Annotated in this window: 50 protein-coding genes and 1 pseudogene (2 of these 51 running past the window's edge); 28 read left to right on the forward strand and 23 right to left on the reverse strand. The window is 71.1% G+C overall.

The window, feature by feature from the left end; translation table 11 throughout:
* From ACE101_RS19425 to ACE101_RS19470, 10 genes are all read left to right on the forward strand, one after another.
* Positions 1-342: the final stretch of a CmpA/NrtA family ABC transporter substrate-binding protein gene (locus ACE101_RS19425; protein ID WP_379132858.1), read on the forward strand. It extends 666 nt beyond the left edge of the window; 342 of the gene's 1,008 nt are visible here — the last part of the coding sequence; the start codon falls outside the window, past its left edge; it ends in the stop codon at positions 340-342.
* A 328-nt stretch (positions 343-670) separates the two neighbouring features.
* Entirely contained in the window at positions 671-1,966 is a 1,296-nt protein-coding gene (locus ACE101_RS19430) for a CmpA/NrtA family ABC transporter substrate-binding protein (protein ID WP_379132861.1), read from the forward strand.
* Positions 1,966-2,832 carry a nitrate ABC transporter permease gene (ntrB, locus tag ACE101_RS19435; protein WP_379132864.1) on the forward strand — a complete coding sequence of 289 codons (867 nt, stop codon included), beginning with the start codon at positions 1,966-1,968 and terminating at the stop codon, positions 2,830-2,832. Before ACE101_RS19430 ends, ntrB begins: the two co-directional genes overlap by 1 nt.
* A 13-nt stretch (positions 2,833-2,845) precedes the next feature.
* Positions 2,846-3,640, forward strand: coding sequence for an ABC transporter ATP-binding protein (locus ACE101_RS19440; protein WP_379132867.1), 795 nt, complete (start codon positions 2,846-2,848; stop codon positions 3,638-3,640).
* An 11-nt stretch (positions 3,641-3,651) separates the two neighbouring features.
* On the forward strand, positions 3,652-4,869 hold the full coding sequence (locus ACE101_RS19445; RefSeq protein WP_379132870.1) for an NAD(P)/FAD-dependent oxidoreductase: 1,218 nt from the start codon (positions 3,652-3,654) through the stop codon (positions 4,867-4,869).
* 11 nt (positions 4,870-4,880) lie between these two features.
* Entirely contained in the window at positions 4,881-6,671 is a 1,791-nt protein-coding gene (locus ACE101_RS19450) for a NirA family protein (protein WP_379132873.1), read from the forward strand.
* Positions 6,672-6,741: 70 nt separating this feature from the next.
* Positions 6,742-8,355, forward strand: coding sequence for a sulfite reductase subunit alpha (locus tag ACE101_RS19455; RefSeq protein ID WP_379132876.1), 1,614 nt, complete (start codon positions 6,742-6,744; stop codon positions 8,353-8,355).
* 128 nt (positions 8,356-8,483) lie between these two features.
* Positions 8,484-11,168 carry a nitrate reductase gene (locus ACE101_RS19460; protein WP_379132879.1) on the forward strand — a complete coding sequence of 895 codons (2,685 nt, stop codon included), beginning with the start codon at positions 8,484-8,486 and terminating at the stop codon, positions 11,166-11,168.
* A 39-nt stretch (positions 11,169-11,207) separates the two neighbouring features.
* Positions 11,208-12,695 carry a siroheme synthase CysG gene (gene cysG, locus ACE101_RS19465; protein ID WP_379132882.1) on the forward strand — a complete coding sequence of 496 codons (1,488 nt, stop codon included), beginning with the start codon at positions 11,208-11,210 and terminating at the stop codon, positions 12,693-12,695.
* A gap of 98 nt (positions 12,696-12,793) precedes the next feature.
* On the forward strand, positions 12,794-13,393 hold the full coding sequence (locus tag ACE101_RS19470; RefSeq protein ID WP_379132885.1) for a DUF4142 domain-containing protein: 600 nt from the start codon (positions 12,794-12,796) through the stop codon (positions 13,391-13,393).
* 203 nt (positions 13,394-13,596) lie between these two features.
* Here the strand turns inward: ACE101_RS19470 and serA are convergent, their stop codons facing one another.
* Positions 13,597-14,844, reverse strand: coding sequence for a phosphoglycerate dehydrogenase (serA, locus tag ACE101_RS19475; protein WP_379132888.1), 1,248 nt, complete (start codon positions 14,842-14,844; stop codon positions 13,597-13,599).
* A gap of 182 nt (positions 14,845-15,026) precedes the next feature.
* On the opposite strand from serA, the gene ACE101_RS19480 reads away from it, so the two are divergent.
* A complete protein-coding gene (locus tag ACE101_RS19480; RefSeq protein ID WP_379132890.1) occupies positions 15,027-15,620 on the forward strand; it encodes an SCO family protein in 594 nt (197 codons plus the stop codon).
* Here ACE101_RS19480 and ACE101_RS19485 read toward each other — a convergent pair.
* Positions 15,582-17,456: pseudogene (locus ACE101_RS19485) on the reverse strand (glycosyltransferase family 2 protein); the annotation flags it as partial. The gene ACE101_RS19480 and the pseudogene ACE101_RS19485 overlap by 39 nt on opposite strands.
* Before the next feature lie 110 nt (positions 17,457-17,566).
* On the opposite strand from ACE101_RS19485, the gene ACE101_RS19490 reads away from it, so the two are divergent.
* A complete protein-coding gene (locus ACE101_RS19490; RefSeq protein ID WP_379132893.1) occupies positions 17,567-18,406 on the forward strand; it encodes a transporter substrate-binding domain-containing protein in 840 nt (279 codons plus the stop codon).
* Positions 18,407-18,439: 33 nt separating this feature from the next.
* Positions 18,440-19,087, forward strand: coding sequence for a glutathione S-transferase family protein (locus tag ACE101_RS19495; RefSeq protein ID WP_379132895.1), 648 nt, complete (start codon positions 18,440-18,442; stop codon positions 19,085-19,087).
* Positions 19,088-19,089: 2 nt separating this feature from the next.
* On the opposite strand, the gene ACE101_RS19500 is transcribed toward ACE101_RS19495, so the two are convergent.
* Positions 19,090-19,611, reverse strand: a complete 522-nt coding sequence (locus tag ACE101_RS19500; protein ID WP_379132898.1) for a DUF924 family protein — start codon at positions 19,609-19,611, stop codon at positions 19,090-19,092.
* On the opposite strand from ACE101_RS19500, the gene ilvC reads away from it, so the two are divergent.
* Complete coding sequence (gene ilvC, locus ACE101_RS19505; RefSeq protein ID WP_379132900.1) at positions 19,568-20,836, forward strand: ketol-acid reductoisomerase; 1,269 nt, start codon at positions 19,568-19,570, stop codon at positions 20,834-20,836. The two genes, ACE101_RS19500 and ilvC, sit on opposite strands and share 44 nt — an antisense overlap.
* A 146-nt stretch (positions 20,837-20,982) precedes the next feature.
* Entirely contained in the window at positions 20,983-21,636 is a 654-nt protein-coding gene (locus tag ACE101_RS19510) for a pyridoxamine 5'-phosphate oxidase family protein (protein ID WP_379132902.1), read from the forward strand.
* A gap of 15 nt (positions 21,637-21,651) precedes the next feature.
* Here the strand turns inward: ACE101_RS19510 and ACE101_RS19515 are convergent, their stop codons facing one another.
* The 5 genes from ACE101_RS19515 to ftsY form a co-directional block, all read right to left on the reverse strand.
* Positions 21,652-22,353, reverse strand: coding sequence for a haloacid dehalogenase type II (locus ACE101_RS19515; protein ID WP_379132905.1), 702 nt, complete (start codon positions 22,351-22,353; stop codon positions 21,652-21,654).
* A gap of 41 nt (positions 22,354-22,394) precedes the next feature.
* Positions 22,395-23,438, reverse strand: a complete 1,044-nt coding sequence (trpS, locus tag ACE101_RS19520) for a tryptophan--tRNA ligase (protein WP_379132908.1) — start codon at positions 23,436-23,438, stop codon at positions 22,395-22,397.
* 88 nt (positions 23,439-23,526) lie between these two features.
* Positions 23,527-24,285 (reverse strand): endonuclease III domain-containing protein, encoded by a 759-nt coding sequence (locus ACE101_RS19525; protein ID WP_379132911.1) that lies wholly within the window; start codon positions 24,283-24,285, stop codon positions 23,527-23,529.
* Between the two features lie 44 nt (positions 24,286-24,329).
* A complete protein-coding gene (locus ACE101_RS19530; protein WP_379132914.1) occupies positions 24,330-24,941 on the reverse strand; it encodes a septation protein A in 612 nt (203 codons plus the stop codon).
* Positions 24,942-25,175: 234 nt separating this feature from the next.
* Positions 25,176-26,486, reverse strand: coding sequence for a signal recognition particle-docking protein FtsY (gene ftsY / locus ACE101_RS19535; RefSeq protein WP_379132916.1), 1,311 nt, complete (start codon positions 26,484-26,486; stop codon positions 25,176-25,178).
* Between the two features lie 69 nt (positions 26,487-26,555).
* Between ftsY and ACE101_RS19540 the strand changes: the two genes are divergently transcribed.
* A complete protein-coding gene (locus ACE101_RS19540) occupies positions 26,556-27,242 on the forward strand; it encodes an RluA family pseudouridine synthase (RefSeq protein WP_379132919.1) in 687 nt (228 codons plus the stop codon).
* Here ACE101_RS19540 and ACE101_RS19545 read toward each other — a convergent pair whose 3' ends face one another.
* The 4 genes from ACE101_RS19545 to ACE101_RS19560 form a co-directional block, all read right to left on the reverse strand.
* Entirely contained in the window at positions 27,243-28,493 is a 1,251-nt protein-coding gene (locus tag ACE101_RS19545) for an acyl-CoA dehydrogenase family protein (protein ID WP_379132922.1), read from the reverse strand.
* Positions 28,494-28,665: 172 nt separating this feature from the next.
* The gene (locus tag ACE101_RS19550; RefSeq protein WP_379132925.1) at positions 28,666-29,925 is read right to left on the reverse strand and encodes a TetR/AcrR family transcriptional regulator; all 1,260 of its coding nucleotides are present in this window, start codon (positions 29,923-29,925) and stop codon (positions 28,666-28,668) included.
* Between the two features lie 370 nt (positions 29,926-30,295).
* On the reverse strand, positions 30,296-30,754 hold the full coding sequence (locus ACE101_RS19555) for a hypothetical protein (RefSeq protein WP_379132927.1): 459 nt from the start codon (positions 30,752-30,754) through the stop codon (positions 30,296-30,298).
* 30 nt (positions 30,755-30,784) lie between these two features.
* Positions 30,785-31,063, reverse strand: coding sequence for a phosphopantetheine-binding protein (locus ACE101_RS19560; RefSeq protein WP_379132929.1), 279 nt, complete (start codon positions 31,061-31,063; stop codon positions 30,785-30,787).
* Between the two features lie 285 nt (positions 31,064-31,348).
* Here ACE101_RS19560 and ACE101_RS19565 point away from each other — a divergent pair, with 285 nt between their 5' ends.
* On the forward strand, positions 31,349-32,557 hold the full coding sequence (locus ACE101_RS19565; protein ID WP_379132932.1) for an acyl-CoA dehydrogenase family protein: 1,209 nt from the start codon (positions 31,349-31,351) through the stop codon (positions 32,555-32,557).
* Between the two features lie 36 nt (positions 32,558-32,593).
* Positions 32,594-33,523 carry an amino acid--[acyl-carrier-protein] ligase gene (locus ACE101_RS19570; protein WP_379132934.1) on the forward strand — a complete coding sequence of 310 codons (930 nt, stop codon included), beginning with the start codon at positions 32,594-32,596 and terminating at the stop codon, positions 33,521-33,523.
* Positions 33,524-33,559: 36 nt separating this feature from the next.
* Here ACE101_RS19570 and ACE101_RS19575 read toward each other — a convergent pair whose 3' ends face one another.
* The 3 genes from ACE101_RS19575 to carB form a co-directional block, all read right to left on the reverse strand.
* Positions 33,560-34,057 carry a hypothetical protein gene (locus tag ACE101_RS19575; protein ID WP_379132937.1) on the reverse strand — a complete coding sequence of 166 codons (498 nt, stop codon included), beginning with the start codon at positions 34,055-34,057 and terminating at the stop codon, positions 33,560-33,562.
* 148 nt (positions 34,058-34,205) lie between these two features.
* A complete protein-coding gene (gene greA, locus ACE101_RS19580) occupies positions 34,206-34,682 on the reverse strand; it encodes a transcription elongation factor GreA (protein ID WP_379132940.1) in 477 nt (158 codons plus the stop codon).
* Positions 34,683-34,806: 124 nt separating this feature from the next.
* Positions 34,807-38,280, reverse strand: a complete 3,474-nt coding sequence (gene carB, locus ACE101_RS19585) for a carbamoyl-phosphate synthase large subunit (RefSeq protein WP_379132943.1) — start codon at positions 38,278-38,280, stop codon at positions 34,807-34,809.
* A gap of 162 nt (positions 38,281-38,442) precedes the next feature.
* Here carB and ACE101_RS19590 point away from each other — a divergent pair, with 162 nt between their 5' ends.
* The 3 genes from ACE101_RS19590 (at position 38,443) to ACE101_RS19600 (ending at position 40,174) form a co-directional block, all read left to right on the forward strand.
* The gene (locus ACE101_RS19590) at positions 38,443-39,243 is read left to right on the forward strand and encodes an SDR family NAD(P)-dependent oxidoreductase (protein ID WP_379132946.1); all 801 of its coding nucleotides are present in this window, start codon (positions 38,443-38,445) and stop codon (positions 39,241-39,243) included.
* Positions 39,244-39,319: 76 nt separating this feature from the next.
* On the forward strand, positions 39,320-39,799 hold the full coding sequence (locus ACE101_RS19595) for a GtrA family protein (RefSeq protein ID WP_379132949.1): 480 nt from the start codon (positions 39,320-39,322) through the stop codon (positions 39,797-39,799).
* Positions 39,800-39,874: 75 nt separating this feature from the next.
* Complete coding sequence (locus ACE101_RS19600; protein ID WP_379132952.1) at positions 39,875-40,174, forward strand: hypothetical protein; 300 nt, start codon at positions 39,875-39,877, stop codon at positions 40,172-40,174.
* A 14-nt stretch (positions 40,175-40,188) separates the two neighbouring features.
* On the opposite strand, the gene ACE101_RS19605 is transcribed toward ACE101_RS19600, so the two are convergent.
* Positions 40,189-40,428, reverse strand: coding sequence for a YegP family protein (locus ACE101_RS19605; RefSeq protein ID WP_379132955.1), 240 nt, complete (start codon positions 40,426-40,428; stop codon positions 40,189-40,191).
* A 337-nt stretch (positions 40,429-40,765) separates the two neighbouring features.
* Positions 40,766-42,079: a leucine-rich repeat-containing protein kinase family protein gene (locus tag ACE101_RS19610; RefSeq protein ID WP_379132957.1), complete on the reverse strand. Its 1,314-nt coding sequence runs from the start codon at positions 42,077-42,079 to the stop codon at positions 40,766-40,768.
* Positions 42,080-42,321: 242 nt separating this feature from the next.
* Between ACE101_RS19610 and ACE101_RS19615 the strand changes: the two genes are divergently transcribed.
* A complete protein-coding gene (locus ACE101_RS19615; protein WP_379132960.1) occupies positions 42,322-42,513 on the forward strand; it encodes a hypothetical protein in 192 nt (63 codons plus the stop codon).
* Positions 42,514-43,341: 828 nt separating this feature from the next.
* Here ACE101_RS19615 and trmFO read toward each other — a convergent pair.
* From trmFO to uvrA, 5 genes are all read right to left on the reverse strand, one after another.
* Positions 43,342-44,763: a methylenetetrahydrofolate--tRNA-(uracil(54)-C(5))-methyltransferase (FADH(2)-oxidizing) TrmFO gene (gene trmFO / locus ACE101_RS19620; RefSeq protein ID WP_379132963.1), complete on the reverse strand. Its 1,422-nt coding sequence runs from the start codon at positions 44,761-44,763 to the stop codon at positions 43,342-43,344.
* Positions 44,764-44,887: 124 nt separating this feature from the next.
* Positions 44,888-45,040 carry a DUF1127 domain-containing protein gene (locus tag ACE101_RS19625; RefSeq protein WP_379132965.1) on the reverse strand — a complete coding sequence of 51 codons (153 nt, stop codon included), beginning with the start codon at positions 45,038-45,040 and terminating at the stop codon, positions 44,888-44,890.
* 269 nt (positions 45,041-45,309) lie between these two features.
* The gene (locus ACE101_RS19630) at positions 45,310-46,281 is read right to left on the reverse strand and encodes a S1C family serine protease (RefSeq protein ID WP_379132967.1); all 972 of its coding nucleotides are present in this window, start codon (positions 46,279-46,281) and stop codon (positions 45,310-45,312) included.
* A gap of 193 nt (positions 46,282-46,474) precedes the next feature.
* Positions 46,475-47,473, reverse strand: coding sequence for a transporter (locus ACE101_RS19635; protein ID WP_379132970.1), 999 nt, complete (start codon positions 47,471-47,473; stop codon positions 46,475-46,477).
* A gap of 413 nt (positions 47,474-47,886) precedes the next feature.
* Positions 47,887-50,802, reverse strand: coding sequence for an excinuclease ABC subunit UvrA (uvrA, locus tag ACE101_RS19640; RefSeq protein WP_379132972.1), 2,916 nt, complete (start codon positions 50,800-50,802; stop codon positions 47,887-47,889).
* 357 nt (positions 50,803-51,159) lie between these two features.
* Between uvrA and sppA the strand changes: the two genes are divergently transcribed.
* The 4 genes from sppA (at position 51,160) to lhpI (ending at position 53,847) form a co-directional block, all read left to right on the forward strand.
* Positions 51,160-52,128, forward strand: a complete 969-nt coding sequence (gene sppA, locus ACE101_RS19645) for a signal peptide peptidase SppA (protein ID WP_379132975.1) — start codon at positions 51,160-51,162, stop codon at positions 52,126-52,128.
* A gap of 73 nt (positions 52,129-52,201) precedes the next feature.
* Positions 52,202-52,522, forward strand: a complete 321-nt coding sequence (locus tag ACE101_RS19650) for an integration host factor subunit beta (protein ID WP_379132977.1) — start codon at positions 52,202-52,204, stop codon at positions 52,520-52,522.
* A 44-nt stretch (positions 52,523-52,566) separates the two neighbouring features.
* Positions 52,567-52,899 carry a LapA family protein gene (locus ACE101_RS19655; protein WP_379132980.1) on the forward strand — a complete coding sequence of 111 codons (333 nt, stop codon included), beginning with the start codon at positions 52,567-52,569 and terminating at the stop codon, positions 52,897-52,899.
* Between the two features lie 6 nt (positions 52,900-52,905).
* On the forward strand, positions 52,906-53,847 hold the full coding sequence (gene lhpI, locus ACE101_RS19660; protein ID WP_379132981.1) for a bifunctional Delta(1)-pyrroline-2-carboxylate/Delta(1)-piperideine-2-carboxylate reductase: 942 nt from the start codon (positions 52,906-52,908) through the stop codon (positions 53,845-53,847).
* 27 nt (positions 53,848-53,874) lie between these two features.
* Here lhpI and ACE101_RS19665 read toward each other — a convergent pair whose 3' ends face one another.
* Positions 53,875-54,147: a hypothetical protein gene (locus ACE101_RS19665; RefSeq protein ID WP_379132984.1), complete on the reverse strand. Its 273-nt coding sequence runs from the start codon at positions 54,145-54,147 to the stop codon at positions 53,875-53,877.
* A 126-nt stretch (positions 54,148-54,273) separates the two neighbouring features.
* Here ACE101_RS19665 and ACE101_RS19670 point away from each other — a divergent pair, with 126 nt between their 5' ends.
* Both ACE101_RS19670 and trpB read left to right on the forward strand, forming a co-directional pair.
* Positions 54,274-54,942, forward strand: a complete 669-nt coding sequence (locus ACE101_RS19670) for a phosphoribosylanthranilate isomerase (protein ID WP_379132987.1) — start codon at positions 54,274-54,276, stop codon at positions 54,940-54,942.
* A 124-nt stretch (positions 54,943-55,066) separates the two neighbouring features.
* A protein-coding gene (gene trpB / locus ACE101_RS19675; protein WP_379132989.1) for a tryptophan synthase subunit beta crosses the window boundary here: on the forward strand, positions 55,067-55,964 show its 5' portion. Its footprint extends 323 nt past the window's final position; 898 of the gene's 1,221 nt are visible here — the first part of the coding sequence; the start codon lies at positions 55,067-55,069; the stop codon falls past the right edge of the window.

The raw sequence follows: 55,964 nt of genomic DNA on the forward strand, positions 1-55,964 counted from the left end.
CCCCCGCTGCTGCGGGCCGTGCGGGCCGCCGCCCGCTGGTGCGGCGAGCCGCGGAACTGGCCGGATCTCGCGGAGCTTCTCGGCAGCCCGCGCCATCTCGGCGTCGCTCCCGACCTGATCCTGCGCGGGCTCACCGGCGACCTCGCCCTGGCGCCCGGCGGAGCGTCGCGCAGCGTGCCGGATTACCTCCGGCTGGGAGAGGGCACCCTCGGCTTCGACGGCGAGGGGATCGGCTGGATCCTCGACGAGATGGCGCAGGCCGGCCAATTCGCCGCCCCGCCGGCGGCGCGCGCCCAGGCCCTGGCGCTGGCCCGACCCGATCTGCTGCCTGCGCAGGATTGAGGCAGCCTCCCCGCGTGCCTGATTCGCAATCATCGCGCTGCTGATTTGTGCAGCGCACCAGCTGCCCGCCCGGTGTGGCACGGTCGCTTTTCAATTGTTCCAAACCAAATTGGTTCAATCGCTTAGCGACCGTGGCGAGGTTTGGCACGAAGCCTGCATTGGCCTTCGCAAGCCCGTCAGCGTCGACGGGTGCTCACCGTCAGCAAAGCCGCTGACCCGAGTGTTCGCAGAGGCCCCGTTCGTTCGGGCCGCAGTCGAGCTTGGGTGGCGGCTTTTTTCGTTTCGGCAGGCGCGGGCAGGACCGCGCGGGACCAGGGAGCGGGATCAGGTGTCGATCGGCAGCAGAGACCACACGACGCGTCGCGGCCTCCTGAAGGGAGCGGCCGCCGCCCTCTCGCTCACCGCCGCCGCGAGGGCCGCGCTGCCGGGCGGAGCCTACGCACAGGGCGCGGGCCCCGAGGTGAAGGGTGCCAAGCTCGGCTTCATCGCGCTCACCGATGCCGGCCCGCTCTTCGTGGCCAAGGAGAGGGGCTTCTTCGCCAAGCACGGCATGCCGGACGTGGAGGTGCTCAAGCAGGCCTCCTGGGGCACCACCCGCGACAACCTCGTGCTGGGCTCCGAGGGCAACGGGATCGACGGCGCCCACATCCTCTCGCCGATGCCCTACCTGATCAGCGCCGGCCGCGTGACCCAGAACAACGTGCCGGTGCCGATGCACATCCTCGCCCGGCTCAACACCAACGGGCAGTGCATCTCGGTCGCCAAGGAATATCTCGAGGCCAAGGTGGCGCTCGACTCCAAGGTCTTCCGCGCCGCCACCGAGAAGAAGAAGGCTGCCGGCAAGTCCGTGAAGGCCGCCATGACCTTCCCGGGCGGGACCCACGACCTCTGGATCCGCTACTGGCTGGCGGCGGGCGGGATCGACCCGGACAAGGACATCGAGACGATCGTGGTGCCGCCGCCCCAGATGGTGGCGAACATGAAGGTCGGCACGATGGACTGCTTCTGCGTCGGCGAGCCGTGGAACGCGCAACTCGTCCAGCAGGGCCTCGGCTATTCCGCCCTCACCACCGGCGAACTCTGGAAGGACCATCCCGAGAAGGCCTTCGCGATGCGGGCCGACTGGGTGCAGAAGCACCCGAACGCCACCCGCGCGCTGCTCATGGCGGTGATCGAGGCGCAGGCATGGTGCGACAAGCCCGAGAACCGGGACGAGTTCGCCGCCATCGTGGCCAAGCGCCAATGGATCAACATCCCGGTCGGCGACGTCGCCGGGCGCATGAAGGGCACCATCGACTACGGCGACGGCCGCGTGGTGCAGGACAGCCCCTTCGTGATGAAGTTCTTCCGCGACCACGCCTCCTATCCGTTCCAGTCGCACGACCTCTGGTTCCTCACCGAGGACATCCGCTGGGGCAAGTTCGACCCGCAGACCGACACCAAGGCGCTGATCGCCAAGGTGAACCGGGAGGATCTGTGGCGCGAGGCCGCCAAGGCGCTCGGCGTCACGGCGATCCCGGAATCGACCTCCCGGGGCAAGGAGACCTTCTTCGACGGCAAGGTCTTCGATCCGGCCGATCCGGCCGCCTACCTCTCCAGCCTCAGCATCAAGAAGGTGGCGTGATGGCGCTCGGAACCTCCATCGGCGGCCTCATCGCCGCGCGGGGGAAGGGGGAGGCGGCGCGCCGTCCCCTCGTCACCCTGGCCGGCCTCAAGGGGCTTGCCGCGCGCATCGTCCCGCCCCTCGTGGTGGTGGCGTTGTTCCTGCTCGTCTGGCAGGTGCTCTGCGACCGGCCCGGCGCCGGCCTGCCCGCGCCGTCCCGGGTGATGAGCGAGGCGTGGCCGATCATCTCGGACCCGTTCTTCGACAATGGCGGCACCGACAAGGGGCTGTTCTGGCACATCATCGCGAGCCTACAGCGCGTGGCCCTCGGCTTCGCGCTGGCGGTGGTGGCGGGCGTGCTGCTCGGCACCCTGGTCGGCCAGTCGGAATGGGCGATGCGCGGCCTCGACCCGATCTTCCAGGTGCTGCGCACCATCCCGCCGCTCGCGTGGCTGCCGCTCTCGCTCGCGGCCTTCCGGGACGGCCAGCCCTCGGCGATCTTCGTGATCTTCATCACCTCGATCTGGCCGATCATCATCAACACCGCGGTCGGCATCCGCAACATCCCGCAGGATTACCGCAACGTCGCGGCGGTGCTGCGCCTCAACGCCTTCGAGTTCTTCGGCAAGGTGATGCTGCCTTCGGCGGCCCCCTACATCTTCACCGGGCTGCGCATCGGCGTCGGCCTGTCCTGGCTCGCCATCGTGGCGGCCGAGATGCTGATCGGCGGCGTCGGCATCGGCTTCTTCATCTGGGACGCGTGGAACTCCTCGCACATCAGCGAGATCATCGTGGCCCTCGTCTATGTCGGCGTGATCGGCTTCGTCCTCGACCGCGTGGTCGCCGGGATCGGGCAGCTCGTCACCCGCGGCACCGCCACCGCCTGAGGGAGCCCGGATCATGAGCCATCTCGTCCTCTCCGATGTCGGCATCAGCTTCACCCGCGGCGGGCGCACCACGGAGGTGCTGCGCGACGTCAACGTCACCATCGCCAAGGGCGAATTCGTCTCGCTGATCGGCCACTCGGGCTGCGGCAAGTCCACGGTGCTCAACATCGTGGCCGGGCTCCTGCGGGCCTCGACCGGCGGCGTCCTGCTCGACGACCGAGAGGTCAACAGCCCCGGCCCCGAGCGCGCGGTGGTGTTCCAGAACCACTCGCTCCTGCCCTGGCTCACGGTGCGCGAGAACGTGGCCCTCGCCGTCGACAAGGTGCTGAAGGCCCGGAAGAGCCGGGCGGAGCGCCGCGAATGGGTCGAGCACAACCTCGCCCTGGTGAACATGACCCACGCGGCCGAGAAGCGCCCGCACGAGATCTCGGGCGGCATGAAGCAGCGCGTCGGCATCGCCCGGGCACTCGCCATGGAGCCCAAGGTGCTGCTGATGGACGAGCCCTTCGGCGCCCTCGACGCGCTCACCCGGGCGCATCTCCAGGACCAGCTCATGGAGATCCACCTGCGGCTCAGGAACACCGTCATCATGATCACCCACGACGTGGACGAGGCGGTGCTCCTCTCCGACCGCATCGTGATGATGACGAACGGCCCCTCGGCGACGATCGGCGAGATCCTGAGCGTGAAGCTGGCGCGGCCCCGCCGCCGCCTGGAGCTGGTGGAGGACCCGGCCTACACGCATGCCCGCGCGGAGGTGCTGGAGTTCCTCTACGCCCGCCACGCCAAGCCGGCGCTCGCCGCGTGAGGAGCGGGACGATGCCGGAGAAGCTCGTCGTCGTCGGCAACGGCATGGCCTCGCTCCGCTTCCTGGAGCGGCTGACCGAGCGCGACCGCGACCGCTACGCGGTGACGGTGGTCGGCGCCGAGCCGGTCGCGGCCTACAACCGCGTGCTGCTCTCCTCCCTGCTCGGCGGCGAGGTGGACGAGGCCGCCTGCACCTTCCGCGGCCTCGACTGGTACGCCGAGCACGGCATCACGCTGGTGACCGGCGCGCCGGTCACCGCCATCGACCGGGCGGCCCGGACCGTTCAGGTCGGCGAGGGGCTGATCCTCGACTACGACAAGCTGGTCCTGGCGGTCGGCTCGGTGCCGATCCGCCTGCCGAAGCCCGGCATGGACCTGCCGGGCGTCATCACCTTCCGCGACCTCGCGGACGTGGCGGCGATCCGCCGGGCCGCGGTGCCGGGCGCCCGGGCGATCGTCATCGGCGGCGGCCTGCTCGGGCTCGAGGCGGCGGTGGGCCTCGCCCGGCTCGGGGTCGACACCACGCTGCTCCACGTCATGGATCGCCTGATGGAGCGCCAGCTTGACCACGCGGCGGCGGGTCTCGTGCGCGAGGCCATGGAATCGCGCGGCGTGCGCGTGCTCCTCGAAGCCGACACGGTCTGCGTGGCCGGCGAGGGCCGGGTGGAGGCGATCAGCCTCGCGGACGGCCGCGTGCTGCCCGCCGACCTCGTGGTGATGTCGGTGGGCGTGCGGCCCTCGACCGCGCTAGCGGCCTCCGCCGGGCTCGCGATCGGCCGCGGCATCAAGGTCGACGACCGCATGACGACCTCCGATCCGGCCATCTACGCCCTCGGCGAATGCGCCGAGCACCGGGGCCTGACCTACGGGCTCGTGGAGCCCGCCTACGAGCAGGCCGAGGTGCTCTCGCGCCATCTCTGCGGCGAGGACGCGGCCTACGAGGGCACCTCGCTCGCCACCAGCCTCAAGGTCTCCGGGCTCCCGGTCTTCTCGGCCGGCGTGGTCGACGTGCCGACGGGCGCCGAGGCCGTGACCTGGAGCGATCCGGGGGCGGGCCTCTACCGCAAGCTCGTGATCGCCGAGAACCGGCTCCTCGGGGCCGTCTTCGTGGGCGACGTCGCCGAGCAGGGCTGGTGCAAGACCCTGATCCGCACGGGCGACCGCCTCGCCCGCACCGACCGGGACGACCTGATGTTCGGGCGTCCCTCTCCCCAACCCCTCGCTGCGTGAAGGAGCGCGCCATGGCCGACGACTTCGACGCCGAGCAGAAGCGCTATCTCGAAGGTTTCGCCAACGGCCTCCAGGCCGTGCGCATGACCGGGGGCCTCGGCCTCGGCGGTGCCGCGCCGGCTCAGGCCGCCGCCGAGCCGACCGGGCCGGATGCCAGCCACATCAAGGCCCAGGACAAGGTCACCAAGGCCGGCGGCAAGCTCGCCGAGCAGGAGAAGTGGAAGCGGGCCGAGAACCCCTTCGACGGGCACAACCGCCTGATCACCGAGGCGGAGACCGGCAAGGCGCCCAAGCCCGAGGACAATTTCCGCTGGCGCTATCACGGGCTGTTCTGGGTCGCGCCGGCCCAGAACTCCTACATGTGCCGGCTGCGCATCCCGAACGGCATCCTGCAGCACTGGCAGTTCGCCGGCATCGCCGACCTCGCGGACGCTCATGGCGGCGGCTACAGCCACGTCACCACGCGGGCGAACCTGCAGGTGCGCGAGATCACGCCCGAGCACGGCCAGCCCTTCCTCGACGGTCTCGTCGATCTCGGCCTGACCGCCCGCGGATCGGGGGCTGACAACATCCGCAACGTCACCGGCTCGCCGACCGCCGGCATCGACGCCCAGGAGATCCTCGACACCCGGCCGCTCGCCAAGTCCTGGCACAACTGGATCCTCAACGACCGCTCGCTCTACGGCCTGCCGCGCAAGTTCAACGTCGCGTTCGACGGCGGCGGCGTGCTTCCCGTGCTGGAGGAGACCAACGACATCGGTTTCCAGGCGGTGGAGGTGATGGAGGGCGCTGCGGTCGAGCCCGGGATCTGGATGCGCCTCGTGCTCGGCGGCATCACCGGCCACCGGGACATCGCCCGCGACACCGGCGTGGTGCTGCGCCCGCAGGATTGCAACCGTGTCGCCGACGCGATCCTGCGCGTCTTCATCGAGAGCGGCGACCGCACCAACCGCAACAAGGCGCGGATGAAGTACGTCCTCGACGCCTGGGGCTTCGACAAGTACCTCGCCGCCGTCGAGGACAAGCTCGGGCGCAAGCTCGACCGGGTCGATCCGGCCCACATCAAGCCGCGCGGCGGCTTCGACCGCTACGCCCATGTCGGCGTGCACGCGCAGAAGCAGGCGGGGCTGAACTGGATCGGCGTCGTCCTGCCGGTGGGCAAGATGACCACCGACCAGATGCGGGCGCTCGCCGAGATTGCCCGCGACTGCGGCGACGGCCAGATCCGCCTCACGGTGTGGCAGAACTTCCTGTTCTCGGGCGTGCCCGACGCCCGCGTGGCGGAGGTGGAGGCGCGGGTGGCCGCCCTCGGCCTCACCACCAAGGCGTCGAGCATCCGGGCCGGCCTCGTCGCCTGCACGGGCAACCGCGGCTGCAAGTTCGCCGCCGCCGACACCAAGGGCCACGCCCTGATGATCGCCGACCACATCGAGGCCCGGGTGACCGACCTCGACGTACCGGTGAACCTGCACCTCACCGGCTGCCACCATTCCTGCGCCCAGCACTACATCGGCGACATCGGCCTCATCGGCGCGAAGGTCGTGGTGAGCGAGGAGGGCGACACCGTCGAGGGCTATGACATCGTGGTCGGCGGCGGCTTCGGCGAGGCGGCCAAGATCGGCACCGAGATCTGGAAGGCCGTGAAGGCCGAGGATTGCCCGGGCCGGGTGGAATTGCTGCTGCGCGACTACCTCGCCCACCGCACCGGGCCGCAGGAGAGCTTCCAGGCCTTCACCGCCCGGCGCGGGCCGGAGGCGCTGAAGGGCCTCACCGAGGCCCGGATGCTCGAAGCGGCGGAGTGAGCCGCTCCCTCATCCCCGTCCCTCTCCGGCTGCGGAGAGGGGATCCCGCGATCGATCCGGCAACCATCCCATGACCCAGCACGTCACGCCCCCCCTCGTCCTGATCCCCGAATCCGCTCCCTTCAACGCCGATCAGCGCGCGTGGCTCTCGGGCTACTTCGCGGCCCTGCTCGGGCCGGCGGTCGAGGGCGCCACCGCGCTCGGCTCCGGCGAGGCGCCCGCCACCGGCCCGGCGCTCGCCGATAACGGCGACGCGCCCTGGCACGACCCGTCGATGCCCCTCGACGAGCGCATGACCCTGGCCAAGGACCGCTCCGATCCGCAGAAGCTGATGGCCGCCATGGCCCAGCAGGATTGCGGCCAGTGCGGCTACAACTGCGCGGATTATGCCAACGCCATCTTCCTCAAGAAGGAGGAGCGCCTGAACCTCTGCCAGCCCGGGGGCAAGGACACCCTCCGGATGCTGAAGAAGCTGGAGGCGGAGTTCGGGACGGCCGCCCCCGCCGGGGCGGCCCCAGTCGCCGACGAGGCGCCGAAGGCGGCGGCGCCGCTCGGCCCCTACGGGCTCTGCCGCGAGAACCCGGCCGAGGCGGTGTTCCTCTCGCGGCGCCGCCTCAACGCGCCGGGCGGCGAGAAGGAGACCTGGCACGTCGAGATCGACCTCACCGGCACCGGCATCGACTACGTGGTGGGCGACTCCCTCGGCCTGTTCCCGGCCAACGCCCCGGCCCTCGCCGACACGGTGATCGCCGAACTCGGCGCCAGGCCCGAGCGGGTCATCGCCACCAAGCTCGGCGAGAAGACCCTGCGCGACCACCTGCTGACCAACTACGCCCTCGGAGCGGCGCCGGACGGGCTGTTCCAGCTCCTCTCGCTCCTCACCTCGGGCGCAGCCCGCAAGAAGGCGCAGGCGCTCGCCGCCGGCGAGGATCCGGACGGCGACCTCGCCTATCTCGACGTGCTGGCGGCCCTGCACAAGTTCCCGGGCGCGCGGCCCGACGCCGAGGTCTTCCTCGAAGCCCTCGACGAGTTGCAGCCGCGCCTCTACTCGATCTCGTCGAGCCCCAAGGCCGATCCGGGACGGGTCTCGCTCACCGTCGATGCGGTGCGCTACAGCCACCGCTCGCGGCTGCGGCTCGGCGTCGCCTCGACCCATCTCGGCGAGCGGCTGGCCGAGACCTCCACGGTCAAGGTCTATCTCCAGAAGGCGCACGGCTTCGGCCTGCCGGCCTCGCCGGAGACGCCGATCATCATGGTGGGGCCCGGCACCGGCATCGCGCCGTTCCGCGCCTTCCTGCGCGAGCGGGCCGCCACCCAGGCGCCGGGCAAGAACTGGCTGTTCTTCGGCCACCAGCGGCAAGCCTCGGACTTCTTCTACAAGGACGAGCTGAACGGCCTGAAGGACGCCGGCATCCTCACCCGCTTGTCGCTGGCGTGGTCGCGCGACGGGTCGGAGAAGACCTACGTCCAGGATCGCATGCGCGAGAACGGCAAGGAGCTGTGGCGCTGGCTGGAGGAGGGCGCTCACTTCTACGTCTGCGGCGACGCCAAGCGCATGGCCAAGGACGTGGAGCGCGCGATCATCGACGTCGCCGCCAAGGAGGGAGGCCGCAATCCGGAGGATGCGGTGGCCTATCTCGCGGCACTCAAGAAGGCCGGCCGCTACCAGGCCGACGTGTACTGAGTCCGCTCGGCATCATTCGCCGGAGCGGTCACCGGTTCGGCGGAGAAAATGATGTGACAACAAAGATCTAAGCAGAATTGCTCGGCGCAGTTCCGCTTGGCCCTCGAACCCCGCGGAACGGCCCTGCCATGAACCTCCACGTCCCGGACCTCGCCTCCGCTCCCGAGCCGGTTCGCACCACCTGCCCCTATTGCGGCGTCGGCTGCGGGGTTCTGGCGCGGCCGGACGGGCAGGGCGGCGCCAGCGTCGCAGGCGATCCCGAGCACCCGGCCAATTTCGGGCGGCTCTGCTCCAAGGGCTCGGCGCTGGGCGAGACCCTCGATCTCGACGACCGGGTGCTGCACCCGACCATCGCGGGCGAGCGCGTCACCTGGGACCACGCCCTCGATGAGGTGGCGGCACGCTTCCGCCGCATCGCCGAGGAGCACGGGCCGGAGGCGATCGCCTTCTACCTCTCGGGCCAGATCCTCACCGAGGATTACTACGTCGCCAACAAGCTCGCGAAGGGCTTCATCGGCACGCCGCACGTCGACACCAATTCGCGCCTGTGCATGTCCTCCGCGGTGGCCGCGCATCGCCGCGCCTTCGGCTCCGACACGGTGCCGGGCTGCTACGAGGATCTGGACGAGGCGGATCTCCTCGTCCTCGTCGGCTCCAATGCCGCGTGGTGCCACCCGATCCTGTTCCGACGCATGCTCGACGCGCGCGCCAAGCGCGGCACCAAGATCATCGCCGTCGACCCCCGCCGCACCCAGACCGGCGAGGAGGCGGACCTCTTCCTCGGTATCCGGCCCGGCACCGACACGGCCCTGTTCTCGGGGCTCCTCGTCCACCTCGCGGAAGCGGGCGCCCTCGACCAGCGCTACATCGCCGAGCACACCGCCGGCTTCGAGGCCGCCCTCGACCGCGCGCGCAGCATCGCGCCGGACGCCGCGCGCACGGCCTCCCTCACCGGCCTGACCGAGGCCGAGGTGCGGACCTTCTTCGAGCTGTTCCGCACGACGCCGCGCGTGGTCACGGCCTTCTCGCAGGGGGTGAACCAGTCCTCGCAGGGCACCGACAAGGCGAACGCCATCATCAACTGCCACCTCGCCACCGGCCGCATCGGCCGGCCCGGGGCGGGGCCGTTCTCGCTCACCGGCCAGCCCAACGCCATGGGCGGACGCGAGGTCGGGGGGCTCGCCAACATGCTGGCCGCCCACATGCATTTCACGCCGGAGGAGGTCGATCTCGTCCGCCGCTTCTGGGGGGCGCCGCGGATCATCACCGGCGAGGGCCTCAAGGCGGTCTCGCTGTTCGAGGCGATCGAGCGCGGCAGGATCAAGGCGCTCTGGGTGATGGGCACCAACCCGGCCGTGTCCATGCCGCGGGCCGACCGGGTGCGCGCCGCCCTGCGTCAGCTCGACACGCTGGTGATCGCCGAGGCGGTCGCCACCACCGACACGGCGCAGGCGCGTGCGGACGCCATCGTGCTGCCGGCCCTCGCCTGGGGCGAGAAGGACGGCACGGTGACCAATTCCGAGCGCCGCATCTCCCGCCAGCGCCGCTTCCTCAAGGCGCCGGGCGAGGCCCGGGCCGATTGGTGGATGCTGGCCCAGGTCGGGCGCCGCCTCGGCCATCCGGAGGCCTTCGCCTGGCCCAACGTCGCGGCGGTGTTCCGCGAGCACGCGGCCCTGTCCGGCTTCGAGAACAACGGCACCCGCGACTTCGATCTCTCGGGCCTCGCCGAGATCGCGGATGCCGCCTACGACGCCGCCCGCCCGACGCACTGGCCCGTGCCCCGCAAGGCGAAGGCGGGGCAGGCGCGGTTCTTCGCGAACGGGCAGTTCTTCACCCGCGACCGCCGCGCCCGCTTCGTCGCGGTGCAGAAGCCCCAGCTCGCCGACCCGACCAGCGCGGCGCTGCCGTTCCGCCTCAACACCGGCCGGGTGCGCGACCACTGGCACACGCTCACCCGCACGGGGAAGAGCCCGCGCCTCTCGGCCCACCGCGCCGTGCCCTTCGTGGAGATCCACCCGGACGATGCCGCGCGGATCGGCCTCGCCGAGGGCGATCTCGCCCGCGTCACCACCGCCCATGGCAGTGCCGTGCTGGAGGTGATGCCGGTGCCCGGCGCCCAGCCCGGCGTGCTGTTCGCGCCGATGCACTGGAGCGAGGCGAATTCCTCCTCGGGCCGCATCGGCGCGCTCGCGCAGGGGGCGGTCGATCCGGTCTCCGGCCAGCCGGAGCTGAAGGCGACCCCGGCCGCCATCGCGCCGGAGCCGATGCGCTCGCGGGGCTACCTGATCACCCGCGCGCCCGTGACGGCGCCGGAGGGCTGGTGGTGGGCGCGGGCCACGATCGAGGGCGGCTCCGGCCTGATCGTGGCGACGCAGGACGGCCCGGCCGAGGCCGCCGCCCTGATGCGCCGCCTGTTCCCGACGGCCGTGTTCAGCGAATACGCGGATCCGGGCATCGGCGCCTACCGGGCGGCGGCCTTCGTCGAGGGGCGGCTCGTCGGCGCCATCGCCCTGGCGCCCGCTGCCGAGCGGCCCTCCTTCGACGCGGCGAAGGCGTTCTTCCGCACGCAGGAATTGCTCGAACCCGCGGCCCGGCGCGCCCTGATCTCGGGGCGGGCGGAGAGCGGCGGCGCCGGCCCGCTCGTCTGCGCCTGCCACACGGTCGGCCGCGACAGCATCCTCGCCACGATCAAGGGCGGGGCGCACAGCGTCGAGGCCGTGGGCGCGGCCTGCAAGGCGGGCACCAATTGCGGCTCCTGCATCCCGGAGATCCGCAAGCTGCTGGCCGCCGAACTTGCGCCGAGCCCGGCGTAAGCGCATCGTCCGGCCTCATTTCCTCGCATGTTGACGCTCATGAGTTCCCCCCGCCTCCCGCGCGAGACGCGCTCCTCCGGCCTCGAACCGCTCGCGGTGCTCCCCGTCTTCGTGACCCTCCAGGGCAAGCGGGCGGTGCTGGCCGGCGCCAATGGCGGCGCGGCCTGGAAGGTGAAGCTCCTCGCGGCGGCGGGCGCGCAGGTCGAGGTCTACGCGCCCGAGCCCACCGACGAGATGCGGGCTGCTCCCGCCGAGGCCGTGGCGGGGCGGATCGTCCTGCATGAACGCGACTGGACCCCGGCCGACCTCGAAGGAGCCGCCTTCGCCATCGCGGCCCACGAGGACGAGGGCGACTGCGCCGCCTTCGTCGCCGCCGCCCGGCGGGCGGGCGCCATCGTCAACGCCATCGACCGGCCGCATCTCTGCGACGTCTCGTTCGGGGCGATCGTCAACCGCTCGCCCCTCGTCGTCGGCATCTCCACGGAGGGTGCCGCCCCGGTCTTCGGCCAGACCGTGCGGGCACGCATCGAGGCGATGCTGCCTTCCGGCTTCAAGGCCTGGGTCGGCGCGGCCCGGGACTGGCGGGCTGCGGTGAGCGCCCGCTACCACGCCTTCGCGGAGCGGCGCGCCTTCTGGGAGCGCTTCACCGACCGCGCCTTCGCGGAGCCCGACCGGGCTCCGGTCCAGGCCGACCTCGATGCGCTGATGGCGGAGACCGATGCCGGCCCGCGCGGCGGTTCGGTGGTGCTGGTGGGGGCGGGGCCGGGCGACGCCGAACTGCTGACGCTCAAGGCCCTGCGCGCCCTGCGCAGCGCCGACGTCATCCTCTACGACGACCTCGTGGCGCGGGAGATCCTCGATTATGCGCGGCGCGAGGCGCGCACGATGCTGGTCGGCAAGACCGGCCACGGCCCCTCCTGCCGCCAGGACGACATCAACGCCCTGATGGTCAGCCTCGCCCGCTCCGGCAAGCGGGTGGTGCGGCTGAAGGCCGGCGACCCGCTGGTGTTCGGCCGGGCCGGCGAGGAGATCGACGCCTGCCGGGAGGCCGGCATCCCGGTCTCGGTGGTGCCGGGCGTGACCGCGGCGCAGGGGGCTGCGGCCTCGCTCGGCCTGTCGCTGACCCACCGCGACGCGGCGCGCCGGCTGCAATACGTCACCGGCCACGACCGCCGCGGCGCCCTGCCGGAGGACCTGAACTGGGCCGCCCTGGGCGATTCCTCGGTCACCACCGTGATCTACATGCCCAAGCGCACCCTCGGCGCGCTGCTCGACCGGGCCGTGGCGGAGGGCCTGCCGCCGGCGACGCCGGCGCTCGCCGTGTTCAATGCCACGCGTCCGGAGCAGGTCGTGGTGCAGGGCAGCGCCGCGACGCTTGCCGCCCGGGTCGCGGAGAGCGGGGTCGAGGGCCCGGCGATCGTCATGGTCGGCGATGCGGTGGGGCGCGGCGCGCAGGCGCTGATCGCCGAGGCCGTCCACCGGCCGGAGATGACGGCCGAGCCCATCGTCCTGGCGGGCGAGGGGTAGGCGCCTGCAAAAGAGGTTAAGGCGACGCTGAAACAGTGTCGTCGCACGGGAGGTTGGTGCCGGCGCGAACGCCCCACGCACAACCTCACGAGATGACCATGAACCGTCGCCTTGCCCTCACCGCTCTCGCCTCCGCGATCGCCGTGCCGTCGATGATCGGGATGGCCTTCGCGCAGAACGCGCCGAGTTCCGCCTCGCAGGCAACCGGCAATGCCGGTGCCCGGATCGGCGAGGCCGAGGCGAAATACGTCTCGGACACCCTCGCGGCCGGATCCCTGGCTCTGGCCACCAGCCGGGTCGCCCTCACCAAGGCCAAGGACGACGACGTCAAGCAGTTCGCCCGCTTCGAGATCGCCGAGCAGGAGACCATCGCCGACGTCCTCAAGGCGATGCGGGATCAGGCGACGCCGGCCACCGGGCAGGTGAGGCCGCCGGCCGAGCCCGAGGTCACGGGCCAGATCGACCAGAAGGGCAAGGCGATGCTGGAGAAGCTGGAGCAGGCGAAGGCCGGCTCCGCCTTCGACCGCGACTATGTCCGCGGCCAGATCGAGGGTCATCAGGCCCTCCTGAAGATCCAGGAGGCCTACCTTTCCGGCGGCAAGGACCGCGAGACCCTGTCCGTCGCGAAGCTCGCACGCGGCCAGATCAAGGAGCACCTGACGCTGCTCGCCGACATCGAGAAGGATCTCGACGACTGATCACCGGCTCAAGCGAGGCTGGAGCTTCCTCCGACGAAGCGGATACCGGTTCGTCGCAGGACATGTCCGAAAATCAAAGACTTGTCCCTAGAATCAAAGACTTGGAGCAGCGCCCGATTGCGGCGTGATCGGGCCCTGCTCTGGCGTCCCGCGGGAAGCGCGGGCGGGGACGGCCGGGAAGGCCGGCCGGCCCCCTTGGCATCCTACCGGCGCTCGTACAGCAGCCGCGCCCGGATCGTGCCGTCGAGCTGCCGGATCTCCTCCAGCAGCGCGTCGGCATCGCCGTCCACCGCGTCGGTCTCGATGACCACGTAACCGACCTCGCCATCGGTCTGGTAGAACTGGGCCGCGATGTTGATGCTGTTGCGGGCGAAGACGTCGTTGAGCCGCCGCAGCATGCCCGGGATGTTGCGCTGGACGTGGATGTAGCGCGTGCCGAGCGGCCGGGCGGCGAGCTGCACCTGCGGGAAGTTCACCGCGCCCACCGTCGAGCCGATATCCGAGTAGTCGACGAGCTTGCGCGCCACCTCGGCGCCGATGCGCTCCTGGGCCTCCTCGGTCGAGCCGCCGACATGCGGGGTGAGGATCACGTTCTCCAGGCCCTGGAGCGGCGAGGTGAAGCGCTCCTGGTTCGACTTCGGCTCGACCGGGAACACGTCGACCGCCGCGCCGCGCAGGTGCCCGTCGCGCAGCGCGCCCGCGAGGGCGTCGAGGTCGACCACCGTGCCGCGGCTGTTGTTGATCAGGTAGGCGCCGCGCTTCATCGCGCGGATCTCCGCCTCGCCGATCATGTTGTGGGTCGCGGCCGTCTCCGGCACGTGCAGCGAGACGACGTCGCTCTGCCCCAGCAGATCCTCGAGCGAATCCACCGGCTCGGTGTTGCCGTGACGCAGGCGGTCGGTGAGATCGTAGAAGATCACCCGCATGCCCATCGCCTCGGCGAGGTTCGAGAGCTGCGAGCCGATATTGCCGTAGCCGATGATGCCGAGGGTCTTCCCGCGCACCTCGAAGGAGTTCACCGCCGACTTGTCCCAGCCGCCGGTATGCGCGGAGACCGAGCGCGGCACGATCCGGCGCAGCAGCATCACGATCTCGCCGATGACGAGTTCGGCGACCGAGCGGGTGTTCGAGAAGGGCGCGTTGAAGACCGGAATGCCGCGGCGGCGGGCCGCGTCGAGATCGACCTGATTGGTGCCCACCGAGAAGCAGCCGACCGCCATCAGCCGGTCCGCCGCCTCGAAGGCCGCATCGTCGAGCTGCGTGCGCGAGCGGATGCCGAGGATGTGCGTCCCCTTGAGCGCCTCGCGCAGATCGGCCGGATCGAGTGCCTTCGCGAGGCGGGTGACGTTGGTGTAACCGGCCGCGTTCAGCAGGCTCACCGCGCTGTCGTTGATGCCTTCGAGGAGAAGGACGCGGATCTTGTCCTTCGGCAGGGAGAGCTTGTCGGCCATTGTCTTGTCTCGTCGGTGCGCGTCGCGCCGGGCGCGACGGATAGGAGACGCGGAACCATCACGCAACCGGGCGATGGCGGAGGCAGGGCTGCATTGCGCGCGGAGCGACGGCGTGCCTCGTTGCGGCCGGCCCGGCGGCGTGGTGTGGCGGCAACCGTTCTTCGAGCCGGAGGCTCCCACCCATGCCCCTCTCGCCCGCGATGCGCCGCGCCGCGATCCCCCTCCTCGCCTTCGTCCTCGGCCTCGCGGCCCTCGGGCTCGTCGCCGTGACTCTGCTCGGCCGCCCCGCCGTCACGACGAGCGGCGTCGGCGGGCCCTTCACGCTGGTGAACCAGGACGGCGCGACGGTGACGGACAAGACCTTCGCCGGGCGGGCGCATCTCGTGTTCTTCGGCTTCACGCACTGCCCCGACGTCTGCCCGACGACCCTCCAGCAGATCTCCGACGTGCTGGCGGCCCTCGGCCCCAAGGGCCGCGACATGAAGGTGCTGTTCATCACCGTGGATCCCGAGCGCGACACGCCCGACGCGCTCAAGCAGTACCTCGCGAGCTTCGATCCGCGGATCGTCGGCCTGACCGGCTCACCCGACGCGGTCTCGGGCGCCGTGAAGGCGTATCGCGCCTACAGCCGCAAGGTGCCGCTGAAGGACGGCGACTACACGATGGAGCACACCGCCCTCGTCTACATCATGGACGGCTCGAACAACTTCGTCGGCTCGCTCAACCTGATGCGCCCGGCGGCCGATGCTGCCGCGGAGGTGGCCCGGCAGCTCTGAGGCGGGCGCGCGGCGCCGCGAGGTCCGCGCGCGCCCGTGCTCGGTCTTGTTCCAGCGGAAGGGGGCCCGGATGAGTTCGGCGACCCCGAGCCAAGCCGCCACGCTCACGAGCGCGTAATAGGCGGGCAGCGTGAGGATCCAGGGCAGGAGGCTCCACCAGCGGCGGCGCCAGCAGCCGAGCGCCGCCGGGAGCAGCATCGCGGCGAATCCCGCGCCGAACAGCGCGATGCCGAGCCCCGTGACCGTGTTGACCCACAGGGTCGGGGCCGGCGCTGCCGAGCGGACGAGGATCTGCCAGAAGGCCAGCGGCAGCAGCAGCGGATAGAGCAGGGCGGACACCACCGTTCCGGGGATCAGCGCCAGGGCACAGAGGCTGCCGGTCGGACCCAGGCTCCGCGCCGCGGCGAGCGGCCGGCGGCTGTGCGTGATCGTGGTCTGGAGGTAGCCCTTCATCCACCGGGCGCGTTGGCGCAGCCACGTGCGCAACTCCGATGGCGCCTCTTCCTGGGTCGAGAGAGGCAGGTCGCCGACATGGTAGCCGGCGAGCGCGAGGCGCAGGCCGAGATCAGCGTCCTCGGTGACGTTCCAGGCGTCCCAGCCGTGCAGCTCCCTGAGCACGGCGGTGCGGATATGCGTGGTGGTGCCGCCGAGCGGGATCGGCAGCTTCTGCGCCGCCAGCGCCGGCAGCAGCACGTCGAACAGCGCCGTGTATTCGAGGGTGAAGCAGCGGGTGAGCCAGCCATCCCCCGTGTTGTCGATGACGAGGCGTCCTTGGAGGCAGGCGGTCCGCGGCGGCGAGCGGGCGAAGATCGCCGCCGCGAGGCGGAGCTGGTCCGGCGCCGGCGCGTCCTCGGCATCGTAGACCACCAGATAGTCGCCGCGCGCGAGGGCGAGGGCGATATTGAGGGCGCGCGGCTTGGTGCGCGGCGCGCCCGGCGGCGCCACCACGATCTCGAACCAGGGCGGCAGGGCGCAGGCGGCGAGCGCCGCGGCCGTCTCGCCGTCGTCCGCCTCGATGATCAGCTTCACGTCGAGCTTCGCGGCAGGATAGTCGAGGGCCGCGAGCGCCCGGATCAGGTCGGGGACGACGGCCGTCTCCCGATGGAGGGCGACGAGGACGGTGTAGGTGGGAAGATCCCGATCCGCCGCGCGCGGCAGATCCGGCGGCGGCCGCGGCGGAACGATCAGCGCGGTGAGGCGGAACAGCGTGGTGCCGAGGAACAGGAGGTTCACCGCGCCGAGCGCCAGCACCTGACAGGCCGCCGGCGCGTCCAGGAGAAGCGGGCCGCCCGCGAACGCGAGGCCGAGCGCGAGCCACTGCGGTGGCGACGGGCCCGGCCGGTAGGCCCAGTCGGGAGCGTTCCGCTCCAGCGTCTCCGCCGCGGATCGGGCCGCCGCCGCTCCGTGATGGCGCAGCAGCGCCGCCCGCAGGCGGGTCGGCGTCGTGATGGCGGGCGGGCGCTCCCGAAGGGGTCGGCGGAGGAGCCGCGCGATGGCCGCCCCCTCCGGCGCCCGCACCACGGATCCCCACGGGCCCGGCCGGAGCGGAGCCGCGCCGGCCAGCAGGCTGTCCGGGAAGCGGCTGCCCTCCGCGAGGGCGGGCTCGCCGCCGAGATACGGCGCGCCGAGAGCCCGGGCGAGGGCGCGATAATAGGCGTCCTCGCTCATGAGGCCGGTGCGCAGCAGCGCGGTCGCCCCATCCATCCCGCCGCGCTCGGCCACGGCGATGGCGTGCCTGACGAGGTTCGGGTGGACGCCCGGCTGCGCGAGCAGGAAGGCGAGTTCGGGCGGATACCCGAGGGCGACGGAGCGGCCGATTTGCGCTTCGAACGTCATGCGGGCTCCCGGCCGTCGACGATCGTGCTACATGAAGGCCCGCGGGGACCGACCCGTACCGTTCCGGAGCCGCGTGCAACCCCTGCCGCGAGGCTAATCGCAAGGCTGAGATGACGCAAGGGAAGTGGCGGCGCGCGGGTCTCGGGCTCGTCCTCTCGCTCGCGGCCGGGGCTGCGGCGGCCGAGCCGGTGACGATCCCGAATTTCTGGAACCCGCGCGCCCGGCTGGAGCGGCCGGAGCCGCCGCAGACCACGCGCGCGATCCGCTTCCTCACCGACGACGAGTTCCCGCCGCTGCATTTCGCCGGGCCGGACGGCAATCCGACCGGCTTCGTCGTGGAACTCGCCCGGGCGGCCTGCGAGAGGCTCGCGCTCACCTGCACGGTGCAAGTGCGCCGGTTCGACACGCTGCTCGATTCGCTGGCAGGCAAGCAGGGCGACGTGGTGGCGGCGGCGATCCCGCTGACGCAAGCCCTGCGGGCGAACTTCCTCGCCACCCGGCCGTATTTCCGCTGGCCCGCCCGGTTCGTGACGCGCTCCGACCGCGGCATGCCGGAGCCGGACGCCAAGGCCCTGGCCACCCGCAGCGTCGGCGTCCTCGCGGGCACGGCGCACGAGGCCTACCTCAAGACCTTCTTCCATATCACGCCGCGCAGCTTCTCCGATCTCGCCACGGCCGAATCGGCGCTCAAGCGGGGGGAGGTCGACTACCTCTTCGCCGACGGGGTGACGCTCGCCCTGTGGATCGGCGGTGCCGATGCGGCCGGCTGCTGCGCCTTCGCGGGTGGGGACTACCTGGAGAACCGCTATTTCGGTGAGGGGATCGGCCTCGTGACCCGCAAGGAGGACGAGGTGCTGGCCCGCGCCCTGGACGACGCCCTCCAGCGCCTGTGGGACGAGGGCAAGTACGCGGAACTCTACCTGCGCTTCTTTCCCGTCAGCCCGTTCTGAGAGCCCTCAAACAGGCTCTGACACGAGGATGCGATGACCGATTCCTTGCGGCTCTTCTACGCTCCGGGCGCCTGCTCGCTCGCCCCGCACATCGCGATCGAGGAGACCGGCGCGCCCTTCGCGGCGGTGCGGGTGGACCTTGCGGCCGGCGAGCAGCGCGAGCCCGCCTATCTCGCCATCAACCCGAAGGGGCGGGTGCCGGCCCTTGCCGAAGGCGATTGGGTGCTCACCGAGAACCCGGCGGTCCTGCGCCACATCGCGCGGCTCTTCCCCGAAGCCGGCCTGTGGCCGGAGGATCCACGGGAGGAGGCGCGCTGCGCCGAGTGGCTGGCGTGGTTCTCCTCGACCATCCACGTCGCCTACGCGCATATCCGCCGGGCGGAGCGCTACGCCACCGAGGAGGCGGCCATCGCCGACGTCCAGGCCAAGGCGCGGGAATCCTGCTTCGACCTCTGGACGATGGTCGAGGTCGGGCTCTCCCGCGGCGGCTGGGCCCTCGGCGAGCGCTACAGCGTGGCCGACCCCTACGCGCTGGTATTCTGGACCTGGGGGCGCGGTCCCACCCTCGGCTACGACATGGCGCGGCTCTTCCCGCACTGGACTGCCCATGCCCGCCGCATGGCGGCGCGCCCCGCGGTGCAGCGGGCCTTCGCGCGCGAGGGGATCGCGCTGCCGGCATAGCTTCAGCCCCGGAAGGCGTCCGCGCCCGCGAGGTAATCCCGCTCCTGCGGCGTCTCGGGGCGTCCGAGGATCGGGTTGCGATGCGGGAAGCGGCCGAAGCGGCGGATGAGGTCGCGGTGCCGGCGGGCGGAGGCGAGCTGGTCCGCATCGCCCAGCGCCGCGAACAGGGCGAGGCTTTGCTCCTGCACAGCCGGATCCTCCGCATGCATGAAGGGCATGTAGAGGAAGGCGCGCATCGCCGGCTCGATCGCCCGGTCGTGGCCGCGGGCGAGCGCGCGCCCGGCCGCGGCGAGGGCCGCCGCGTCGCTGGCGTAGGCCCGCTCGGTGCCGCGAAAGAGGTTGCGCGGGAACTGGTCGAGGAGGAGGATGAGGGCGAGGGCGCCCTCCGGTTCCGCCTCCCAGGCGGCGAGTTCGCCCCGGGATGCCGCCTCGTGTGCGGCCAGGAAGGCGTGGCAGGCCCTGTCGAACCCGGGATCGGCCGTGAACCAGCGCTCCGTCCCCGCTGCACGCCAGAATGCCAGCACGTCACCGGGTGCAATCGCCGCTTGCGGGCCGCCCACGCGTCTCCCCCCTCAAGTCTTCCCGAGACGCGGACCCGATCCGCGCGAGTCTCGCCGCAATGCCTATTCCCTGTCGCGAATAGCCCGGCTAAAAGCCGCCGCATCGCACGGCCGCTCAGCGCCCGGAGCGTCCCACCACCTCCACCAACTCGATCAAGGGGGAGCCGCCATGCGGGTCTATTACGATCGCGACGCCGACATCAATCTCATCAAGGGCAAGAAGGTCGTCATCGTCGGGTACGGCAGTCAGGGCCACGCCCACGCCCTGAACCTGCGCGATTCCGGCGTGAAGGACATCGTCATCGCCCTGCGCAAGGGCTCGGCGAGCGCCAAGAAGGCCGAGGCCGAGGGCTTCAAGGTCATGGAGGTCGCCGAGGCCGCCGCCCAGGCCGACGTCGTCATGATGCTGACGCCCGACGAGCTGCAGGGCGACATCTACCGCGAATCCCTGCACGGCCAGATGAAGCAGGGCGCGGCCCTCCTCTTCGCGCACGGCCTCAACGTCCACTTCAACCTCATCGAGCCCCGCCAGGACCTCGACGTGCTGATGGTCGCCCCGAAGGGCCCGGGCCACACGGTGCGCTCCGAGTACCTGCGCGGCGGCGGCGTGCCGACCCTGATCGCCATCGCGCAGGACGCCTCGGGCAACGCCCACGACCTCGGCCTCTCCTACGCCTCGGCGAATGGCGGCGGCCGCGCCGGCATCATCGAGACGACCTTCAAGGAGGAGTGCGAGACCGACCTGTTCGGTGAGCAGGTCGTGCTCTGCGGCGGCCTCGTCGAGCTGATCAAGGCCGGCTTCGAGACCCTCGTCGAGGGCGGCTACGCCCCCGAGATGGCCTATTTCGAGTGCCTCCACGAGGTGAAGCTGATCGTCGACCTCATCTACGAGGGCGGCATCGCCAACATGAACTACTCGATCTCGAACACCGCCGAGTACGGCGAGTACGTGACGGGGCCGCGCATCATCACGCCCGAGACCAAGGCGGAGATGAAGCGGGTGCTCACCGACATCCAGTCGGGCACCTTCACGCGCAACTGGATGCTGGAGAACAAGGTCAACCAGACCTCGTTCAAGGCCACCCGCGCCCGCAACGCCGCCCACCCGATCGAGGAGGTCGGCGAGCGCCTGCGCGGCATGATGCCGTGGATCAAGGAGAAGGCGCTGGTCGACAAGTCGAAGAACTGAGCGCGTCTTCGTCCGTCAGGGCCGGCCCCGCGCGAGCGGGGCCGGCTTTTTCGTGCCCCGAAGGCTTCGTGCACGAAGGGCCGATTGCGCGGGCCGGCCCGGGCCGTGATGATCGCGCCCAACGAGAACGACATCAGGAGGACGCCATGGGGTCGCTCTACTCGCAGGCGCATCGTGCCCTGCAGGACGAGTTCGGCACGACGAAGCTGGCCGAGCGCCTCGACACCGACCATGTCCATGACGCCATCCTCCCCGAGGAACGGGCCTTCATCGAGGGGAGGGACATGGTCTTCCTCTCGACCGTCGATCCGGACGGCAACCCGACCGTCTCCTACAAGGGCGGCAAGCCCGGCTTCGTGCGGGTGATCGACGAGAAGACCCTCGTCTTCCCGGGCTACGACGGCAACGGGATGTTCTACTCGGTGGGCAACATCGCCGGGCAGGGGCGGGTCGGGCTCCTGTTCATCGACTTCGAGACGCCCCACCGGCTGCGCGCACAGGGGACGGCGCGGCTGGAGCGCGAGGGGCCGCTGCTCGCCGCCTACCCGGAGGCCAAATACCTCGTGCGGGTCGAGGTGGCGAAGGTCTGGGTCAATTGCCCCCGCTACGTCCACACCTACCGGAAGGTGCACGACTCGCGCTACGTGCCGGAGGAGGGCCGCGAGACGCCGCTCGCCCTCTGGAAGCGCCTGGAGATGGTGCAGGACGTGCTGCCCGAGGCGGATGCCGCCCGGGCCCGCCAGGAGGGCGCGATCGCGGTGGACGACTATGTCGGCCGCGTGATGCGGGGCGAGGGCTGAGCGGACGGGACCCGGTCAGCCGCCGAGCAGACGGGCGAGGTCCTCGAGATCCGCTGCCGCCACGTCGACGGGCAGGCTCGGCCCGGTCTCGCCGCGGCCCGGCCCCGTCTCGTCGGGGCGGGCGATGTGCCCGGTGGCGAGGCCGCAGGCCGCCGCCGCCGCGAGGTCGGAGGAATGCGCAGCCACCATCATGACCTCGCCGGGGGCGAGGCGCAGCGCCTCGACGGCCTTGAGGTAGACGGCGGGCTTGGGCTTGTAGTCGCGGGCGATCTCCGCCCCGAGGATCGCGTCCCAGGGCAGGCCGTTGCGGCGGGCATGCGCGATGGCGAGGCGGATATGCGCATTCGAGCAGGGGGCGAGCAGGAAGCGCTGCTTCAGCCGCGCGAGCCCCGCGGCCACGTCCGGCCACGCGTCGAGGCGGTGCCACGCGAGGACGAGGTCGCGTTTGGTCTCGGGCGGCACGCCGGACAGGCCCTCGGCGGCGAGAATCTCCTCCAGGCTCTCGGCATGCAGCGTGTCGAGGTCGGCGAAGTCCCGCGATCCCTGCCGGATCGGCTCCATGCCCGGTTGATAGCGTCCGCGCCACGCCCGCGCGAAGGCGCCGCCGTCGAGGCCGGGCCGGTGCGGGTGCAGGAGCCGCTCCGCCTCACGGGCGACGCCGCCGTGCCAATCGAGCAGCGTCCCGAAGACGTCGAAGATCAGGGCTTGGATGGCCATCCGGTCTGTCCTCCCGGCCGGCCCCGCGGGCTCCGGCGGCCTTACCGCTTCCGCACGAAGCCGACGATGTCCTTCACGGCAGCGAGGTTCGGCGCCGCGATCGCCTCGGCGCGGTCGGCGCCGTCCGCCAGCACCCGATCGATATAGGCGGGATCGGCCACGAGGCGCTTCATCTCGCCGCCGATCGGCCCGAGCTTCTCCACCGCGAGATCCACGAGGGCGCCCTTGAAGGCCGAGAACTGGGCGCCGCCGTAATCGCGCAGCACGTCCTCGCGCGCGACGTCGCGCAGGGCCGCGAAGATGCCGACGAGGTTGTCCGCCTCGGGCCGCCCGGCGAGGCCGTCGACCTCGGAGGGCAGGGGCTCGGCATCGGTCTTGGCCTTGCGCACCTTCTGGGCGATGGCGTCGGCGTCGTCCGTGAGGTTGATGCGCGAATAGTCGGAGGGGTCCGACTTCGACATCTTCTTGGTGCCGTCGCGCAGGGACATCACCCGGGCGGCCGGGCCGCCGATCAGCGGCTCGGTGAGGGGAAAGAACGCCTCGCCGTGGCCGTGCGCGGCGATCCAGCCGGCGAAGTCGTTGTTGAACTTCTGGGCGATGTCCCGGGTGAGTTCGAGGTGCTGCTTCTGGTCCTCGCCCACCGGCACATGGGTTGCCCGATAGGCGAGGATGTCGGCCGCCATCAGCACCGGATAATCGTAGAGCCCGATGCTGGCGTTCTCGCGGTCCTTGCCGGCCTTCTCCTTGAACTGCGTCATCCGGTTGAGCCAGCCGAGGCGGGCCACGCAGTTGAAGATCCAGGCCAGCTCCGCGTGCTGGGGCACCTGGCTCTGGTTGAACACGATCGCGCGCGCCGGATCGATACCGGCGGCGAGGAAGGCCGCGGTGACCTCGCGGATCTGGTTCGTCAGCTCGGCCGGGTCCTGCCAGACCGTGATCGCGTGGAGATCGACCACGCAGTAGAGGCAGGTCTCGTATTGCGGCTGCAGGGCGACGAAGCGCTTGATCGCGCCCAGGTAGTTGCCGAGGTGGAGGTTTCCGGTCGGCTGGACGCCGGAAAAAACGAGTTCCTGGAACGCAGGCATCGGCGTCTCGTATCGGGGCCGGGGAGCGGGGGGCCGGAGGGGCGATCCGCCCGCGGGCGCGGCGTTCTGACCCAATGCCCCCGGCGGGTCAAGGTGTCCGGGCCGCGGCATCGCGGCGGGGCCGCCCGGCGCGCGAGGATGCCACCGCCGCTTCCGGCATCCGGGCCTGCCCGGTCGGGCAGAGATCGAGGAGGACGCAGCGCCTGCAGGCCGGGGAGCGGTGGTGGCAGCAGCGCTGCCCGTGCAGCATCAGCACCTCGTGGTTGTCGTAGAGGTCCTGCGCGCTCCACGCCGCCGGCAGCTGGGCCCGCAGGATCGCGTGGGCGGGGCCGACATCGACCTTCGGTCCGATCAGGCCGGTGCGCTGCGCCACCCGGTGGTGATGGCTGTCGACGGGCAGGGCCGGCCTCCGCAGGGACGAGAAGGCGAGAACGGCGGCACTCGTCTTCGGGCCGATGCCCGGGATCGCTTCGAGCCATGCACGGGCCGCCGCGACGTCGAGCCCGCCGAGGAAGTCGAGGTTCAGCGCACCGTGGCGCACGCGGACCGCGGCCAGCACCGCCTGGAGCCGGGGGGCCTTCAGCTCGGGCCAGGTGACGCCCGCGATGGTGGCCTCGACCTCCCCGGTCGGCGCGTCGATCAGCATCGCCCAATCCGGGTAGCGGGCGCGCAGGGCCTTGAAGGCCCGGCCCGAATCCGCGTTGCGGGTGCGGTGCGAGAGCAGGGAGGAGACGAGCTCGCTCAGGGGATCGAGATCGTGGAAGTAGGGGATCGGGCAGCCATAGACCCCGCAGAGCCGGCGGTGGATGGCGAGCGCCTTGTCGGCGAGGTCGGGATCGGGACTCATGAGGGCGGGAATCGCCCTCGACGGCCTCCGGTTCCCGGGCCGCGTCAGGCCCCGTCGGCGGGTTTGCGCTCGTGGCGCAGCAGGAGCGGGGTCTGGGCCAGCGCGAAGGCGATGGTGAGCGGCATGATGCCGAAGACCTTGAAGCTCACCCAGAAATCCGTGCTCTGGGTGCGCCAGACCAGCTCGTTCAGCCCCGCCAGCACGAAGAAGAACAGGCCCCAGCGGAAGGTGAGCTTGCGCCAGCCCTCCGCATCGAGATCGAACACGCTGTCGAGGACGAGGGAGAGGAGCGGCTTGCCGAAGGCCAGGCCGCCGAGCAGGACGGCCCCGAACAGGCTGTTCACGATGGTCGGCTTGAGCTTGATGAACAGCTCGTCCTGCAAGGCGAGCGTGAGCCCGCCGAACACCACCACCACGACGCCCGAGACGAGGGGCATGATCGGCAGGCGCCGCACCAGCACGTAATGCACCGCGAGCGCCACCAGGGTCGCGGCGATGAACAGGCCGGTCGCCGCGAAGAGCTTCTTGTCGGAGGGGAAGCCGAAGCGGTCCGCATAGGCGTTGCCCAGGAAGAACAGGCCGAGCGGCCCGAGTTCGAGGGCGAGCTTGATGAGCGGCGGCAGATGGGTCTTGGGCGGAACGGATTCGGTCTTCATGGCACGGGGTCTGCTGCGTCGGCCGGGGGCTCGGGAGGGCGCGGAACGTCGCGCATCGGGCGCGAGAGCTTTAGACTGTCCGGACGCGCGCCGCATCCCTTCTCCCGGAGGACCCTGGTGACCATTGCGGTCGCCCCCCGGGGCGGCCAACGTTCGATGCGCCGCTCCCGTTCATCAGGAGACGGTGATCCGCGCACGCACATCGTGCCCGCAGCACCGTGAGCCTGCTTCCCGTCAGCTCTCCTTCTCCAGCCCCGCGATGGCGCGCGCGAAGTCCCGGGCGGTGAAGGGCTCCAGATCGTCCACGCCCTCGCCGACGCCGATGAAATGCACCGGCAAGCCGAACTTCGCCGCGAGGGCGACCAGGATGCCGCCCCGCGCCGTCCCGTCGAGCTTCGTCATCACGAGGCCGGTGACGCCCGCGGTCTTCTGGAACAGTTCGACCTGGCTGATCGCGTTCTGGCCCACCGTCGCGTCCAGCACGAGCAGCACGGCGTGCGGGGCGGTCTCGTCGAGCTTGCGGATCACCCGCACGATCTTCTCCAGCTCCGCCATCAGGCCGGCCTTGTTCTGGAGCCGGCCGGCGGTGTCGATCATCAGCACGTCCGTGCCCGCCTCGCGCGCCGCCTGGAGCGCGTCGAAGGCGAGGCCCGCCGCGTCCGCGCCCTGCGGCCGGGAGATCACCGGCGCGCCGGTGCGGTCGCCCCAGACCTTGAGCTGCTCGATCGCCGCCGCCCGGAAGGTGTCGCCCGCGGCCAGCATGACGCTGCGCCCCTGCGCGCGGAACTTCTGGGCGAGCTTGCCGATCGTCGTGGTCTTGCCCGCGCCGTTCACCCCGACCATCAGGAGCACGAAGGGCTTGGCGTCCGACTCGATCGTGAGCGGGTGGGCCACCGGCTCCAGCGCCTGCTCCACCTCCGCGGCCAGGATGGCGCGCACCTCGTCCGGCGCGATGCCCTTCTCGTAGCGGCCCTTGCCCACCGCCTCGGAGATGCGCATGGCGGTCTCGACGCCGAAATCCGCCTGGATCAGGGCGTCCTCCAGCTCCTCCAGGGTGGTGGCGTCGAGCTTGCGCTTGGTGAAGAGCCCGGTGACCCGGTCGGACAGGGCCGAGGAGGTGCGCCGCAGGCCGCCGGTGAGCCGGCTCCACCAGCCGCGCTTCTCGCCGGGCGCCTCGGGTTCCGGCTCGATGACGGGCTCCGGCTGCACGAAGGCCGCCGGCTCGGGACCCGACAGGGAGCCCTCCGGCTCCTCGGGCGTCGCGGGCGGCTGGCCGGCGGTGCCGGCCGGCGGCTCCTCGGGCGCCCCGTCGATCGGCTGCAGATCGGCACCGGCGAGTTCGGGCGGAAGGTCGTGCTCCGGGGACGTGTCGGGGGAGGCTTCCGTCACGGTCGGCGCGGCCGGGGGTGCGCTCTCCGCCGCATTGGCGTAATCCGGCTCGCCTTCGGACGGCGTGACGGGCGGCGTCTCCGTGGGGCCCTTCTCGGCCTCGCCCCGGCGTCCGAACAGGCGGCCGAACCAGCCGGGCTTGGTGTTGTCGCTCATCCGCGCGTGCTCCACACCGTCCGGAGGGATCCACCGGACGTTTCCATCTCCCGAGGCGACAGGGCCGCCATGATCGTCGAAGACATAGTCTCGCGCGTCCTCTACCGCGATGCCCTGGTGCTCGTCATCGACAAGCCGGTCGGTTTGCCGGTTCATCCCGGGCCGCGGGGGGGCGAGACCCTGGTGCAGCATCTCGACGCCCTGCGCTTCGGCCTGCCGCGGCGGCCGGAGGCCGCGCACCGGCTCGACCGGGACACCTCGGGCTGCCTCGCCCTCGGGCGCCACGCCAAGGCGCTGGCCCGCCTCGGGCGGCTCTTCGCCGGCAGCGAGGCCCGCAAGACCTACTGGGCCGTCGTCGAGGGTATGCCCGCGGCGGAGGCGGGGGTGATCGACCTGCCCCTCGCCCGCCGCTCGGACGATCCGCGCAGCTGGTGGATGAAGACCGATCCCGCCGGCGATCCGGCCCTGACCCGCTGGCGGCTGCGGGGCCGCGGCCCGGACGGCAGCGCGTGGCTCGAACTGGAGCCCGTGACCGGCCGCACGCACCAGCTGCGCGTGCATTGCGCCGCCCTGGGCTGGCCGATCCGCGGCGATTCGATCTACGGCATCGCCCCGCGCCAGGGCGGTCCGGGCCTGCAACTGCACGCCCGGGCGCTCAGCCTGCCGCTCTACCCGAAGAAGCCGCCGATCGCCGTCGAGGCGCCGGTGCCGCCGCACATGCGGGCGGGCCTCGCGGCCTGCGGCCTGAGCGAGTGATCAGGTCTTCGCGCGCTCGCGGTTGCCGTACTGGGCGAGTTCGAGCCGTGCGATCGAGCGGTTGTGAACCTCGTCCGGGCCGTCGGCGAGCCGCAGCGTCCGGATGCGCGCATAGGCGTAGGCGAGCCCGGCATCGCTGCTGACGCCCGCGCCGCCGAAGGCCTGGATCGCGTCGTCGATCACCCGCAGGGCGGCTCGCGGCGCGGCGACCTTAATCATCGCGATCTCGAGCTTCGCGCCCTTGTTGCCGACCTTGTCCATCATGTCGGCGGCCTTCAGGCAGAGAAGGCGCGTCATCTCGATGTCGATGCGCGCTTCCGCGATGCGCTGCTCCCAGACCGAGTGATCGGCGATGCGCTTGCCGAAGGCGACCCGCGAGAGCAGCCGCCGGCACATCTTCTCCAGCGCCTCCTCGGCGACCCCGATGGTGCGCATGCAATGGTGGATCCGCCCCGGGCCGAGCCGTCCCTGGGCGATCTCGAAGCCGCGGCCCTCGCCGAGGATCAGGTTCTCGGCCGGCACCCGCACGTCGTCGAGGATGACCTCGGCGTGGCCGTGGGGCGCGTCGTCGTAGCCGAAGACCGGCAGCATCCGCACGACCGTCACCCCGGGCGAATCGAGGGGCACCAGGATCTGGGATTGTTGCTGATGCGGCGGCGCATCGGTGTCGGTCTTGCCCATCACGATGGCGATGGCGCAGCGCGGATCCCCGACGCCGGAGGACCACCACTTGCGGCCGCTGACGACGTAGTGGTCGCCGTCCCGGCGGATGCGGGTCTCGATGTTGGTGGCGTCCGAGGAGGCGACCTCGGGCTCGGTCATCAGGAAGGCCGAGCGGATCTCGCCGGCCATCAGGGGGCGCAGCCAGCGCTCTTTCTGGGCCTTGGAGCCGTAGCGGTGCAGCACCTCCATGTTGCCGGTGTCCGGGGCGGAGCAGTTGAACACCTCGGAGGCCCATGGGATGCGGCCCATCTCCTCGGCGCAGAGCGCGTAGTCGAGGTTGGTGAGCCCGGCGCCCCGGAATGCGCCGTCGTCGTGCTCGGGCGAGGGCGGCAGGAAGAGGTTCCACAGCCCGGCCTCGCGGGCGAGGGGCTTCAGCCGCTCGATCACCGGCACCGGCTGCCAGCGCTCGCTGCCGAATCCCTCCATCTCGGCCTTGTAGACCGGCGCGGCCGGGCGGACATGCGCGTCCATGAAGGCGGCCACCCGGTCGCGCCAGTGCCGCTGCCGTTCGGAGAGGGTGAAATCCATCGGCGTGCCTCCTCCCGAGCCCGGGGTCGGAGCGCCCCGGCGCTGATCTCGCCCGAACCCTAGCGCCAAGCGGCGCACAGCAAAACCGGCTTTTCGAAAAACACAGTCCGGGAATGCGTCGCCAGCGCAGCCTTCCGGCTCCGCGTCACGCCGAGGGAGCGTACCGTGCTTTCTACGCGGGTGGTGCGAACAGGCCGAGGAAGAGGGGGCGGGCGTAGAGGTCGGCCGCGGTCTCGGGCGTCACGCCCGGCACCCAGGCGGGCAGTTCGGCGGCGGCGTTGATCATGCTGCTCACGAGGGGCGCGGCGATGCCGGGATCGTGCGCCCGCACCGAGCCGTCCGCCATCCCGTCGACGAGGCAGAAGGTGAAGCGCTCGGCGAGCTGGTTCATGGTGCGGCGGGTCTCGGTCCGCAGGCCTTCCGGCAGGGCGCTGAAGGCGGTGATCCGCAGGAGCGGGCCGGCCGGGCCGAGCTGGCGGCGCACCAGCGTCGCCGAGGCGGTGGCGAGGCGCTCCCAGCCGCTGCCGCCCGCCGCGTCGGCGGCGTCCTGCACCAGCCGCACCTGCGCGAAGCTGCGGGCGAAGCAGTTGGCGACGAGGTCGTCCTTGTTGTCGTTGTGGTGGTAGAATGAACCCTTGGTGACCTTGAGGAGGCCGGAGATCTTCTCCACCGAAGCGCCTCGATAACCCTGCTCGTTGATCAGGATGGTGGCCGCCCGCAGGAAGGCCTCGGGCGAGACCTCGCTCTCCGGCGGCGACGGCGCCTCGGCCAGGATGCCCGGTGCCCAGCGGGAGGCGGGGCCCGCGAGACCGCCCACCAGGAGATCGCTCATCCGCGCGGCCACCCGGCCGTAATCCCGCGGCTCGTAGCGGTCGATCCACAGGCGCACCGAGTGGAGCACCGTGAGCAGCAGGTGGGTGCGGGCGTTGCGCTCCGCCCGGTCGAGCCCGCCCTCGTCGAACAGCCCGCGCAGGCGGCGGAACAGGTCCGCATAGGCCGCGAAGACGGCCTCCGCCTGCGGCTCGGGCAGGGCGCGGACATCGTTGAGGACGGCGGTGTCGGGCTCCGCGCCGGCCGCCACGGCGGCCCGCTTGGCAAGGGCGAGATCGATGAGGCGGCGCAGCCGCGCGGCCGGATCGGCCTCCGTCTCCGCCGCGGCGACGAGCCCGTCGAGGGCCGCGATCGTGTGCAGGAAGCAGGCCGCTGCCAGATCCTCCTTGCGGCGGAAGTAATAGGTGACGCTGTTGGTCATCAGCCCGACGCGGCGCGCGACATCGGCGAGCGTCGCGCCCTTGACCCCCGCCTCGTTGAAGAGGCCGACGGCCGCGTGCAGGATCGCGTCCCGCTTCTGGGCGTAGCGCCGGGTCTGGCGCGGCGCCTCGGACCCGGACGGGGGGGCGGTCGGGTCGATCGGATCGAGGGATCGGGGCATCGGCCGATTGAGCACGCGGAACGCGAGCCTGACAAGCTGGACCGCCCCCGGGCGCGCCGCGTCACCGCGACCAGCCGGTTCGCGGGCGACGCATCGGCCGCCGGGCGGCGCCGGCCGGGCAGACGGCGCCCGCCGCGCAGGGTGGTGGGAATCCGTTCGACCAGCTCCAGGCCGAGTTCGATCTCACCCGCGAGGGCCCGGTTCACCCGCAGCAGCGTGCGGGTGAAGTCGGGGAGCGGCCCGCTCCCCGGGACGACCTGCAGGGTGACGTGGCCCGGCCGCTCCTGCACGAACCGGACGGCGACGACACCCACGAGCAGGTCGTCCTCCGGAACCAGCGCGGCGAGCGGGACGATGCGCCCGGAGCGGCTCACGAAGCCCTCCTCCGCGCGGGGCCCGCCCAGCGCAGCAGGAAGGCGGCGACGATCGCGAGCGCGGACGGGTCGCCGTCCAGGACGGTGATGCGCCGGTCGATGATCGCCCGCCGGTAGCCCGTCATCGCCGCGTCGGTCAGGTGCAGGATCGAGCGACGCAGGTCGTCCGCCTCCTCCCGCATGTGCGACGGTCCGCCGATGTCGAGGCCGAGGAACACCGCCCGCTCCGCATGCGCAGCGATGCCGGCGCGCATCGCGGCCGCGTGCCGGAAGGCGAGCGCCGCGGCGGCGTGATCCTGGTCGGGGAAGCGCCGCGCCGGTGCCTCGGCGCCATCGCCGATCACGCGGGCATCGCGGCGCGCGGGGTTCGTCGTGCGGAGACGCCGGCCGAGCCCGGTCAGGTCGGCGCGGGTGAGGATCGGGACCCGGTCCCAGGCCGCTCGGCCCGGCCTCATGGCCGGAGGCCGCAGAACCCGGCCGGCGGGTCAGGCGGCGAGGGTCGCGCCGCCGCGGACCGTGCTGACCATCTCGCCGATGGTCGCGAGCGTGCGGAAACTCTGCGGGCTGAGATGGCTCGTCGGGATCGTGATGTCGAACTCCGCCTCGATGGCCAGCATCAGGTTGACGAGGTCGAGGGAGGTGAGGCCGGCCTCGGTGAGGGAGGTCTCGGGGTCCGGGCGACGCTCGATCCCCTTCCGGGCCAGGATGTCCCGGACCAGATGAGCCACGCGGGCAGCGACGTCTAGGGGCAAACTCTCGGTCATCTCTCACCTCTCGCGCGACGATGGGCGCTGATGCCATCCTCGGGTGCCGGCCTTTCGAGATCGTGCACGCAGATGCGGCAAGCGCAGCCGGCCCCGGTTCACGTCCGTTACACTTAATGATCTTCGCCAGGGCGCGTGTCGGACGGTCGGAACCCTGAGTTTCGGATTTCCGCCTCATGATGTCTTAGGTTTTGGCGTGCAGTCTCGTCTCGCACAGGAGCAGCCCAGCGACCCGCCGAAAGAGAGCGGGCGCGGTGCCGCGGCATCAGGCCAGCGAGGAGAACCATGACGATCCAGACCACCCGTCCGGGTGACGCGCCGGTCTTGGACCGAGCCACGTCCATCGAGCCGGGCCTGCGCGCCCTGATCGTGGCCGGCATCGCCGCGGCCCACGCGGAGGCGGTGGATCGCGACGGCCGCTTTCCCGCCGAGGCGATCGAGGCCGCCAAGGCCCAGCGGCTGATGGGCCTCACCGTGCCGGTGGCACTCGGCGGCGAGGGGGCGAGCCTCGCCACGGCGGCCGACGTCTGCTACGCGCTCGGCCGCGCCTGCGCCTCGACGGCGATGATCTATGCGATGCACCTGACCAAGGTCGCCTGCATCGTCGGGCATGGAATCGGCCAAACCTGGCAGGAGGCGCTGCTCGAACGGCTCTGCCGGGAGCAGCTCCTCCTCGCCTCCTCCACGACGGAGGGGCAGGGCGGCGGCAACCTGCGTTCCAGCGCCGCCGCCATCGAGCGAGACGGCGAGGCCATCATCCTCGACCGCGCCGCGACCGTGATCTCCTACGGAGCCGAGGCGGACGGCGTCGTGACGACGGCGCGCCGCGCGCCCGACGCCGCCGCCTCCGATCAGGTGCTCGCGGTATTCCTCAAGGAGGATTACGCGCTCGAGCGCCTGAGCGGCTGGGAGACGCTCGGCATGCGGGGCACCCGCAGCTTCGGGTTCCGCCTGCGGGCGCGCGGGCGGCCCGAGCAGGTGCTGGCCGTGGCCTACCCGACCATCCATGCCGAGACGATGACGCCGGTCTCCCACATCCTATGGTCGAGCGCCTGGGCCGGAATCGCCGCGGGTGCCGTGGAGCGGGCGCAGGCCTTCGTCCGGCAGGCGGCCCGGGGAGCCGGCGGGCAGATGCCGCCGGGCGACGCCCAGTACGGCAAGGCGGCCTCGTCCCTGCGGACCTTGCGCGGGATGATCGCCCAGGGACTCGACCGCTACGCGGCGGCCGGCGAGGCGAGGGCGCTCGGCAGCCTCGATTTCCAGACCGCCATCACGATGCTGAAGGTCGAGACCTCGGAACTCGCCCTCGCCACGGTGTCGAGCGCGATGCGCGCCTGCGGGCTCGCGGGCTACCGCCAGGACGGCCCGTTCAGCATCGGCCGGGCGCTGCGCGACATCCTCTCGGCGCCGATCATGATCCACAACGATCGCATCACCGCCAACCTCGCGGGCACGAGCCTCCTGGCCACGGTTCCGGCCTCGCTGCGGGATTGATCCTTCCTCTCATCCGATCCGGAGCGGCGTGTCGCCATGACGATGAACTGGACGAAGCCGGCGGCGCCGGCGGCTGCGAATTCCCTGGACGGGCTGTTCGATGGGTTGTTCCGCCCCATGGGGGCGGACGGCGTCTACGCCCGCACCGGCCGATACGAGGCGGTGGTGGAGGCGCTCCAGGCCCTGGTCTCGCGGCAGCGCGAGGAGGGGACCGAGATCTTCCGCTTCCCGCCCGTGATGAGCCGGCGCCAGATCGAGACGCACGGCTATCTGAAGAGCTTCCCCAACCTGCTCGGCTGCGTGTCCTGCCTGGAGGGCAGCGAGGCCGAGATCCGCGGCGCGGTCGACCGGCACTACGCGGGCGGCGACTGGACCGAGGCGCTCGAATCGGCCGACCTCGTGCTGACGCCCGCCGCCTGCTACCCGGTCTACCCGATCGCGGCGGCGCGGGGTGCGGTGCCGGCCCAGGGCTACCGGTTCGACGTCGCCTGCGACTGCTTCCGCCGCGAGCCCTCGAAGGATCTCGACCGGCTGCAATCGTTCCGGATGCGGGAATACGTCTGCGTCGGGACGCCGGAGCAGATCCAGGATTTCCGGCAGCGCTGGCTGGAGAAGGCCACGGGCCTCGCCGACCGGCTCGGTCTCACCTACGAGGTGGCGCAGGCGAGTGATCCGTTCTTCGGCCGCGTCGGTCAGCTGATGGCGATGAACCAGCTGGAACAGGCCCTGAAGTTCGAGCTGCTGGTGCCCCTGCGCGGCGAGGGGCCGGCCACGGCCTGCATGAGCTTCAACTATCACCGCGAGCATTTCGGCACGACCTGGAACCTGCGCGATGCGTCGGGTGAGCCAGCCCATACGGGCTGCGTCGCCTTCGGCATCGACCGGCTCGCCGTGGCCCTGTTCGCGACGCACGGGCTCGACGTGGCGGGCTGGCCCGCAACGGTGCGGGAGACGCTGGCGGTCTGACGCCGCCGCGCGGCCGAGCCTCGTCTGCGGGGCCGCTCAGTCCAGCCCCAGGCCCCGCCGCAGCCACCACGCGTAGTGCTCGGCGAGGGCGCTGACGCGGCGGCGCTCCGACTCGGGATCGTACCAGGCGCCGCCGGAACTGGCCGGCGTCGCCGAAAGCTGCGGATGGCGCAGCAGCACCTCGCCCCGGCGCCCGAGGACCAGGGCTTCGCCGTCGAGGTAGTCGGTGTTGGTCGCGCCGCCGCCCCGGCCGAAGCGGCCGTCGCTGCCCGCATAAGCGTTCAGCGACACGCCCGTCACCCGCACGACGAGGACGGGCCCGGGGCCGCCGACGCGGTCCGCGAAGTTCCGGGCGAGGGCCGCCCGCAGATCGCCCGCCACGGTCTCGGCGAAACCGTCGAGCCCGCGCGCCCGCAACGGGCCGACATCGACCCGGACGGCGGAGAAGCGGGTCCCGCCGTCCAGGGGCTCCGCCCGCAGCGGAGCCGTCAGGAATGCGAGCCCCGCGGCCGCGAGCGTCAACCAGCGCCTCATCCGATCTCTCCCGAACCCGACGACGGTCCCCAGCATCCTTCGCCGCAATGGTCACCGGTCCGGCGGTGACGATGATGCAGAACGAAAGCCGCCATCAGACTTGCTCGGCGCAAGTCTGATGGCGCGAGGCTGCGCTTCCCGGCAACGCTCAGGCGACGTAGCGGATGCCCACGATCTCGTAGGACTTGCCGCCGCCCGGCGTGGACACTTCCACCGTGTCGCCCACGCCCTTGCCGATCAGCGCGCGCGCCACCGGCGAGGTGATCGAGACGCGGCCCGACCGCACGTCGGCCTCCGGCTCGCCGACGATCTGGTAGGTCTTCTCTTCCTCGGTGTCCTCGTCGATGAGCTGGACCGTGGCGCCGAACTTCACCTTCGTGCCCGAGAGCTTCGTGACGTCGATCACCTCCGCACGGGAGATCAGGCTCTCCAATTCGAGCACGCGCCCCTCGTTGAGGGACTGGGCTTCCTTGGCAGCATGGTACTCGGCGTTCTCCGAGAGGTCGCCGAGCGCCCGCGCCTCCGAGATCGCCTGGATGATCCGCGGGCGCTCCACCTGCTGGCGGTGCTTCAGCTCCTCCTCCAGAGCCGCAAAGCCACGGATCGTGATCGGAACCTTGTCCATCGTGTCGTCCACACCATAAGCAATTGGCCCGGCAGGACGTGACGCCACGCTCCACCGGGCCTGATTAGACCGTCTCCCGCTGCCGCGAGACCTTCAGTGCGGGTCGCTCCGCACCGCCCACGCATCAGGCAGCGAAGTATTCCTGCAGGGCACGCACTTGGAGATCATCGCCGAGATAGGCCCTGATCCCCTCCGCAGCCGCCATCGCACCTGCGAGAGTGGTGTAGTACGGCACTTTATGCAAGAGGGCCGCCCGGCGCAGGGACCGGGAGTCGGAGAGTGCGCCGGCCCCCTCGGTGGTGTTGAAGACGAGGTGGATCTCGCCGTTCTTGATCGCGTCGACCACGTGCGGACGGCCCTCCAGCACCTTGTTGACGCGGGTGGCCGCGACACCGTTCTCGGCGAGGTAGCGCTGGGTGCCGCCCGTCGCCAGGACCGTGAAGCCGATCTCGGCCAGCATGCGCACCGCGGGCAGGATCCGCGCCTTGTCGTCGTCGCGCACCGAGACGAAGACCGTGCCGGTCTTCGGCACCTGGGTGCCGGAGCCGAGCTGGCTCTTGGCGAAGGCGACGCCGAAGCTGCGGTCGAGGCCGATCACCTCGCCGGTCGAGCGCATCTCCGGCCCGAGCAGCACGTCGACGCCGGGGAAGCGCGCGAAGGGGAACACCGCTTCCTTGACGGCGATGTGCGGCAGGGTCTTGGGCGCGAGCCCGAAGCTCGCCAGCGACTCGCCGGCCATGACGCGCGCGGCGATCTTGGCGATCGGCTCGCCGATCACCTTGGCGACGAAGGGCACCGTGCGCGAGGCGCGGGGATTCACCTCCAGCACGTAGATCTCGCCGTCCTTGATCGCGTACTGCACGTTCATCAGGCCGCCGACGTTGAGCGCCAGCGCGAGGTCGCGGGTCTGACCCTCGAGCTTGGCGATCGTCTCCGGCGACAGCGAGCGGGGCGGCAGCGAGCAGGCCGAATCGCCCGAATGGATGCCCGCCTCCTCGATGTGCTCCATGATGCCGGCGATGAACACCTCGCGCCCGTCCGCCACGGCGTCGACGTCGACCTCGGTCGCGTCGCTGAGGTAGCGGTCGAACAGGAGCGGGTTCTTGCCCAGGACCGTGTTGATCTGCCCGGTCTTGTCGTTCGGGTAGCGGGCCTTGACGTCGGAGGGGATCAGGCTCGGCAGGGTGTCGAGCAGGTAATCCGCGAACTGCGTCTCGTCTCGGATGATCGCCATGGCGCGCCCGCCGAGCACGTAGGAGGGCCGCACCACGAAGGGCAGGCCGAGATCGGCGGCGACGAGCCGGCTCTGCTCCACCGAGAAGGCGATGCCGTTCTTCGGCTGCTTCAGGTGCAGCTTGTCGAGGAGCCGCTTGAACTGGTCGCGGTCCTCCGCGAGGTCGATGGCGTCCGGCGAGGTGCCGAGGATCGGCACGCCCGCCTCTTCCAGGGCGCGGGCGAGCTTGAGCGGCGTCTGGCCGCCGAACTGCACGATGACGCCGTGCAGCGTCCCCGCCTGCCGCTCGGTCTCGATGATCTCCAGCACGTCCTCGGCGGTCAGCGGCTCGAAATAGAGCCGGTCCGAGGTGTCGTAGTCGGTCGACACCGTCTCCGGGTTGCAGTTGACCATGATCGTCTCGTAGCCCGCATCGGAGAGCGCGAAGCAGGCGTGACAGCAGCAATAGTCGAACTCGATGCCCTGGCCGATCCGGTTCGGTCCGCCGCCGAGAATGACGACCTTCTTCTTCTCCGAGGGCTGCGCCTCGTCCACCACCGTGCCGGCGAAGGGCGCCACGTAGGTCGAGTACATGTAGGCGGTGGGCGAGGCGAACTCCGCCGCGCAGGTGTCGATGCGCTTGAAGACCGGACGCACGGCGAGCGCCCGGCGCGCCGCGCGCACGGTCGCCTCGTCGGTGCCGGCGAGCACCGCGAGCCGCGCGTCCGAGAAGCCCGCCGCCTTGAGCTGGCGGAAGGCGCCCGGCGTCGTCGGCAGGCCGAAGCGCTTCACCTTGGTCTCGAGATCCACGATCGCCTGGAGCTGCTCCAGGAACCAGGGATCGATGCGGCAGGAGGCGTGCACCTCCGCGTGGCTGACGCCGAGGCGCAGTGCCTGCGCCACCTTGAGCAGCCGGTCCGGGGTCGGGGTGCCGAGCGCCGCCTTGATGGCGTTGCGGTCGTCGCCCTTGCCGAGCCCCTCGATCTCGATGTCGTCGAGGCCGGTCAGGCCCGTCTCCAGCGAGCGCAGGGCCTTCTGGAGCGATTCGGCGAAGGAGCGGCCGATCGCCATGGCCTCGCCCACCGACTTCATCGAGGTGGTGAGCGTCGGCTCGGCGCCCGGGAACTTCTCGAAGGCGAAGCGCGGGATCTTGGTGACGACGTAGTCGATGGTCGGCTCGAACGAGGCCGGGGTGGCGCCGCCCGTGATGTCGTTGGCGATCTCGTCGAGCGTGTAGCCGACCGCGAGCTTCGCCGCGACCTTGGCGATCGGGAAGCCCGTGGCCTTCGAGGCGAGCGCCGAGGAGCGCGAGACGCGCGGGTTCATCTCGATCACGATCATCCGACCGGTCTTCGGATCGATGGCGAACTGGACGTTCGAGCCGCCGGTCTCGACGCCGATCTCGCGCAGGACCGCGAGCGAGGCGTCCCGCATCACCTGGTATTCCTTGTCGGTGAGCGTCAGCGCCGGCGCGACCGTGATCGAATCGCCCGTATGCACGCCCATCGGGTCGAGGTTCTCGATCGAGCAGACGATGATGCAGTTGTCCGCCTTGTCGCGGACCACCTCCATCTCGTACTCCTTCCAGCCGAGCACCGATTCCTCGATCAGGACCTCGTTCGTCGGCGAGGCGTCGATGCCGCGCTCGACGATGTCGAGGAATTCCTCGCGGTTGTAGGCGATGCCGCCGCCGGTGCCGCCCATGGTGAAGGAGGGCCGGATGATCGCCGGCAGGCCGACCTCGGCGAGCGCGATCAGGGCCTGGCCGAGGGCGTGCTCGCCGTAGCGCTTGCGCCGGTCGGCCTCGCCGGCCGCCCACTTCTTCTCGAAGGCGGCGAGGGCCGCCTTGCGGGCCTCCGGATCGGGATTGGCCTCCTCGATCCGCGCCACCTCGGCGAGGTACTTGTCCCGGTCGGCCTTCTTGGCGGCCGAGGCGTTGGCGAGCGCCGAGCGCGGCGTCTCCAGACCGATCTTGGTCATGGCGTCGCGGAACAGATGGCGGTCCTCCGCCTTGTCGATGGCCTCCGCGGTGGCGCCGATCATCTGGACGCCGAACTGGTCGAGCACGCCCATGCGCTTGAGCGACAGGGCGCAGTTCAGCGCCGTCTGGCCGCCCATGGTGGGCAGGAGGGCGTCGGGCCGCTCCTTCTCGATGATCTTGGCGACGATCTCGGGCGTGATCGGCTCGACGTAGGTCGCGTCCGCCAGTTCCGGATCGGTCATGATCGTGGCCGGGTTGGAATTGACCAGGATGATCCGGTAGCCTTCGGCGCGCAGGGCCTTGCAGGCCTGCGTTCCCGAATAGTCGAACTCGCAAGCCTGCCCGATGACGATCGGACCCGCGCCGATGATGAGGATGGAGGAGATATCGGTGCGCTTGGGCATCGGACGCGTCAGACTCTTGCAGCGCGCATCCGGGTTCCGCACCGGCCCGCTCGGAGGCGGGCGCGGGTGGGGCAGGCCGGACGCGGGGGGATGGTCGTGCCGCGCCTTTAACACGCGGGACGAGATGAAAGAAAGGCCGCGCCGCCGGCGCGCGGGGCAGGCTTGAGCGTCGCGCGCAACTGGACCCTGGTGACGGGGGCGTCGAGCGGAATCGGCGCGGCCCTGGCTCGCGCCTTCGCGGCGCAGGGTCACGCCCTCGTGCTCACCGCCCGCCGCGCCGAGCGGCTCAAGGCTCTCGCCGACGAACTCTCGGACCTCGTCGCCGTCGCGGTGATCCCGGCCGACTTGTCGGATCCGGCCGCTCCCGACCGCCTCCTCGACGCGGTCGAGGCCCGCGGCATCGTGCTTCACACCCTCGTCAACAATGCCGGCTTCGGGATGCGGGGCCGCTTCGCCACGCTGCCGGCGGACGGGCTGATGGAGATGGTGGCCGTCAACGTCGCCGCTCCGACCGCGCTCGCCCGGCGGGTCCTGCCCGGACTGATCGCGCGCGGCGAGGGCGGCATCCTCAATGTCGCCTCGGTGGGCGCCTACCTGCCCGGTCCCAAGACGGCGGCCTACTACGCGAGCAAAGCCTATCTCCTCTCGCTCTCGGAGGCGCTGTTCGAGGAGGCACGGCCCCATGGCGTGACCGTGACGGCTCTCTGCCCGGGCGTGACCGATACCGAGTTTCCGGCCCGCGCCGATCAGGAGGGCACGAAGCTGTTCAAGGGCAGAGGCATGACCGCCGAGGCGGTGGCCCGGATCGGCCTCGACGCCTATCGGCGCGGCGAGGCCGTGGTGGTGCCGGGGGCGGGCAACCGCGCCATGGTGGCGGGCCTCCGGCTGCTGCCCCGCTGGCTCAGCCGCAAGATCGCCGGACGGATGCAGAGCGTGTCGGGGTCATCTCCGGTTCAGCGATGAACGCTAGAGGGGGGAGGGCGGTCCGGTGGTGATGCGGCCGGGTGGAGCTGTGGGGGCGGATCGAATGGTTCGGAGCGTGCTGACGCGTTGGCGCGGCCATCCGCTGATGGCGCTCGGCCTGCAATTCACCACCTTCGTCGGCGTCGGGCTCGGCGCCCTGGCCGTGCATTACGGCGTGCTGGTCGCGCTGGTGGAACTCGCCACGATCGACGCGATCGCGGCGGCGGCGATCGGCTACGTCTCGGGCGGATTCGTCTCCTATTCGCTGAACCGCCGCCACACCTATGCGAGCGACCGGCCGCACGGCGAGGCCACGTGGCGCTTCGCCCTGGTGGCCGGGGGCGGCCTCGTGCTGACCTGGATCCTGATGGCGGCTCTGACCCGCTGGGCGGGCCTCGGCTACCTGTGGGCGCAACTCCTCACGACCGGGCTCGTCACGTTCTGGAACTTCTTCGGAAACCGGATCTGGACCTTCGCCGAGCGGGCGGGCGCCGTGGCGGACGCGCCCCTCGACGCCCGAACTCGCCCCGAGCCGGCCGCTCCTCGCCCCTGGTAACCGCGCGGTCCGACCCTCACGGCAGGGCCAAGCCGGTGGCCGGCGCGCCGGCACGGCGTGGCGCTCAAGCCTCCCATGCGCGCTCTCGTGGTGCACTGCGGCACGTTCTTCGCTAAGCTTGCTGCGCTGCACAATTCGGGGGATTCGATGGACGTCCTGGCCATGCCGCTCGCCTCAGCGGCGTTCTTCACGCTGGGCTGCGCGATCTTGCAAAGATTTCGCCGGTATGCGGACCACATCACGCCGTTCCTGATGTGCGCGGTGATGATCCTGATCGCCGCCATTCTCACCGTATCGAGCGTGCAGTACCAGCTGGCGCACGGCGGCAACGTCGAAATGTTCTTCTCCGATCCGGCCCTGGCGCTGGTTCCGTGATGGTAGGAGGCGGTTCAGTGCCGGATGAAGATCGGGCGGCGCGGGCTCGGGCGGGGTAGCCGGCGCGCCGCCGCGGGCGGGGAACTCATCCGGCGCGAGGCGCCCTCGATCATGCGCGCGTAGAGTCCGGCATCGTCCGCAGCCGCGAACTTCGAGCCGAAGCTCTCGTCCGAGACGAGCAAGGTCTCGCCCTTCCGGCCAAGAAGTCGCCAACGCCACTTCCGGCCCTCGTCCTCCTCGACGAGGAATTCCATAGCCGCCTCCACTGTCGTTCCTTCGCGCTGGAGTATGCGTGAGGCGGCCTCGCGCGGGTGAGATCGTGAGCCGGGTCGCGCGGCATTTCGTCGATCCGCCCCGGATTCCGGCAGATCATCCCCGTGATTCACACGGCGTAGCCGGCAAGCGACGGTTTCGGCCGCCGCTCCGGCTCGACCCGATGCGTCCGGGCCGCGAATCGCGTGGGCTCGGCATCATACGGTTTCCGGATGATCGCTTCGCGATGCGGAAACCGGCCTCGCTCAGGCGCCGCGCGGGCTCGTGATACGGTTTCCGAAAGTGATCGTCCGGAAACCGTATCATTGGCCGCAAGGGTCACCCGCATCGGGCGAGCGCGCGCACCACCTCGGTCATCAGCGGTCGCTGGCGCGGATCGGGTGCGGTGCAAGCAAGCGCCAGCGTGCGAAGGGGCGTGGCCTGCTCCGGCTCGGGCAGGAGCCCCAGCAGTTCTTCGAGCAGGATGCCGAAGGCCTGGACCTCGACCCGCTGGAGCGCGGCGCCCTCCGCGCCCGCGGGCAGCGCGGAGGCGGCGCCGAAATCGCTCAGAACCGCCTCGCCCGCCTCGCCGTCCCAGAGCACGTTGTGGCCGTAGAGGTCGCCATGCAGCAGGCCGCCGGCATGGAGATGGGCCGCCGCCTGCGCGATCCCCCGGGCGAGGCGCAAGGTCGCCGCCGCACCGAGGCGCAGGTCCGGTTCGTAGACGTCGCGGCTGCAACTCTCCAGGCTGGGCGGACCGGCGAGGGCCCGCCAGCTCTCGGGAAGGAGGGGCATCACCAGCCCCTGCATTCCCTCGGGGTGGCCGGTCACCCGGCCCAGTGCGCCGGTCAGATGCGGGTGCGTCCCCGCCGCGAGGCAGGCGTCCATCTCGCGCTCGGGCAGGCCGTCGCTCGTCATCGCGCCCTTGAAGAGCTTGAGGGCGACCGGACGACCCGCGTCGCCCTCGTCGTCGCGCCATGCCGCGCGATAGACCCACCCGGACGCTCCCTGGCCGAGGAGCGCGCCGCGCTCCAGCTGCCGCCACGGGACGGCTGGTGCCGCGGGCGCGACGGTCCGCGGCTCGCACGGATTTCCCGACCAGGACAGCCACGCGAGGCGCGGCAGGGCGGAGAGCCAGGAGGGAAGCGCCGTGAAGCCGTTCGCCGCCAAGCGCACCAGCTCGAGATGGGGCGCCGCCGCGAGTTCCTCCGGCAAGGCGCGCAGGCGATTGCCGGCGAGCATCAGCTTCTGGAGGTGCGGGCGCTCGCCCAGGGCGCCGGGGAGCTGCGCGATGCGGTTGTCCGTGAGCGTCAGCCAGCGCAGCGCCCGCGGCAGGGCTTCCGCGCTCACCTCGCGCAGGCCGGTCCCGCGAAAGCCGATCTGGCTCAAGGCGGGGCAATCGCCGAGCGAGGGGGGCAGGCGCTCGAACCGGGTGCCGGAGCAGAACAGGACACGCAGCTTGCGCAGGCGCCCCATATCGTCCGGCAGCGCCGACAGGGGTCCGCCGCTCAGGTCGAGCAGCTCCAGGCTGTCGGCCAGGCCGAAGATCTCGGGGGGAAACTCGGAGACGATGCCGGGCAGGCGCAGCTCGCGCGCTCCGGCGAGATCGCCGCGGCGAAGCGCGCGGAGGAGATCGTGGGGAGAAGGCGGCATCGGTCTCGTCCGGGCGCGGATCCGGACGCCGCCACCGCCGCGCCCGCTGCCGCTCGGCAGAATCGCCGCATGCGATTCTGCCGAGCGGCTCGTTGTAGCACGGGACTCGGCCGCGCTCGGGGAAGACCGCCCGGCCGCGCGCTGACGAGGCGCCGCGTTGACGTAGGACTCAAGCAAGGGACCCTCCGCGCATGCCGCGCGTTGCTCCGCATCGGACGTCATGGGCCGGAGTGGAGAGCCACATGCCGCGTGAAGGCTATCGCTTGCGCAAGGGCCGAGATGGCTGGGGCGTCTACCTGCTCAGCACGGGCAAGCCGGTGGAGCTGAACGGACGGGTCCAGACCGGCCTGCCGCGGGAAACCGCCGCGGAGCTGGCCGCGGCCCTGGCGGCGCTCCATCCATCCGAGAGCGGTTCCCGCGACGGGATCCCGTAGGGTGCTGCGACGGATCCCGGCGCGCCGCATGGGCTTCGCGACCATGATCTCGCAAGGCTCGGCTCTTGGCGGCGCTGCCATTCCGTTCTCTCGTCGACCGATCCGTGCGACCATGGGACCCGTCAAGCGAGGAGGCTGATCATGATCCGCATGCTCGCCTATTCCAGTCTCGTCGTGATCCTGCTCACCGGCATTGCCATCGCGGCACCCGTCGTCTGACGGCAATCCGCGCGAGGACAGGTCCGGTCGGCGATGTCCGTCCGGTTTCATGCCGGCATCCGCCGAATGCATGACGACGGAGCCCGTCGCGCGGCCTTATCCCTGAGATCGTTCTTTATCCGAGACACGCACTGAGCCCGCCCGGCCCTGCCGCGGCGGGCTTCCTTTCGAGAGGCCCGGACCTGACGTTCCACATGCCTGGTCTCGTCATGTGCCGGATGGCACATCGGGCCGTCCTGCCGGCCATCCGATGAAACCGCGTAGATCCCTCGCGAGTTGTCCCGTCAACGAACGCAACGACAGAAGTGGGTCTCATCATGTTCTTGCTGACAGCAGCGGCTCTCGCGGGCGGTGCTGTGACGGCTGCGGTCACGGCTCCTCACGGATTGCTCTTCGCCCTCATCGCGGCTCCATTCGGCGGCAGCACGGCCGCGCTCGGAGCAGGGCTCGCAGCCGCCTACGCCCGCAGCGACGCCCGCCAGACCGTACGCCATCACGGCTACGGCCACCGCCACGCCGGTACTTGCCCGCGGTAGCGCAGAATTCTTCCGGATCCGGAGCGGGCACCGGGCGCGAGGCGCCCGGTGCCCGCATTGCCTCGTCCCCCGGCTACTCCGCTGCGGCGGGCAGGGACGGTTCGCCGAGCCAGGCGCCGAGATCGGCCCGCGCCCGATCGGTCAGGGCACGCTTCTTCGCCTGCGCCTTCTCGGTGCCGCGCAGCCGCCGCCCGTCCGGCGCCTTCGGAGCGCGGTCCAGGGGCGGGAAAAGGCCGAAATTGACGTTCATCGGCTGGAACGAGCGCGGGGCGCCCTCGTCCTCGGCGCTGAGATGACCGCCCGTGATGTGCCCGATCATCGCCCCCAGCGCCGTGGTCGCGGGCAGGGGCGCCAGCGGCCGGCCGAGGCGCTCGGCAGCGGCGAAGCGGCCGGCCATCAGCCCCACGGCGGCGCTCTCCACATAGCCCTCGCAGCCGGTGATCTGGCCGGCGAAGCGCAAGCGCGGATCGGCCTTGAGCCGCAGCGTCCCATCGAGGAGCCGCGGGGAATCGAGGTAGGTGTTGCGGTGCAGCCCGCCGAGCCGGGCGAACTCCGCCTTCTCCAGGCCCGGAATGGTACGGAAGATCCGCACCTGCTCGGCGTGGCGCAGCTTCGTCTGGAAGCCCACCATGTTGTAGAGGGTGCCCAGCGCGTTGTCCTGGCGCAGCTGGACGATCGCGTAGGCCTTGACCGTCGGGTTGTGCGGGTTGGTGAGCCCGAAGGGCTTCATCGGCCCGTGGCGCAGGGTCTCGGGCCCGCGCTCGGCCATCACCTCGATCGGCAGGCAGCCGTCGAAATAGGGGGTCGAGGCCTCCCATTCCTTGAACGAGGTGGTGTCCCCCGCGACGAGAGCCGCCACGAAGGCCGCGTACTGCTCCCGATCGAGGGGGCAGTTGATGTAGTCGGCCCCCGTCCCGCCGGGACCCGCCTTGTCGTAGCGCGACTGGAACCACGCCACGCCCATGTCGATCGAGTCGCGATGCACGATCGGCGCGATCGCGTCGAAGAAGGCGAGGGAATCGGCACCGGTCAACCCGCGGATGCCCTCGGCGAGGCCGGGGGCCGTGAGCGGTCCCGTCGCGACGATCACGCTGTCCCAGGAGGCGGGCGGAAGCCCGTCGATCTCCTCGCGGGCGAGGGTGACGAGGGGATGGGTCTCGAGCGCCGCGGTCACCGCCTGGGAGAAGCCGTCGCGGTCCACCGCCAGCGCCCCGCCCGCCGGAACCTGATGCGCGTCGCCCGCCCGCATCACGAGCGAGCCGAGGCGGCGCATTTCCTGGTGCAGCAGGCCGACCGCGTTGAGTTCCGCGTCGTCCGATCGGAAGGAGTTGGAGCAGACGAGTTCCGCGAGGCCGTCGGTGCGATGGGCATCCGTGCCGCGCACGGGCCGCATCTCGTGCAGGACGACGGGGAGGCCGGCTTCGGCGATCTGCCAGGCCGCTTCCGAGCCGGCGAGGCCGCCGCCGATGATGTGGATGGGAGAGGTTCCGGACATGCCCCGGCATACCGGATCGGTCCGCTTCGAATCAACGCGGAGCCCTGAAATGCGGGCGCCCGCCGGAGGGCGGGCGCGCGACTCGACGATTGTGACCGCCGAAGACGTCGGCTTGGTCGTGGACTTACGCCGCGTGGGTGCGGGCGATGCCCGGGATCTCGTAGCGGCTGATGCCGAGATCATCGAGCTCGCGGTCGCTCAGGCGCGACAGCTCGGAGACGGTCTCGCGGTAACGGAGGTAGGCGCGGACCTTGCTGAGAATCAGGGAGACGAACATCGGATTTGACCTCTGGGAAGGCACCGGCTGCCAATGAGGGGAGCAGTCGGTGCCTGTTTCTGTTGCAACGCACCATATGGTAGCGCTGGCCCGTCTGAGGAGTCGGAAGTCCGTAAGTCAGATATGCGCTTCCGGCATGCGACGCGCAGGAATTCGTCAACCTTCTGCGTTGCACGCCGTTTGAGCAGCCTGATCGACCCGAAATCAGGCTTTGCCGCTCAAAATGTCATATGCTGCATGTGCGAAGAATAATGCCGGTGACCGGTCGGTCAGTGCAGGCGCGGGGCAACCAGAAGCCGCTCACGGTCGGTCGATTGCACGGTGACGGCGACGGTCTTGCCGTCCCGCCGCACCATCAGCGGCACCGCGACACCCGCCTCCCCGAGCGACCAGACGCGCCGGAAGAAGCCGGCGAGATCGGTCACGGCGGAATCCGCGACCTCGACCACGGTATCGCCCGCCCGGAGGTCCGCCGCGGCGGCCGGTCCGCGGCTGGCGAGTCCCATCACCACGACCTCGCCGTCGATCTCGGTCGCGTAGAGGCCGAGCCAGGGCCGCGCCGGCCGCGCGACGCGGCCGCGTGTGGTGAGGTCGGTGAGGATCGGCCTCAGGAGATCGATCGGCACCACCATGTTGAGCGCCCGGGCCTCGCCGCTGCTCTGCTGGAGCTGGAGCGATCCGATCCCGATGAGATCGCCGCCGGCCCCGATCAGGCCGGCGCCACCCCAATGCGGGTGGGACGGCGCCGTGAAGATCGCGTCGTCCAGGACGTATTCCCAGTAACCCGCGAATTCCTGGCGGGCGACGACGCGCGCGGCGACCGAGCGCGACCGCCCGCCGGCGCCGGCCATCACCACGGGATCGCCCACCGCGAGGCCGCTCGCGCTGCCGAGCGGGAGAGCCGGGATGTCGAGGGAGCCGAGGGCCTGCACCAAGCCGAAGCCCGTCGCGGCATCGTAGCCGACCACGTGGCCCTGCACGCTGCGGCCCTCCTGCGTGGTGAGCCAGACCGTCTCGGCCTCGGTGACGAGGTAGCCGATGGTGACGACGAGACCGTCGTCGCCGATCAGCACCCCGTTCCCGGCCCGCTCGCTGCCGAGCGCCTCGGCGGTGAAGGCGCCCTCCGGCACCCGGGAGGAGAGCGAGACGACGGAGGAGAGCGCGCGATCGAGGTCGTAGGCGTGATCCGCGGGGCGGGGCTGAACCGAGGCCGGAATCTTCCAATCACCCGATGACGCCATCCGGCAGCCTCCTCGCGTTGCGGCGGCAGAACCGGCGCGCCGCTTCCTGCGGTTTATAGGTCGCCGGCTTCGAAGCAACACCCGAGCCGGGCGGCTTTTGCCGCCGAGCCGCCGAAACGAAACCGCCCGGCGCGAGCGCCGGGCGGTCGAATTCGATCCGATGACGGCCCGGCGCCGTGGCGCCGAAGGCCGATCAGTACTTGCGGATGATCGGGGCCGGCTCGGGAGCCGGGGCCGCGGCCACCGTGTAGAGCGGGGCCACGACGCGGAACCAGCCCTCGGTCCGGTCGTTCTCGCGCACCCGGCCCGCCGGGGTCACGTAGTTGACCGAGTTGACCACGTCGCGCGCCACGTAGGCCTGCACGGAGAACTTGCCGAAGTCGTAACCGACCAGGCCACCGAGCGCGAAGCGCCCGCCGCCGCTCGGGCCGACCGTGCCGCAATTGCCCACGCCGATGCAGCCCGTGGGGAAGCTCGCCGACGAGAAGGCGAAGGGCGCGCGGTTGCGCAGGTTGGTGGTGCCGTAGCCGATGGCGCCGATCTCGAAGTTGCCGAACTTCTTGGTCGCCGTCAGGTCGAGGTTGAGAGCGTCGGACGGGACCTGCGCGCCGTAGAACGCCGCGATCCCGTTGCGACCGTCGAACCGGGCCGGAACGTCGTAGAAGTTGTAGGTGAGGTTGGCGGTCAGGTTCCAGCCTTCGCCGGTGTAGCTGATCGCGAAGCCCTGGCGGTAGGTGTTCGAGGCGAGGATCTGCGCGCCCCCGAAGCGGCCGGCATTCAGCTCGTTCAGGTACACGCCGGCGAGATAGCTGACGCCGACGTTGTTGCCGAGATCCCAGGCGAAGATGCCGCCGACGAAGGTGCCGACATTCGCGCTGATGTCACGTCCGCCCGTGCGGCTGAACGACCACACGGTCGGCGCGGCGACCACGCCTTCGAACCGGGCGCCGAGGACCTTCCAGGGGGTCGACCAGACCAGGACCGGGACGTTGAAGGACGTATCCGCCGAACCGGGCTGGTCGGCACGCTGGAAGGTGAAGGTATCGATCGCGTAGACGCCTTCCGGCAGCGGAGCGCCGACCGCGAGGCCGACCTGCTCACCCGGAATGGTGGTCGTTTGCGCATACGACGCGGTCGCCGTGAAGCCCAGAGAAAGAGCAGCCGCCCCCGCGGCGAGCCAATGCTTGACCATCTAGTGTTTCCTTCCCGCCGATGCAGGCTGGCGCTTCTGCTCATCTCGCGCTTGTCGTCTGTGGCGCCTGCTTTTGTTGCAAACTTCCACCAACGCCGCCTCGAGTGGCTCCACCAGCCCCCGACACAGTCTGAACGACTTCCAATGTTCTACAGCCACGCTCGGAACGCCAGCGGAATGCCTGCGGCGCGGGCACTTGCATCGCAACCGTTGCGCAAAAGTCGCAATTGCGTCGCAGGCAGCCCAGCATTGAGAGGGGCCGAAATTGATCGAAATCGCTGGCGAACGGCCACGTTTGCGTGCCGATCCGGCGCCGTGACGGCCGTGATCGCGGACTTCGGCGGTGTTTTTCGGTGAAGCGGCCGGTCGGGGAGGCCTTCGGCCGTCGCGATCCGAGGCCGCGACGCGGTTGGCTACTCGGCGGCCTGCTTGCCGGGCCGGGCCGGGCGGCGGGCCAGGACCTCGCGCAGGAATCGGCCGGTATGGCTCGCCTTGGCCTTGGCGATGGCCTCGGGCGTGCCCTTGGCCACGATGGTGCCGCCCCCGTCGCCGCCCTCCGGCCCCATGTCGATCACCCAGTCGGCCGTCTTGATGACCTCCAGGTTGTGCTCGATGACCACGACCGTGTTGCCCTGGTCCGCCAGCTCGTGGAGCACCTCCATGAGCTTGGCGACGTCGTGGAAGTGCAGGCCGGTGGTCGGCTCGTCGAGGATGTAGAGGGTGCGGCCGGTAGCGCGCTTCGAGAGTTCCTTGGAGAGCTTCACGCGCTGGGCCTCGCCACCCGAGAGGGTGGTGGCCTGCTGGCCGACCCGGACGTAGCCGAGGCCGACGCGCGCCAGCGTCTCCAGTTTCTCGCGGATCGAGGGCACCGCCTTGAACAGCTCGGCCGCCTCCTCGACGGTCATGTCGAGCACGTCCGCGATCGAGCGCTCGCGATACTTCACCTCCAGGGTCTCGCGGTCGTAGCGCTTCCCCTTGCAGACGTCGCAGGTCACGTAGACGTCCGGCAGGAAGTGCATCTCGATCTTGATGACGCCGTCGCCCGAGCAGGCCTCGCAGCGCCCGCCCTTCACGTTGAACGAGAAGCGTCCCGGCTGGTAGCCGCGGGCCTTGGCCTCGGGGAGGCCGGCGAACCAGTCGCGAATCGGCGTGAAGGCGCCGATATAGGTGGCGGGGTTCGAGCGCGGCGTGCGGCCGATCGGCGATTGGTCGATGTCGATGACCTTGTCGAGGAATTCGAGGCCCTCGATGCGCTCGAACGGCGCCGGATGCTCCAGGGCGCCGTTCAGCTTGCGGGCCACCGCCTTGTAGAGCGTGTCGATGACGAGCGTCGACTTGCCGCCGCCCGACACGCCGGTCACGCAGGTGAAGGTGCCGAGCGGGATCTCGGTGGTCACGTCCTTGAGGTTGTTGCCGCGGGCGCCGACGAGCCGCAGTACCTTGTCCTTGCGGAAGCGCCGCCGGGCGGCGGGCATCCGCACCGACAATTCGCCGGTCAGGTACTTCGCGGTGAGCGAGTTCGGGTCGGCGAGCAGCTCCTGCGGGGTGCCCTGCGCCACGATCTGGCCGCCATGGATGCCGGCGCCCGGCCCGACATCCACCACGTAATCGGCCTGGAGGATCGCGTCCTCGTCGTGCTCGACCACGATCACCGAATTGCCGAGGTCGCGCAGCCGCCGGAGGGTGCCGAGCAGACGCTCGTTGTCCCGCTGATGCAGGCCGATCGACGGCTCGTCGAGGACGTAGAGCACGCCGGTGAGCCCCGAGCCGATCTGCGAGGCGAGGCGGATGCGTTGGCTCTCGCCGCCCGAGAGCGAGCCCGAGCCGCGGGCGAGCGTCAGGTATTCGAGGCCGACATCGACCAGGAAGGTCAGGCGGTCGCGGATCTCCTTGAGGATGCGCGACGCGATCTCGTTCTGCTTCGCGCTCAGCTGCGCCGGCAGGTCCGAGAACCAGCCATGGGCGTCGCGCACCGAGAGCGCGGCCGCCTCGGCGATGTCGCGCATGCCGACCTTGACCGCGAGGGCCTCCGGCTTCAGGCGCTTGCCGCCGCAGGCATGGCAGGGCGTCTCCGCCATGAAGCGGGCGATGTCCTCGCGGGCGGTGTCGCTCTCGGTCTCGCGGTAGCGCCGCTCCAGGTTGGGCACGACGCCCTCGAAGGGCTTCGACACCTCGTAGGCGCGCAGGCCGTCATTGTAGGAGAACCGGATCGCCTCGCCGTCCGAGCCGAACAGCACCACCTGCCGGGCGGCGGCGGTGAGCTTGGCCCAGGGCACGTCGGTGCGGAAGCGATAGTGGCGCGACAGCGCGTCGAGGGTCTGGCCGTAATAGGGGGAGGTGGATTTCGCCCAGGGCGCGATGGCGCCGCGATCGAGGCTCAGGGCCTCGTCGGCGATCACCAGCGTCGGGTCGATGCGCATCTCGTGCCCGATGCCGCCGCAGGTCGGGCAGGCGCCGAACGGGTTGTTGAAGGAGAACAGCCGCGGCTCGATCTCCGGGATGGTGAAGCCCGAGACCGGGCAGGCGAAGCGCGACGAGAACACGATCGGCTCCGGGGCCGGCCCGCCCTCGGGGGCGTCGGCGAGCTCGATCACCGCGATGCCGTCGGCCAGTTCGAGCGCGGTCTCGAAGGACTCGGCCAGCCGCGAGGCCATGTCGGGCCGCACCACGATCCGGTCGACCACCACGTCGATGTCGTGCTTCAGCTTCTTGTCGAGCTTCGGCACGTCGTCGATCGGATAGTACTCGCCGTCGACGCGCAGCCGCTGGAAGCCCTTCTTCTGGAATTCGGCGATCTCCCGGCGGTACTCGCCCTTGCGCCCGCGCACCACCGGCGCGAGGAGATAGGCGCGGGTCTTCTCCGGCAGGGCCAGCACCCGGTCGACCATCTGCGACACGGTCTGGCTCTCGATCGGCAGCCCGGTCGCGGGCGAGTAGGGGATGCCGACCCGCGCCCACAGGAGGCGCATGTAGTCGTAGATCTCGGTGACCGTCCCGACCGTCGAGCGCGGGTTCTTCGAGGTGGTCTTCTGCTCGATGGAGATGGCGGGCGACAATCCGTCGATCTGGTCGACGTCGGGCTTGGCCATCATCTCCAGGAACTGGCGCGCATAGGCCGAGAGCGACTCGACGTAGCGGCGCTGCCCCTCCGCATAGATGGTGTCGAAGGCGAGCGACGACTTGCCCGAACCCGACAGCCCGGTGAAAACCACGAGCTTGTCGCGCGGAACGACGAGATCGACGTTCTTGAGGTTGTGCTCGCGGGCGCCGCGCACCGCGATGACCCGGCGCTCCGCGGCGCGGTCGAAGAGCGAATCGAGAGGGGCCATGCGGAGGCTCGCAGCGCAGCCGGAGGGGAGGGGGCGTCCGGCCGGATTCTGGCAAGGTCCAGGCCGGGTCGGACCGGTCGAAGATGGGAGCGTCGACGGCTCCCGCCAACCCGCGTGGTAGAACAAAATACGTACAGCGGCAACCGGGGCGCGTAGGGCCGCGAGGGCCGTCGCCCCGGTCCCCGGGCGGGGCACCGGCCCGGAACGGCGGTGATTGCCCCCGTGATCCCACCATCGCGCTCTTGCCGCTGCGCGACCGGCGGAGGTAGAACAGCGCCGCGGAGCGAGGCGCGCCAAGGACTTGCATCAAGGGTTTGGGGCGCCGCCGCGGTTGACCACGAAGGGTAGTAGCGCCGCATGGCCATCGATGCCGAACTTCTCCTCGACCGGCGCGCCCTGCGCCGGAAGCTCTCGTTCTGGCGCGTGGTCGGAATCGGCGCGCTGATCGTCGCGGTGGGCACGGTGGGCTGGCGGGCTTCGGGAGCGCGGGGGCCGTTCCCGGCCATCACCCCGCAGATCGCCCGCATCAGCATCGACGGCTTCATCACCGGCAGCGAGAAGACCCGCGAGCTGATGAAGCGGGTGGGCGACTCGTCGGCCGTGTCGGGCGTGATCGTGTCGATCAACTCGCCGGGCGGCACCACGACCGGGTCCGAGGAGCTGTTCCGCAACCTGCGCCAGCTCGCCGAGAAGAAGCCGGTCGTCGCCTTCGTGGACGGCACCGCCGCTTCGGGCGCCTACATCACGGCGCTCGCGGCCGACCACATCGTGGCGCGCGAGACCTCGCTCGTGGGCTCGATCGGCGTGCTGTTCCAGTATCCCGACCTCTCGGGCCTCCTCGACAAGGTCGGGGTGCGCGTCGAGGAGGTGAAATCCTCGCCCCTGAAGGCGGAGCCGAGCGGCTTCCACCCGACCTCGCCGGAGGCGCGGGCCGCGCTCCAGGCCATCGTCGGCGACACCTACGGCTGGTTCAAGAACCTCGTCGCTGAGCGGCGCAAGATGTCGCCGACGGAACTCGGCGCGGTGTCGGACGGCCGCGTGTTCAGCGGGCGCCAGAGCGTCACGCTGAAGCTCGTCGACGAGACCGGCGGCGAGCGGACCGCGGTGGAGTGGCTGGAGCGCGAGCGCAAGGTCGCCAAGGACCTGCCGGTCCGGGACTGGAAGCCGCGCGGCGACCGCAGCTTCGACCTGTTCTCGGCGGCCTCGCTCCTCGGCCTCGACGGGGTGGCGGGCCGTCTGCGCCGCACCACGGAGGAAGCGGCCGGCCTCGCGCAGGGGGGCCTGCTGGCCCTGTGGCGGCCGGGCGCGGCGCCGACGACGCCCTGACGCTCCGATCCGCCCGGTGGGCGCCGCGCCGCGGCGCCCCGATCATCCGCCGAGACGCCCGAGACCTCGCCTCATGATCAAGTCCGAGCTCGTTCTCAAGATCGCCGAGCAGAACCCGCATCTCTACCAGCGCGACGTCGAGAACATCGTGAATGCGATCCTCGACACGATCGCGGACGCGCTCGCCCACGGCGACCGCGTGGAGCTGCGCGGCTTCGGCGCCTTCTCGGTGAAGCGCCGGGAGGCGCGGCGAGGCCGCAACCCGCGCACGGGCGCGGCCGTTGCCGTGGCCGAGAAGGCGATTCCCGTGTTCAAGACCGGCAAGGAGATGCGCGTGCGTCTCAACGCGGCCGGGATCGGCGCCGAATCGCGGGAGCCGGCCGAGGTGTCCTGAGTGGCGGGAATCATCCGCAAACGTTCTCTTACCCGGGCTGTTCGATGATCCGCTTCCTCAAGGGTCTGATCCTGCTTCCCATCGCTGTCCTCGTGGTCCTGCTGGCGGTGGCCAACCGCCAGGCCGTGACGGTGTCCTTCGATCCGTTCTCGCAGGGCGTTCCGGCCTTCAGCCTGACCGTTCCGCTCTACGCCCTGATCTTCGCCGCCGTGGCCCTCGGCATCGTGGTAGGCGGCTGCGGCACGTGGCTCGGCGAGGGCCGGGTGCGCCGCGACCGCCGGGCGAAGAGCCGCGAGCTCGACCGCCTGCGCACCGAGACCGAGCGGCTGCGCGTCGTGGCGAACCGCGCCCTGCCGGCGCCCGCCAGCCGCGCCTGATCGGCCATGCGCGTCATCGCCGCCGCGGACATCGATGCCGCGCTCACCCCCGGGCGGATGCTCGCGGCGCTCGACGCCGCCTTCCGGGCGGAGACGACCGCGCCGCCCCGCCACCTCCACGCCCTGCCGGATCCGGCGGGCGACGCCACGCTGCTCCTGATGCCGGCCTGGGACGCCGAGCACCTCGCCGTGAAGGTGCTGACGCTCCATCCCGGCAACGCGGCGCGGGGCCTTGCCACCTTCCAGGGGGGCGTGCTGCTCAGCGAGCGGGCGACCGGACTGCCCCTCGCCCTGATCGACGCGCCGCAATTGACGCTCTGGCGCACGGCGGGCGCCTCCGCGCTCGCGGCGCGCCATCTCGCCCGGCCGGAGACCGGCCGCATGCTGATGGTCGGCACCGGGGCGCTGGCGCCCTTCATGATCCGCGCCCACGCGGCGGAACGGCCCCTGCGCGATATCGCGATCTGGAACCGCCGGCCGGAGCCGGCGCAGGCGCTCGCCGCCCGTCTCTCGGCGGACGGCCTCCCCGTGCGGGCGGTGGAGAATCTGGAGGCGGCGGCGCGGGAGGCGGAGCTGATCTGCTGCGCCACCCTGTCGGAAGCGCCCCTCGTCCAGGGCGCATGGCTCGCCCCCGGCACGCATCTCGACCTCGTCGGCGCCTTCACGCCGCGGATGCGGGAGGCGGACGATGCCGCGCTTCAGCGCGCCTCCGTCTACGTCGACACGCAGGACGCCCTGGCGAAGGGCGGCGACGTGGCCATCGCGGTCGCCTCGGGGGCGCTCGCGGCGGAGGCCATCCGCGGCGACCTCGCCGGACTCTGCCGCGGCACGGTGCCGGGCCGGTCGCGGCCGGACGAGATCACCGTCTTCAAGTCGGTCGGGGCTGCCCTGGAGGACCTCGCGGCCGCCGTGGCCGTATGGCGTCACGCGCAGCAGGATCCCGCCTGACGCGGGCCGTCGCGACAGGCGCCCTGCTCAGTGCAGGGCTGCGCCGATCCGTGCGTGCGCCGCTTCCATGCGGTCGAGCCGGCGCAGCGCTCGGAGCACCGCGTCGATGGCGATCGGAGCGAGGACGCCCGGCGGATGCCGCAGGCCGGGATCCGAGTCGACCGCATGGGCGTCGGAGGCCCAATCGGCCAGGATCGCCCGCTTCTCGGGTAGGGTGAGGTGGGATGCCGCGAGGATCGCCGCGGGATCGGTCGGCACCGATGCCGAAGGCTCGTCGCCGTGGTTCAGGTCAGCGTGCATCGCGCGAGATCTCCCTCCCGCCGCCCTGCTTGCGCGGAAACGCGCGACGTGGCGCTCGGTTCCGCCGGCTCCGGCATGTCGCACCCGGATGCGGCGGAAGCCCGGACGCCCTATAATGGAGGGGCCATGACACTCTCACCGTCCATCCGCGTGAAGATCTGTGGTCTCTCCACCGCGGAGGCGCTTGATGCGGCGCTCGCATCCGGCGCGGACCTGATCGGTCTCGTGCATTTCGCCCGCAGCCCACGCCACGTCGACCTCGAGACCGGCGCGGCGCTCTCCCGACGCGCGAAGGGCCGGGCGGAGCGGGTCGCGCTGCTGGTCGATCCGGACGACGCGCTGCTCGATGCGGTGGTTGAGGCGCTCGACCCGGACTGGATCCAGCTGCACGGCCGGGAAGCGCCCGAGCGTGCGGCGGCTGTGCGGTCCCGGACCGGCCGGCGAATCCTGAAGGCCATCGGCGTCGCCACGCTCGCGGATCTCGCCCAGGTCGCCGATTACGCGACGGCGGCGGACGGCGTCCTCCTCGACGCCAAGCCCGCGCCCGGCGCGCTGCCCGGCGGCAACGGCCATGCCTTCGACTGGCGGCTGATCCGCGAGGCGGGTCTCGCACCGACCTTCATGCTCTCCGGCGGCCTCACGCCCTCGACCGTCGCCGAGGCGGTGGCCGCGACCGATGCGCCCGCCGTCGACGTCTCCTCGGGCGTCGAGCGGGCGCCGGGCCACAAGGACCCGGATCTGATCCGGGCCTTCGTGACGGCCGTCCGGGGCGCGTCCGCGCGTCCGGGAAACTGAAAGCGTGGCCGGACCTGAGGAAATTGCCCCGCGGGCGGTTTGGCCCTAAGGCTGGCCGCGCGGGTGTCTCCGGACCGCCGGCCGTCGCGAGCCGCCCCGCATCCGCATCCAAGGACAGGCAGTCGTGACCGCTCCCCAGACCCCGAATTCATTCCGCACCGGCCCCGACGAGCGCGGCCGCTTCGGCATCTTCGGCGGCCGCTTCGTGGCCGAGACGCTGATGCCCAACATCCTCGATCTGGAGCGGGCCTATGCCGAGGCCAAGGCCGATCCGGCCTTTCAGGCGGAGATGGATTCCTACCTCGCGCATTACGTGGGCCGGCCGAGCCCGCTCTACTTCGCCGAGCGGATGAGCGAGCATTTCGGCGGCGCCAAGATCTACTTCAAGCGCGAGGAACTGAACCACACCGGCTCGCACAAGGTGAACAACGTGCTGGGCCAGATCCTGCTCGCCCGGCGCATGGGCAAGCCGCGGATCATCGCCGAGACCGGCGCCGGCCAGCACGGCGTCGCGACGGCGACCCTCTGCGCCCGCTTCGGCCTGAAATGCATCGTCTACATGGGCGCGGTGGATGTCGAGCGGCAGAAGCCGAACGTCTTCCGCATGAAGATGCTGGGGGCCGAGGTGGTGCCGGTGCAATCGGGCACCCGCACCCTCAAGGACGCGATGAACGAGGCCCTGCGCGACTGGGTCACGAACGTGAAGGACACGTTCTACTGCATCGGCACGGTGGCGGGCCCGCATCCCTACCCGGCGATGGTGCGCGACTTTCAGGCGGTGATCGGCCGCGAGACGAAGGAGCAGATGCTCGCCCTGGAGGGCCGCCTGCCGAACTCCCTGGTTGCCTGTATCGGCGGAGGCTCGAACGCCATGGGCCTGTTCCATCCCTTCCTGGACGACCGGGAGGTGGAGATCTACGGCGTCGAGGCGGCGGGACACGGGGTGTCCTCGGGCCTCCATGCGGCGTCCCTGACGGGGGGCAGGCCCGGGGTGCTGCACGGCAACCGCACCTACCTCCTCA

The sequence above is a fragment of the Methylobacterium carpenticola genome (assembly GCF_042748905.1).
Lineage (GTDB): Bacteria > Pseudomonadota > Alphaproteobacteria > Rhizobiales > Beijerinckiaceae > Methylobacterium > Methylobacterium carpenticola.

What these genes read in the sequence shown, in the direction of transcription:
- ntrB (WP_379132864.1), top strand. Translation starts at nt 1,966, where the DNA reads ATGGCGCTCGGAACCTCCATCGGCGGCCTCATCGCCGCGCGGGGGAAG.
- ACE101_RS19440 (WP_379132867.1), top strand. Translation starts at nt 2,846, where the DNA reads ATGAGCCATCTCGTCCTCTCCGATGTCGGCATCAGCTTCACCCGCGGC.
- ACE101_RS19445 (WP_379132870.1), top strand. Translation starts at nt 3,652, where the DNA reads ATGCCGGAGAAGCTCGTCGTCGTCGGCAACGGCATGGCCTCGCTCCGC.
- ACE101_RS19450 (WP_379132873.1), top strand. Translation starts at nt 4,881, where the DNA reads ATGGCCGACGACTTCGACGCCGAGCAGAAGCGCTATCTCGAAGGTTTC.
- ACE101_RS19455 (WP_379132876.1), top strand. Translation starts at nt 6,742, where the DNA reads ATGACCCAGCACGTCACGCCCCCCCTCGTCCTGATCCCCGAATCCGCT.
- ACE101_RS19460 (WP_379132879.1), top strand. Translation starts at nt 8,484, where the DNA reads ATGAACCTCCACGTCCCGGACCTCGCCTCCGCTCCCGAGCCGGTTCGC.
- cysG (WP_379132882.1), top strand. Translation starts at nt 11,208, where the DNA reads ATGAGTTCCCCCCGCCTCCCGCGCGAGACGCGCTCCTCCGGCCTCGAA.
- ACE101_RS19470 (WP_379132885.1), top strand. Translation starts at nt 12,794, where the DNA reads ATGAACCGTCGCCTTGCCCTCACCGCTCTCGCCTCCGCGATCGCCGTG.
- serA (WP_379132888.1), bottom strand. Translation starts at nt 14,844, where the DNA reads ATGGCCGACAAGCTCTCCCTGCCGAAGGACAAGATCCGCGTCCTTCTC.
- ACE101_RS19480 (WP_379132890.1), top strand. Translation starts at nt 15,027, where the DNA reads ATGCCCCTCTCGCCCGCGATGCGCCGCGCCGCGATCCCCCTCCTCGCC.
- ACE101_RS19490 (WP_379132893.1), top strand. Translation starts at nt 17,567, where the DNA reads ATGACGCAAGGGAAGTGGCGGCGCGCGGGTCTCGGGCTCGTCCTCTCG.
- ACE101_RS19495 (WP_379132895.1), top strand. Translation starts at nt 18,440, where the DNA reads ATGACCGATTCCTTGCGGCTCTTCTACGCTCCGGGCGCCTGCTCGCTC.
- ACE101_RS19510 (WP_379132902.1), top strand. Translation starts at nt 20,983, where the DNA reads ATGGGGTCGCTCTACTCGCAGGCGCATCGTGCCCTGCAGGACGAGTTC.
- ACE101_RS19515 (WP_379132905.1), bottom strand. Translation starts at nt 22,353, where the DNA reads ATGGCCATCCAAGCCCTGATCTTCGACGTCTTCGGGACGCTGCTCGAT.
- trpS (WP_379132908.1), bottom strand. Translation starts at nt 23,438, where the DNA reads ATGCCTGCGTTCCAGGAACTCGTTTTTTCCGGCGTCCAGCCGACCGGA.
- ACE101_RS19525 (WP_379132911.1), bottom strand. Translation starts at nt 24,285, where the DNA reads ATGAGTCCCGATCCCGACCTCGCCGACAAGGCGCTCGCCATCCACCGC.
- ACE101_RS19530 (WP_379132914.1), bottom strand. Translation starts at nt 24,941, where the DNA reads ATGAAGACCGAATCCGTTCCGCCCAAGACCCATCTGCCGCCGCTCATC.
- ftsY (WP_379132916.1), bottom strand. Translation starts at nt 26,486, where the DNA reads ATGAGCGACAACACCAAGCCCGGCTGGTTCGGCCGCCTGTTCGGACGC.
- ACE101_RS19540 (WP_379132919.1), top strand. Translation starts at nt 26,556, where the DNA reads ATGATCGTCGAAGACATAGTCTCGCGCGTCCTCTACCGCGATGCCCTG.
- ACE101_RS19545 (WP_379132922.1), bottom strand. Translation starts at nt 28,493, where the DNA reads ATGGATTTCACCCTCTCCGAACGGCAGCGGCACTGGCGCGACCGGGTG.
- ACE101_RS19550 (WP_379132925.1), bottom strand. Translation starts at nt 29,925, where the DNA reads ATGCCCCGATCCCTCGATCCGATCGACCCGACCGCCCCCCCGTCCGGG.
- ACE101_RS19555 (WP_379132927.1), bottom strand. Translation starts at nt 30,754, where the DNA reads ATGAGGCCGGGCCGAGCGGCCTGGGACCGGGTCCCGATCCTCACCCGC.
- ACE101_RS19560 (WP_379132929.1), bottom strand. Translation starts at nt 31,063, where the DNA reads ATGACCGAGAGTTTGCCCCTAGACGTCGCTGCCCGCGTGGCTCATCTG.
- ACE101_RS19565 (WP_379132932.1), top strand. Translation starts at nt 31,349, where the DNA reads ATGACGATCCAGACCACCCGTCCGGGTGACGCGCCGGTCTTGGACCGA.
- ACE101_RS19570 (WP_379132934.1), top strand. Translation starts at nt 32,594, where the DNA reads ATGACGATGAACTGGACGAAGCCGGCGGCGCCGGCGGCTGCGAATTCC.
- ACE101_RS19575 (WP_379132937.1), bottom strand. Translation starts at nt 34,057, where the DNA reads ATGAGGCGCTGGTTGACGCTCGCGGCCGCGGGGCTCGCATTCCTGACG.
- greA (WP_379132940.1), bottom strand. Translation starts at nt 34,682, where the DNA reads ATGGACAAGGTTCCGATCACGATCCGTGGCTTTGCGGCTCTGGAGGAG.
- carB (WP_379132943.1), bottom strand. Translation starts at nt 38,280, where the DNA reads ATGCCCAAGCGCACCGATATCTCCTCCATCCTCATCATCGGCGCGGGT.
- ACE101_RS19600 (WP_379132952.1), top strand. Translation starts at nt 39,875, where the DNA reads ATGCGCGCTCTCGTGGTGCACTGCGGCACGTTCTTCGCTAAGCTTGCT.
- ACE101_RS19605 (WP_379132955.1), bottom strand. Translation starts at nt 40,428, where the DNA reads ATGGAATTCCTCGTCGAGGAGGACGAGGGCCGGAAGTGGCGTTGGCGA.
- ACE101_RS19610 (WP_379132957.1), bottom strand. Translation starts at nt 42,079, where the DNA reads ATGCCGCCTTCTCCCCACGATCTCCTCCGCGCGCTTCGCCGCGGCGAT.
- ACE101_RS19615 (WP_379132960.1), top strand. Translation starts at nt 42,322, where the DNA reads ATGCCGCGTGAAGGCTATCGCTTGCGCAAGGGCCGAGATGGCTGGGGC.
- trmFO (WP_379132963.1), bottom strand. Translation starts at nt 44,763, where the DNA reads ATGTCCGGAACCTCTCCCATCCACATCATCGGCGGCGGCCTCGCCGGC.
- ACE101_RS19625 (WP_379132965.1), bottom strand. Translation starts at nt 45,040, where the DNA reads ATGTTCGTCTCCCTGATTCTCAGCAAGGTCCGCGCCTACCTCCGTTAC.
- ACE101_RS19630 (WP_379132967.1), bottom strand. Translation starts at nt 46,281, where the DNA reads ATGGCGTCATCGGGTGATTGGAAGATTCCGGCCTCGGTTCAGCCCCGC.
- ACE101_RS19635 (WP_379132970.1), bottom strand. Translation starts at nt 47,473, where the DNA reads ATGGTCAAGCATTGGCTCGCCGCGGGGGCGGCTGCTCTTTCTCTGGGC.
- uvrA (WP_379132972.1), bottom strand. Translation starts at nt 50,802, where the DNA reads ATGGCCCCTCTCGATTCGCTCTTCGACCGCGCCGCGGAGCGCCGGGTC.
- sppA (WP_379132975.1), top strand. Translation starts at nt 51,160, where the DNA reads ATGGCCATCGATGCCGAACTTCTCCTCGACCGGCGCGCCCTGCGCCGG.
- ACE101_RS19650 (WP_379132977.1), top strand. Translation starts at nt 52,202, where the DNA reads ATGATCAAGTCCGAGCTCGTTCTCAAGATCGCCGAGCAGAACCCGCAT.
- ACE101_RS19655 (WP_379132980.1), top strand. Translation starts at nt 52,567, where the DNA reads ATGATCCGCTTCCTCAAGGGTCTGATCCTGCTTCCCATCGCTGTCCTC.
- lhpI (WP_379132981.1), top strand. Translation starts at nt 52,906, where the DNA reads ATGCGCGTCATCGCCGCCGCGGACATCGATGCCGCGCTCACCCCCGGG.
- ACE101_RS19665 (WP_379132984.1), bottom strand. Translation starts at nt 54,147, where the DNA reads ATGCACGCTGACCTGAACCACGGCGACGAGCCTTCGGCATCGGTGCCG.
- ACE101_RS19670 (WP_379132987.1), top strand. Translation starts at nt 54,274, where the DNA reads ATGACACTCTCACCGTCCATCCGCGTGAAGATCTGTGGTCTCTCCACC.